Source organism: Bacillus sp. H1a, assembly GCF_000633475.1.
Taxonomy (GTDB): Bacteria; Bacillota; Bacilli; order Bacillales; family Bacillaceae_G; genus Bacillus_A; species Bacillus_A paramycoides.
On record NZ_AYMH01000019.1, the window covers coordinates 57,672 to 115,342 of the forward strand.

56 protein-coding genes, 1 tRNA gene and 4 pseudogenes (2 of these 61 cut by a window edge) are annotated in these 57,671 nt (G+C 37.8%); 46 read left to right on the top strand and 15 right to left on the bottom strand.

The genetic code is table 11. The features are described 5' to 3' along the window. A protein-coding gene (gene wecB, locus U860_RS0108495) for a UDP-N-acetylglucosamine 2-epimerase (non-hydrolyzing) (protein ID WP_002174219.1) crosses the window boundary here: on the top strand, positions 1-702 show its 3' portion. 414 nt of this gene lie to the left of the window's left edge; the window shows 702 of its 1,116 coding nt (coding positions 415-1,116); its start codon lies off the left edge, out of view; its stop codon occupies positions 700-702. A 108-nt stretch (positions 703-810) separates the two neighbouring features. Here wecB and U860_RS0108500 read toward each other — a convergent pair whose 3' ends face one another. Next, positions 811-1,938, bottom strand: coding sequence for an LCP family protein (locus tag U860_RS0108500; protein WP_025148187.1), 1,128 nt, complete (start codon positions 1,936-1,938; stop codon positions 811-813). Positions 1,939-2,012: 74 nt separating this feature from the next. Next, on the bottom strand, positions 2,013-2,648 hold the full coding sequence (locus U860_RS0108505) for a YigZ family protein (protein WP_025148188.1): 636 nt from the start codon (positions 2,646-2,648) through the stop codon (positions 2,013-2,015). Positions 2,649-2,886: 238 nt separating this feature from the next. On the opposite strand from U860_RS0108505, the gene U860_RS0108510 reads away from it, so the two are divergent. The 7 genes and pseudogenes from U860_RS0108510 (at position 2,887) to raiA (ending at position 9,160) form a co-directional block, all read left to right on the top strand. Beyond that, positions 2,887-3,729, top strand: a complete 843-nt coding sequence (locus U860_RS0108510; RefSeq protein WP_025148189.1) for a DegV family protein — start codon at positions 2,887-2,889, stop codon at positions 3,727-3,729. A 172-nt stretch (positions 3,730-3,901) separates the two neighbouring features. Beyond that, complete coding sequence (locus U860_RS0108515; RefSeq protein WP_025148190.1) at positions 3,902-4,216, top strand: helix-turn-helix domain-containing protein; 315 nt, start codon at positions 3,902-3,904, stop codon at positions 4,214-4,216. 131 nt (positions 4,217-4,347) lie between these two features. Then, positions 4,348-5,791 (top strand): annotated as a pseudogene (locus U860_RS0108520) (NlpC/P60 family protein). 127 nt (positions 5,792-5,918) lie between these two features. Beyond that, positions 5,919-7,268: pseudogene (comFA, locus tag U860_RS31320) on the top strand (ATP-dependent helicase ComFA). Beyond that, positions 7,268-7,971, top strand: a pseudogene (locus U860_RS32990) (ComF family protein). The pseudogenes comFA and U860_RS32990 overlap by 1 nt, the downstream one beginning before the upstream one ends. 126 nt (positions 7,972-8,097) lie before the next feature. Continuing rightward, positions 8,098-8,295 (top strand): cold-shock protein, encoded by a 198-nt coding sequence (locus U860_RS0108535; RefSeq protein ID WP_033795393.1) that lies wholly within the window; start codon positions 8,098-8,100, stop codon positions 8,293-8,295. 322 nt (positions 8,296-8,617) lie between these two features. Next, the gene (gene raiA, locus U860_RS0108540; RefSeq protein WP_002174210.1) at positions 8,618-9,160 is read left to right on the top strand and encodes a ribosome-associated translation inhibitor RaiA; all 543 of its coding nucleotides are present in this window, start codon (positions 8,618-8,620) and stop codon (positions 9,158-9,160) included. Positions 9,161-9,231: 71 nt separating this feature from the next. Here the strand turns inward: raiA and U860_RS32995 are convergent. Further along, a pseudogene (locus U860_RS32995) lies at positions 9,232-9,324 on the bottom strand (VOC family protein); the annotation flags it as partial. A 246-nt stretch (positions 9,325-9,570) separates the two neighbouring features. Here U860_RS32995 and secA point away from each other — a divergent pair. The 9 genes from secA to U860_RS0108590 all read left to right on the top strand — a co-directional run bounded on the left by secA (position 9,571) and on the right by U860_RS0108590 (position 21,273). Further along, a complete protein-coding gene (gene secA / locus U860_RS0108545) occupies positions 9,571-12,078 on the top strand; it encodes a preprotein translocase subunit SecA (RefSeq protein WP_025148193.1) in 2,508 nt (835 codons plus the stop codon). Positions 12,079-12,206: 128 nt separating this feature from the next. Then, a protein-coding gene (gene prfB, locus U860_RS0108555; protein ID WP_115610299.1) for a peptide chain release factor 2 occupies positions 12,207-13,305 on the top strand; the annotation gives its coding sequence in 2 pieces (ribosomal slippage) (positions 12,207-12,278 and positions 12,280-13,305; 1,098 coding nt in all). A 431-nt stretch (positions 13,306-13,736) separates the two neighbouring features. Next, positions 13,737-14,060 carry a cytochrome c551 gene (gene cccB, locus U860_RS0108560; protein WP_025148195.1) on the top strand — a complete coding sequence of 108 codons (324 nt, stop codon included), beginning with the start codon at positions 13,737-13,739 and terminating at the stop codon, positions 14,058-14,060. A gap of 474 nt (positions 14,061-14,534) precedes the next feature. Then, positions 14,535-15,221, top strand: coding sequence for a cell division ATP-binding protein FtsE (gene ftsE / locus U860_RS0108565; RefSeq protein ID WP_033795390.1), 687 nt, complete (start codon positions 14,535-14,537; stop codon positions 15,219-15,221). Beyond that, a complete protein-coding gene (gene ftsX / locus U860_RS0108570) occupies positions 15,211-16,104 on the top strand; it encodes a permease-like cell division protein FtsX (RefSeq protein ID WP_025148197.1) in 894 nt (297 codons plus the stop codon). The genes ftsE and ftsX overlap by 11 nt, the downstream gene beginning before the upstream one ends. A 70-nt stretch (positions 16,105-16,174) precedes the next feature. Then, positions 16,175-17,659, top strand: a complete 1,485-nt coding sequence (locus U860_RS0108575; RefSeq protein WP_025148198.1) for a S41 family peptidase — start codon at positions 16,175-16,177, stop codon at positions 17,657-17,659. A 108-nt stretch (positions 17,660-17,767) separates the two neighbouring features. Next, complete coding sequence (locus U860_RS0108580; RefSeq protein ID WP_025148199.1) at positions 17,768-18,952, top strand: PDZ domain-containing protein; 1,185 nt, start codon at positions 17,768-17,770, stop codon at positions 18,950-18,952. Between the two features lie 228 nt (positions 18,953-19,180). Next, a complete protein-coding gene (locus U860_RS0108585; RefSeq protein ID WP_025148200.1) occupies positions 19,181-20,896 on the top strand; it encodes an ABC transporter ATP-binding protein in 1,716 nt (571 codons plus the stop codon). 65 nt (positions 20,897-20,961) lie between these two features. Further along, positions 20,962-21,273: a heavy metal-binding domain-containing protein gene (locus tag U860_RS0108590; protein WP_002068307.1), complete on the top strand. Its 312-nt coding sequence runs from the start codon at positions 20,962-20,964 to the stop codon at positions 21,271-21,273. A gap of 145 nt (positions 21,274-21,418) precedes the next feature. Here U860_RS0108590 and abc-f read toward each other — a convergent pair whose 3' ends face one another. The 4 genes from abc-f to U860_RS0108610 all read right to left on the bottom strand — a co-directional run bounded on the left by abc-f (position 21,419) and on the right by U860_RS0108610 (position 25,188). Then, positions 21,419-23,053, bottom strand: coding sequence for a ribosomal protection-like ABC-F family protein (gene abc-f / locus U860_RS0108595; protein ID WP_025148201.1), 1,635 nt, complete (start codon positions 23,051-23,053; stop codon positions 21,419-21,421). Between the two features lie 271 nt (positions 23,054-23,324). Beyond that, on the bottom strand, positions 23,325-23,870 hold the full coding sequence (locus U860_RS0108600) for a flavodoxin family protein (protein ID WP_025148202.1): 546 nt from the start codon (positions 23,868-23,870) through the stop codon (positions 23,325-23,327). 4 nt (positions 23,871-23,874) lie between these two features. Continuing rightward, positions 23,875-24,243 carry a MerR family transcriptional regulator gene (locus tag U860_RS0108605; protein ID WP_025148203.1) on the bottom strand — a complete coding sequence of 123 codons (369 nt, stop codon included), beginning with the start codon at positions 24,241-24,243 and terminating at the stop codon, positions 23,875-23,877. A gap of 51 nt (positions 24,244-24,294) precedes the next feature. Further along, positions 24,295-25,188, bottom strand: a complete 894-nt coding sequence (locus U860_RS0108610; RefSeq protein WP_025148204.1) for a LysR family transcriptional regulator — start codon at positions 25,186-25,188, stop codon at positions 24,295-24,297. A 152-nt stretch (positions 25,189-25,340) separates the two neighbouring features. Here U860_RS0108610 and U860_RS0108615 point away from each other — a divergent pair, with 152 nt between their 5' ends. The 21 genes from U860_RS0108615 to U860_RS0108720 all read left to right on the top strand — a co-directional run bounded on the left by U860_RS0108615 (position 25,341) and on the right by U860_RS0108720 (position 45,275). Further along, positions 25,341-26,363 carry a YeiH family protein gene (locus tag U860_RS0108615; RefSeq protein WP_025148205.1) on the top strand — a complete coding sequence of 341 codons (1,023 nt, stop codon included), beginning with the start codon at positions 25,341-25,343 and terminating at the stop codon, positions 26,361-26,363. Positions 26,364-26,485: 122 nt separating this feature from the next. Next, complete coding sequence (locus U860_RS0108620) at positions 26,486-26,683, top strand: helix-turn-helix transcriptional regulator (RefSeq protein WP_000538361.1); 198 nt, start codon at positions 26,486-26,488, stop codon at positions 26,681-26,683. A gap of 11 nt (positions 26,684-26,694) precedes the next feature. Then, a complete protein-coding gene (locus U860_RS0108625) occupies positions 26,695-26,952 on the top strand; it encodes a hypothetical protein (RefSeq protein ID WP_025148206.1) in 258 nt (85 codons plus the stop codon). 24 nt (positions 26,953-26,976) lie between these two features. Further along, entirely contained in the window at positions 26,977-27,204 is a 228-nt protein-coding gene (locus U860_RS0108630; RefSeq protein ID WP_025148207.1) for a hypothetical protein, read from the top strand. Positions 27,205-27,304: 100 nt separating this feature from the next. Beyond that, positions 27,305-28,066, top strand: coding sequence for a MerR family transcriptional regulator (locus U860_RS0108635; RefSeq protein WP_029952915.1), 762 nt, complete (start codon positions 27,305-27,307; stop codon positions 28,064-28,066). Continuing rightward, entirely contained in the window at positions 28,063-28,683 is a 621-nt protein-coding gene (locus tag U860_RS0108640) for a hypothetical protein (RefSeq protein WP_025148209.1), read from the top strand. The genes U860_RS0108635 and U860_RS0108640 overlap by 4 nt, the downstream gene beginning before the upstream one ends. Before the next feature lie 333 nt (positions 28,684-29,016). After that, positions 29,017-30,993, top strand: a complete 1,977-nt coding sequence (gene uvrB / locus U860_RS0108645; protein WP_025148210.1) for an excinuclease ABC subunit B — start codon at positions 29,017-29,019, stop codon at positions 30,991-30,993. Between the two features lie 5 nt (positions 30,994-30,998). Continuing rightward, entirely contained in the window at positions 30,999-33,872 is a 2,874-nt protein-coding gene (gene uvrA / locus U860_RS0108650; RefSeq protein WP_029952916.1) for an excinuclease ABC subunit UvrA, read from the top strand. A gap of 233 nt (positions 33,873-34,105) precedes the next feature. After that, positions 34,106-34,486, top strand: a complete 381-nt coding sequence (locus U860_RS0108655; RefSeq protein WP_025148212.1) for a phage holin family protein — start codon at positions 34,106-34,108, stop codon at positions 34,484-34,486. 156 nt (positions 34,487-34,642) lie between these two features. Next, positions 34,643-35,572: an HPr(Ser) kinase/phosphatase gene (gene hprK, locus U860_RS0108660; RefSeq protein ID WP_033795391.1), complete on the top strand. Its 930-nt coding sequence runs from the start codon at positions 34,643-34,645 to the stop codon at positions 35,570-35,572. 24 nt (positions 35,573-35,596) lie between these two features. Further along, a complete protein-coding gene (gene lgt / locus U860_RS0108665; RefSeq protein WP_025148214.1) occupies positions 35,597-36,409 on the top strand; it encodes a prolipoprotein diacylglyceryl transferase in 813 nt (270 codons plus the stop codon). Between the two features lie 66 nt (positions 36,410-36,475). Then, positions 36,476-37,123, top strand: coding sequence for a pyrophosphatase PpaX (gene ppaX / locus U860_RS0108670; RefSeq protein WP_025148215.1), 648 nt, complete (start codon positions 36,476-36,478; stop codon positions 37,121-37,123). 120 nt (positions 37,124-37,243) lie between these two features. Next, positions 37,244-37,750, top strand: a complete 507-nt coding sequence (locus tag U860_RS0108680) for an acyltransferase (protein WP_025148216.1) — start codon at positions 37,244-37,246, stop codon at positions 37,748-37,750. A gap of 145 nt (positions 37,751-37,895) precedes the next feature. After that, positions 37,896-39,407: a tetratricopeptide repeat protein gene (locus U860_RS0108685; protein WP_025148217.1), complete on the top strand. Its 1,512-nt coding sequence runs from the start codon at positions 37,896-37,898 to the stop codon at positions 39,405-39,407. Positions 39,408-39,491: 84 nt separating this feature from the next. Continuing rightward, complete coding sequence (gene trxB, locus U860_RS0108690) at positions 39,492-40,448, top strand: thioredoxin-disulfide reductase (protein ID WP_002174182.1); 957 nt, start codon at positions 39,492-39,494, stop codon at positions 40,446-40,448. 162 nt (positions 40,449-40,610) lie between these two features. Further along, positions 40,611-41,417 carry a DUF368 domain-containing protein gene (locus tag U860_RS0108695; RefSeq protein ID WP_025148218.1) on the top strand — a complete coding sequence of 269 codons (807 nt, stop codon included), beginning with the start codon at positions 40,611-40,613 and terminating at the stop codon, positions 41,415-41,417. A 228-nt stretch (positions 41,418-41,645) separates the two neighbouring features. After that, positions 41,646-42,104, top strand: a complete 459-nt coding sequence (locus U860_RS0108700) for an 8-oxo-dGTP diphosphatase (RefSeq protein WP_025148219.1) — start codon at positions 41,646-41,648, stop codon at positions 42,102-42,104. Between the two features lie 20 nt (positions 42,105-42,124). Then, entirely contained in the window at positions 42,125-43,006 is an 882-nt protein-coding gene (gene rapZ, locus U860_RS0108705; protein WP_025148220.1) for an RNase adapter RapZ, read from the top strand. A gap of 3 nt (positions 43,007-43,009) precedes the next feature. Next, entirely contained in the window at positions 43,010-43,963 is a 954-nt protein-coding gene (locus tag U860_RS0108710) for a YvcK family protein (protein WP_025148221.1), read from the top strand. 89 nt (positions 43,964-44,052) lie between these two features. Next, complete coding sequence (gene whiA, locus U860_RS0108715) at positions 44,053-45,003, top strand: DNA-binding protein WhiA (protein ID WP_025148222.1); 951 nt, start codon at positions 44,053-44,055, stop codon at positions 45,001-45,003. A 23-nt stretch (positions 45,004-45,026) separates the two neighbouring features. After that, positions 45,027-45,275 carry an HPr family phosphocarrier protein gene (locus tag U860_RS0108720; RefSeq protein WP_002174178.1) on the top strand — a complete coding sequence of 83 codons (249 nt, stop codon included), beginning with the start codon at positions 45,027-45,029 and terminating at the stop codon, positions 45,273-45,275. A 218-nt stretch (positions 45,276-45,493) separates the two neighbouring features. On the opposite strand, the gene clpP is transcribed toward U860_RS0108720, so the two are convergent. From clpP to U860_RS0108760, 8 genes are all read right to left on the bottom strand, one after another. Next, positions 45,494-46,075, bottom strand: coding sequence for an ATP-dependent Clp endopeptidase proteolytic subunit ClpP (gene clpP, locus U860_RS0108725; protein WP_001049156.1), 582 nt, complete (start codon positions 46,073-46,075; stop codon positions 45,494-45,496). Positions 46,076-46,316: 241 nt separating this feature from the next. After that, positions 46,317-47,186, bottom strand: coding sequence for a DUF421 domain-containing protein (locus tag U860_RS0108730; RefSeq protein ID WP_025148223.1), 870 nt, complete (start codon positions 47,184-47,186; stop codon positions 46,317-46,319). Positions 47,187-47,206: 20 nt separating this feature from the next. Beyond that, entirely contained in the window at positions 47,207-47,413 is a 207-nt protein-coding gene (locus U860_RS0108735) for a DUF1657 domain-containing protein (protein WP_002174176.1), read from the bottom strand. A gap of 11 nt (positions 47,414-47,424) precedes the next feature. Then, complete coding sequence (gene spoVAE, locus U860_RS0108740) at positions 47,425-47,775, bottom strand: stage V sporulation protein AE (RefSeq protein WP_002174175.1); 351 nt, start codon at positions 47,773-47,775, stop codon at positions 47,425-47,427. Beyond that, positions 47,772-48,788 carry a stage V sporulation protein AD gene (spoVAD, locus tag U860_RS0108745; protein ID WP_025148224.1) on the bottom strand — a complete coding sequence of 339 codons (1,017 nt, stop codon included), beginning with the start codon at positions 48,786-48,788 and terminating at the stop codon, positions 47,772-47,774. The genes spoVAE and spoVAD overlap by 4 nt, the downstream gene beginning before the upstream one ends. Continuing rightward, the gene (gene spoVAC, locus U860_RS0108750) at positions 48,789-49,265 is read right to left on the bottom strand and encodes a stage V sporulation protein AC (protein WP_025148225.1); all 477 of its coding nucleotides are present in this window, start codon (positions 49,263-49,265) and stop codon (positions 48,789-48,791) included. 29 nt (positions 49,266-49,294) lie between these two features. Then, positions 49,295-49,783, bottom strand: a complete 489-nt coding sequence (locus U860_RS0108755) for a YhcN/YlaJ family sporulation lipoprotein (protein WP_025148226.1) — start codon at positions 49,781-49,783, stop codon at positions 49,295-49,297. Between the two features lie 114 nt (positions 49,784-49,897). Then, positions 49,898-50,104, bottom strand: a complete 207-nt coding sequence (locus tag U860_RS0108760) for a DUF1657 domain-containing protein (RefSeq protein ID WP_000216167.1) — start codon at positions 50,102-50,104, stop codon at positions 49,898-49,900. 205 nt (positions 50,105-50,309) lie between these two features. On the opposite strand from U860_RS0108760, the gene U860_RS0108770 reads away from it, so the two are divergent. The 8 genes from U860_RS0108770 to gpmI form a co-directional block, all read left to right on the top strand. Beyond that, positions 50,310-50,385 (top strand) — tRNA-Arg (locus U860_RS0108770). Positions 50,386-50,642: 257 nt separating this feature from the next. Beyond that, complete coding sequence (rpoN, locus tag U860_RS0108775; RefSeq protein ID WP_025148227.1) at positions 50,643-51,950, top strand: RNA polymerase factor sigma-54; 1,308 nt, start codon at positions 50,643-50,645, stop codon at positions 51,948-51,950. Between the two features lie 9 nt (positions 51,951-51,959). Further along, positions 51,960-52,205, top strand: coding sequence for a glutaredoxin family protein (locus U860_RS0108780; protein WP_002174170.1), 246 nt, complete (start codon positions 51,960-51,962; stop codon positions 52,203-52,205). Positions 52,206-52,340: 135 nt separating this feature from the next. Then, positions 52,341-53,369 carry a gapA transcriptional regulator CggR gene (gene cggR / locus U860_RS0108785; RefSeq protein ID WP_002174169.1) on the top strand — a complete coding sequence of 343 codons (1,029 nt, stop codon included), beginning with the start codon at positions 52,341-52,343 and terminating at the stop codon, positions 53,367-53,369. 27 nt (positions 53,370-53,396) lie between these two features. Continuing rightward, a complete protein-coding gene (gene gap, locus U860_RS0108790) occupies positions 53,397-54,401 on the top strand; it encodes a type I glyceraldehyde-3-phosphate dehydrogenase (protein ID WP_000161234.1) in 1,005 nt (334 codons plus the stop codon). Between the two features lie 139 nt (positions 54,402-54,540). After that, positions 54,541-55,725 carry a phosphoglycerate kinase gene (locus U860_RS0108795; RefSeq protein ID WP_001036331.1) on the top strand — a complete coding sequence of 395 codons (1,185 nt, stop codon included), beginning with the start codon at positions 54,541-54,543 and terminating at the stop codon, positions 55,723-55,725. Positions 55,726-55,757: 32 nt separating this feature from the next. Next, complete coding sequence (gene tpiA / locus U860_RS0108800) at positions 55,758-56,513, top strand: triose-phosphate isomerase (RefSeq protein WP_025148228.1); 756 nt, start codon at positions 55,758-55,760, stop codon at positions 56,511-56,513. After that, positions 56,510-57,671, top strand: the 5' portion of a protein-coding gene (gpmI, locus tag U860_RS0108805) for a 2,3-bisphosphoglycerate-independent phosphoglycerate mutase (protein ID WP_025148229.1). Its footprint extends 368 nt past the window's final position; 1,162 of the gene's 1,530 nt are visible here — the first part of the coding sequence; it begins with the start codon at positions 56,510-56,512; the stop codon falls past the right edge of the window. Before tpiA ends, gpmI begins: the two co-directional genes overlap by 4 nt.

Here is a 57,671-nt window from a genome sequence, read left to right on the forward strand (position 1 = left end):
AATCGCCAATTAACAGGTGTAATGGCGGATCTTCATTTCTCACCTACAACAAAATCAGCAACGAACTTACAGAAAGAAAATAAAGATGAGTCAAGCATTTTCGTAACAGGAAATACAGCGATTGACGCATTGAAAACGACTGTAAAAGAAACATATAGCCATCCTGTACTAGAGAAACTTGGAAATGATCGTCTTGTGCTTATGACAGCGCATCGTCGTGAAAACCTAGGTGAACCAATGCGTAATATGTTCCGTGCAATTAAGCGTCTTGTTGATAAGCATGAAGATGTACAAGTTGTATACCCTGTTCATATGAATCCTGTTGTTCGTGAAACAGCGAATGATATTTTAGGCGAGCATAGCCGCATTCATTTAATTGAGCCGCTAGACGTAATCGATTTCCATAACGTTGCAGCTCGTTCATACTTAATGCTAACTGATTCTGGTGGTGTACAAGAGGAAGCACCATCACTAGGTGTGCCAGTTCTTGTCCTTCGTGACACGACGGAACGCCCAGAGGGTATTGAAGCAGGTACGTTAAAATTAGCAGGAACAGATGAAGAGACAATCTTTGGGCTTGCTGACGAATTACTATCTAATAAAGAAGCTCATGATAAGATGGCGAAAGCATCTAATCCTTACGGCGATGGCCGTGCATCAGAGCGTATTGTAGAAGCGATTTTACAACACTTCAAGAAGTAAAGTGAAACTTTAATCAGTGGGAGTGTTTATCCCCCACTGATTATTAGCCCGCACCAATCGGGATAAATGAAAAAAGAGCCAAATCGTATGTGATTTGGCTCTTTTTTATTATTGGTGATTCCTCATAATCCACTCTGCATGAGCATTTGTAGAAGGGGGAGGAGGCGGTGGTGTTTTGTTCTCACTCGGCTCCTTCTTTGCTTTTGCGCTGGAGTTAGAATTTGAATCGGAATTTGTATTCTCATCTTTCGTAGCCTCTGTTGGGGCTTTTGCTTTTTCTCCTATTTCTTTTTCAATTTCGTTACGTACCGTCTCTACACTGATTGGATCCGGAAGGAAGTAATAAATACCACCTATTTTTCTGTCTTCTCCTTCAATTTTTAACGTTTGTATTGTAGAAGGATCAAATCCAGAGAGTTTACTGTAAAGAGCAAGTCCGTCTGAAATAGGAATGTCGGTTTTTATATATTTTCCAACGACAGTCGTTAAATCTTTAATTTTAAATACAGTAGAGGCGGAATTTAGTTTTTGAGCAACAGCGGCTAGTAATTGTCTTTGTCTAGCAGCCCGACCATAATCGCCGTTTGGATCCTGCTTTCGCATACGGACGTAAGCAAGTGCTTCTTCGCCGTTTAAATCTTGTTTACCTTGTTTAAATTGGATTTTTTTGTCGTAATCAACATCAGAACGTTCCCAAAAATCGAAGGGAACATCGACTGTAACACCGCCAACAGCATCAACGATACCTTTAAAGCCTTTGAAATCAATTTTAATATAATGATCAACAGGAACTTTTAAAAACCCTTCGACGGTGTCAATTGCCATTTTTTCTCCACCGTAAGCATGAGCGGCGTTAATTTTGTCTTCTTTATTTTTGCCAACAATCTTAACACGAGAATCGCGCGGGATACTCATAAGTGAAACTTTTTTTGAGTTTGGGTTAACTGTCGCGAACATAAGTGAATCCGTTCGCCCATTTTGACCATCAGTTGCATAATCTTCAATACCCATAATGAGTATTGTGAAAGGTTTTTTTGTGATCTCCACATCTGCAGCTCGTAATTTAGATTTTTCACGGTTAAATCCACTGTATATCCCCATGAGAGAAGAGTAGGAATTTAAAATATAAAGTCCTACGCTACCAAATAAAAATGCGAAAATAAGAAAGTAGAAAAGTTTTCTTCTACGTTTCTTTTTTATTCTGCTATTTTGGAGATGATAATAACGTTCTTCCATATATAATCTCCTTAGTTCATTTGTAGGGAATTAATTCACTACATTAATCTTTAAAGAGGATAAGTTAGCTATTCTTAGTTAACGTTTTGTTCTAAGTACAACATATCTCCTTCTTTAATTGTACATTTCCCGTTTGTTAATTCAATCATCCAATTTGTAAATGTTTGTTTTCGATTTTCTTCTACATACGTATCGAATGTGACATTTTCGAGATAATGTATATCTTTAATGGCATATTCTGAATTGCGTAATTCATTTTCAACTTTGCCAAGCAATGTATAATCAATTTCTGTTTGCATAACGCGCATTAGTTTTCGCTCAACAATGCCTATGTGATTAAGTCCTTCACTTGTACATTTTCCATATGCACGAATTAATCCACCAGCACCAAGCTTAATGCCACCAAAATAGCGCGTGACGACAACGACAGTATCTTTTAGACCTCGTTTTTTTAATACCTCTAACATAGGTACACCAGCGGTACCACTTGGTTCGCCGTCATCGTTTGCTTTTTGAATTTGATCTTGTTCACCGACTAAATATGCGGAACAATTATGTGTTGCATTCCAATGTTGTTTTTTTATTTTTTGTATAAATTCTTGGGCTTCCTCTTCAGTTGTGGCTCGATTTACATAGCAAATGAATCTTGATTTTTGAATAACAATTTCGTGCTCACCGTAGCCTTCGACTGTTAAATATTGTAATAACAATGGTATACGCCCCTATCCTTCAAAATGACTGGTACTTTACATTTTAAAAGCGGGCGTTTTTATATTCAAACATTTTTTATAAATATGTTGGAATTTTTGATGATTATTTTATCTTTTTGTTGTAATTTGTCGAGATGGTGATTATAATTTCTAACCTGCATTTTCATGTATTGATGCACCTTTTTTAGTTTTCGTGTAAAATTAGGGAATAAAAATTTTTTATAAGGCAGGTACGAAAATGAAAACAGCTATTGTTACTGATAGTACAGCATATATACCGAAGCATATTCGTGACGAACTAAATATATATATGATTCCATTAAATGTTGTGTTTGGAACGGAATCTTATCAAGAAGAAGCTGAAATTTCAGCAGATGATTTTTATGTAAAAGTACGTGAACAGGAAGAACTTCCGAAAACTTCGCAGCCAGCAATTGGAAAGTTTTTAGAGTTATATGAAGAATTATCTAAAGAATATGATGCAGTAATTAGTATTCATCTTTCAAGTGGAATTAGTGGTACATACCAAACAGCAACAACAGCTGGACAGATGGTGGATGGTATTAATGTATATACGTACGACTCTGAAATTAGTTGTGAAGTACAAGGATTTTACGTACGTGAAGGTGCGAAATTAGCAAGTGAAGGCAAGAAGCCAGAAGAGATTATCGCTCGCTTCGATGAAATGAAGCAAACGATGGATGCCTATTTTGTAGTGGATGATTTACATCATTTACAACGTGGGGGACGATTAAATAGCGCACAAGCTTTCATCGGTAGTTTGTTACAAGTAAAACCAGTGTTATATTTTAGAGATAAAGTAATTATTCCATTCGAAAAAATTCGTACGCGTAAAAAAGCGTTGAAGCGCATCATTGAAATCTTTGATGAACAGGCAAATAAAGGTGTACCTATGGAAGCTGTCATTATTCATGCAAGTCGTGAAGAGGAAGCTGAGGAATGGAAGAAAGAATTAGAAGAGCAATACCCTCATGTTACAATTCGTACGAGTTATTTCGGAGCTGTAATTGGCACGCATTTGGGTGAAGGTGCACTTGGTTTAGGCTGGTATACGAAGTAATAAAGATATAAAAGCTCTCTTTTTGAAGAGGGTTTTTTTACGGATGTTTTATGAAAATTTGACAAGTTAATATTTGGAAATGGTAAAATGTACGTAAAATTAAATAATGAGGAAAGTTTTATTACTTACTTTTTACAAGAAACTATCTTATAATAGAGGAGAGGTGAGACATATGGAGCATAATTCATGTTTATGTCCAAAATTTGAGTCAGCTTTTACATTGCTTAGTAAGAAATGGACTGGCTTAATTATTAAATCTTTGTTGGAAGAGCCGAAACGCTTTAGAGAAATCGCAGATATTATACCTAATATGAGCGATCGTATGTTGTCAGAACGTTTAAAGGAATTAGAAGGCGAAGGTATTGTAGTTCGTGACGTTTACCCAGAAGTACCAGTTAGAATCGAGTATGGTTTAACTGATAAAGGGAAGGCGTTGGAAAGTGTTATGAATGAAGTCCAAAATTGGGCTGAGAAATGGATGAAGTAACGTTTCAGTCTCATTCATGGTGGTATAATTTCAAAACGTAAGGGAGTCCCTTGCGTTTTTTCTATTTGTATAAAAATGACGAAATGTTCTTAAAATTCTACATATATATACAAAATTAGATATACTTTGCTATAGAGACAAATGTAATATTACATTTATTTTACAAAACCGTAACATCGGCGAAAAACCTCCCGAATTATGGTATAAATTTTAATAGGTTAAGTACGGAAAAAGAAAAAAGAAAGCGGTGTAAAAAATAAAATGAAAAAGCTAAAAATGGCATCTTGCGCATTAGCTGCAGGGTTAATGTTTTCAGGGCTAACACCAAATGTATTTGCAGAAGATAAAATTTCTGACGTGAAATCACAAATTAACACACAAAATGACACTTTACATAAACAACAACAAGAACGTGATGAATTACAAAAACAAATGAATGACTTAAACAAAACAATTCAAGGTTTAGATAAGTCTGTTCAAGAGAACGCTTCAAAACTTGATGAAACAACAAAAAAAGTTGCTGATACTGAGCAATTAATCGAGAAGAAAAATAAAGATATTGCAGAACTACAAACAAAAATTGCAAAACGTGAAGAGTTATTGAGAAAACGTTTAGTTGCACTTCAAGAACAACCAAACACGAACGTTGTAACAGAAGTTCTTGTAAACTCTAAAAACATTGCAGATTTAGTTGATCGCTTCAATTCTATGTCTAAAATTCTTGAGTCTGACGAAGATATCATGAAAACACAACAAGAAGATCAAGTGAACGTGAAGAAAGATGTTGAAACAGTAAAAGAAAAACAAAAAGAATTAAAAGAAGCACAAGCTCAAATTGAAACTGCTAAGAAAGAATTTGACGCTGAAAAAGCGAAAAAAGAAACTGCAGTGAATGATTTAAGCGGCAAAATGGATACCGTTGTAACTACAATGACAAGTACGGAAAGTCAATTGAAAGATCTTGAGAAACAAGCGCTACAATTACAACGTATTGCTGAAGAAGAGGCACAGGCAAAAGCTGCACAAGAAGCTGCTGCTCAAAAACAAGCAGAGCAAGCTGCTAAAGCAAAAGAAGCACAAGCTCAGCCAGCACAAGCGCCTGCTCAACCAGCGGCACCAGCAAACAATGCTGGACAAGCTCAAAAAGAAGAGCCTAAAAAAGAAGAGCCTAAAAAAGAGCAACCTAAGAAAGAAGAGCCTAAAAAAGAAGATTCTACACCAGCTCCATATGTTGGTGGAGTAATCGCGAAAGCACAACAACAACTTGGAAAGCCTTATGTTTGGGGAAGTGCATCTCCATCAAACGGCGGTTTTGACTGTAGTGGATTCATCTCTTACATCTTTGGTGTAGGTCGTCAAGACGTTGCAGGTTACTGGAACTCAGTTTCTAAAGTAAGTAGCCCACAACCTGGAGATTTAGTATTTTTCCAAGGTACTTATAAAGCAGGTCCATCTCACATCGGTATTTACGTTGGGGATGGCCAAATGATTCATGCGAGTGATAAAGGGATTGCTTACGGTGATATTAACAGTTCTTACAACCAGAAACATTTCTTAGGATACGGTCGATTCTAGGATTTATAATTTAATAAAACACGTGTATAAAGTCGATAGCTTACTATTTTATAAGTAGGTTATCGGCTTTTTTGAGTTTTTACGAGATTATGAGAAGGATTTATAGTAGTGCTGGAGGTGGTTTAGGATGTTAGCCGGGAAACAGTTACTATTAGAAGAACTCTCTTCAGATTTGCAGGGTGAATTAAATCATTTTAAAAGGAATCGAGAAGTCGTTTGTGTACAAGGTGTAATTAAGAAGTCTTCTAAATATGTGTGTCAGCGTTGCGGAAATATAGAGAAGCGACTATTTGCGTCATTTTTATGTAAAAGGTGCAATAGGGACTGTACGTATTGCCGAAAGTGCGTAACGATGGAGCGTGTGAGCGAATGTTCTGTACTTGTTCGCGGGATAGCTGAAATAAAAGGAGAAAATTCCTTGAATCCGTTACGTTGGACAGGAGTTTTGTCTGCTGGACAGGAATTGGCTGCACAAGGTGTCGTTAAAGCTGTTAAGCGGAAAGAATCATTCTTTATTTGGGCTGTGTGCGGGGCTGGGAAGACGGAAATGTTGTTTCATGGAATTGCAGAGGCGCTTCAAAAGGGAGAGAGAGTTTGTATTGCAACGCCGAGAACAGATGATGTACTTGAATTAGCGCCAAGGTTACAAGAAGCGTTTCTGAATATAAATGTAGCGGCTTTGTACGGAGAGAGTTTAGATTGTGAAAAAGATGCAGTGTTAGTCGTTTCAACTACGCATCAATTGTTACGTTACTATAAATCGTTTCATGTCATGATTGTAGATGAGATAGATGCTTTTCCATATCATGCGGATAAGATGTTACATTACGCAGTAAAACAAGCAATGAAAGAGAAAGCAGCACGTATTTATTTAACAGCAACTTCAGATGAAAAGTGGAAGCGGAAGTTGCGAAGTGGTAAGCAAAAAGGGGCTATTGTTTCAGGACGCTATCATCGTCATCCCTTGCCAGTTCCGGTATTTCGGTGATGTGGAAATTGGAAAGAAGACCTCATGCGTAAAAAGATCCCTCGTGTTTTATTGCAAAGGCTAAATATGTACTTATGTAAACAATATCCCATTTTTTTATTTGTTCCCCATGTGCGATACGTAGAAGAAATCAGCTTGTTATTAAAATCAATAAACAGCCAAATTGACGGTGTGCATGCAGAAGATCCGAAGAGAAAAGAAAAGGTAGCGGCCTTTCGAAAGGGAGAAATTCCTTTATTAGTTACAACGACGATTTTGGAACGAGGGGTAACTGTGAAGAATTTACAAGTAGCAGTTTTAGGAGCAGAAGAAGAAATATTTTCAGAAAGTGCTCTCGTTCAAGTTGCAGGGCGTGCTGGTAGAAGTTTTGATGAACCTCATGGAGAGGTCATCTATTTTCATTATGGAAAGACAGAGGCGATGGTACGCGCGAAAAAACATATTCAAAGCATGAATAAAAATGCTAAAGAACAAGGATTGATAGATTAATACATTGTCTACTTTGTGATGAGCATATTTCATACGCGATTAGTTGGTACACTCTTTTGTTAAGCTTCATAAAGAGTATATATGTGATAGATGCGAACAAAAACTTTCCTATATTATAGGAGATATTTGTAGAGAGTGTGGTCGGCTTTTAGAACTTGTGCCAGCTGAATATATAAACGGTGATATTTGCACGGATTGTATAAGATGGATGGACGAGGAGAGGTTTCCGTCTCTCATAAATCGCTCGTTGTGTGTGTACAATGGAGGGATGAAAGAAATATTAGCACAGTTTAAGTTTCGAGGAGATGCTGAATTAGTTCATATTTTCTATCAGTCTTTTCGAAGGCTTTTTCAAAAATATTTTGCGAATGTTTCAGTTGTTATTTCTGTTCCGCTTAGTGAAGAACGAGAATACGAACGTGGTTTTAATCAAGCCGAGTTACTAGCTTCTTGTTTGCCTGTCAAAATGTCTTATACATCATTAAGAAGGATAGAAACAGAAAAGCAAAGTAAGAAGAAGCGCAAAGAAAGGATGTCGGGAAGTAATCCTTTTTATTTTCAGGGAGAAGAGATGTTTCATGGGCAACATGTTTTAATCGTTGATGATGTATATATAACAGGAATTACAGTTAGGCAAATTGGAAGTCTTTTGTATGATAGAGGAGCGAGGGAGGTTTCTTGTTTGGCACTTTGTAGAGGCTAATATGTGAATGTCGAAAGGGATAATAAAAAGACGACAGGTCTTCTTTGACTTACGATCTTGTCATTCGTTATAGTCAGACTATGGGGCGAATGCCCTGATTTTTAGAGTGAAGGGAATGGAATGAACATGCAAGGAAGAGTAAAATGGTTCAATTCAGAAAAGGGATTTGGGTTTATTGAGCGTGAAAATGGTGACGATGTTTTTGTCCATTTTTCTGCTATTCAACAAGAAGGATATAAGTCGTTAGAAGAAGGGCAACAAGTGCAGTTTGATATTGTAGATGGAGCACGTGGACCACAAGCGGCTAATGTTGTGAAGTTGTAAAAATTACGTTTTTGGAAAAGATAGAGCTGTATTTGTGGCAGCATTTTATAAATTATGGAAGCTCTTGTTTGCAACAAGGGTTTTTTTGTTGTAGGGAGAGTTGTCAAAAAGTTGTTTCTTTTCTGTAACGAATTGTCCACAGTTACATTCGTTATTCACGATGTTAATAGGATAAAATAAAGATAGAAACGATGCATCTTTTCATTTCAACAAAAAATGATAAAAAAATCGCAATTCCACTAATTTTTTTAAAAAAGTTAGAAGGAGTTTTTAAGCCAGTGTCGAAATTATAGTACATAGGCTTGAAAGGAGGAATTCATCTATGAAATTCAACATTCGTGGTGAAAATATTGAAGTAACTCCAGCATTAAAGGAATATGTAGAGAAAAAGCTAAGTAAATTAGAGCGCTATTTTGATACATTCCCAGAGATTAAGGTTAATTTAAAAGTATACTCTGACAAGCAACGTATCGAGGTAACAATTCCATTTACAGATTTATTACTTCGTGCAGAAGAAACAAATAGCGATATGTACGCTGCAATTGATTTAGTAGTTGATAAAATTGAGCGACAAATTCGTAAACATAAAACAAAAGTAAACCGTAAATTACGTGAAAAGGGTTCTGTTAAAAACAACTTTATCCTTCCAGAAGCAGTAGCTGTTCTGGATGAGGTAGAAGAGGATGAATTAGAACTTGTACGTACAAAACGATTCGATTTAAAACCGATGGACGTTGAAGAAGCGATCTTACAAATGGATATGCTAGGACATAATTTCTTCGTCTTCACAAATGCGGATACAAATGAAACTAATGTTGTATATGGCCGTAAAGACGGAAAATATGGTTTAATCGAAACAAAATAATAATTCAAAAGCGCAGCCGAAAGGGGCTGCGCTTTTTTATATATTCTTATTGTTGTTTTTCGTAATGATATTTAGAAGTCATGTCTCGTTACTGTCAATTGTATTACTATTCCAAAAGGATCTCGAATAATGGCATAACCAGGGCTGAAGGAGTCTTTTTAAAAGATGTTAAATAAAATAGTAGGGATTGTAGTTAAAAAAATTTTCTGAAACTAGGCCCGACATTTGGACGATTGTTGTCATAGTTATAAGACAAGTGTTACAATTATCATTAGGTTTATACATTTTAGTTTTTTTAATTAGGAGAAAAATTGGCATAACATAAATTTGATTTTTATAACGACTGATTGTAAAGAGAAAAAGAAAGCAATCGGAAGTTTTATTTTAATAAAAAGAGGAGCGTATTTCCTATGATCGGTATTTTAAAAAAGGTGTTTGATGTCAACCAACGCCAAATTAAACGTATGCAGAAGACAGTGGAGAAAATTGATGCATTAGAATCATCTATTAAGCCACTAACTGATGAGCAATTAAAAGGGAAGACGCTTGAATTTAAAGAACGTCTAACAAAAGGTGAGACAGTAGATGATCTACTTCCTGAAGCTTTTGCAGTTGTTCGTGAAGCCGCAACTCGTGTTCTTGGAATGCGTCCATATGGTGTGCAGCTAATGGGCGGTATTGCCTTACATGAAGGGAATATCTCTGAGATGAAAACGGGTGAAGGTAAAACGTTAACGTCTACTTTACCTGTATATTTAAATGCTTTAACAGGAAAAGGTGTTCACGTTGTTACAGTCAATGAATACTTAGCACAACGTGATGCGAGTGAAATGGGACAGCTTCATGAGTTCCTTGGTTTAACAGTAGGAATTAACTTAAACAGTATGTCACGTGAAGAGAAGCAAGCTGCTTATGCTGCTGATATTACGTATAGCACAAATAATGAGCTTGGATTCGATTACTTACGTGACAATATGGTGTTATATAGAGAGCAGTGCGTTCAGCGTCCGCTTCATTTTGCTATCATCGATGAAGTCGATTCTATTTTAGTCGATGAAGCACGTACGCCGCTTATTATTTCTGGACAAGCTCAAAAGTCAACAGAGCTATACATGTTTGCAAATGCATTCGTTCGTACATTAGAAAATGAAAAAGAGTATTCATTTGATGTGAAAACGAAAAATGTAATGTTAACAGAAGATGGTATTACGAAAGCTGAGAAAGCTTTCCATATTGATAACTTATTCGATTTAAAACATGTCGCACTTCTTCACCATATTAATCAGGGGCTTCGTGCACACGTTGTTATGCATCGTGATACAGATTATGTTGTACAAGAGGGCGAAATCGTAATTGTAGACCAATTCACTGGTCGTCTTATGAAAGGTCGTCGTTATAGCGAAGGTTTACACCAAGCTATTGAAGCAAAAGAAGGCGTAGAAATTCAAAATGAAAGTATGACGCTTGCAACAATTACGTTCCAAAACTACTTCCGTATGTACGAAAAGTTATCTGGTATGACTGGTACAGCGAAAACGGAAGAAGAAGAATTCCGTAGTATTTACAATATGAATGTTATCGTAATTCCAACGAATAAAGATATTATTCGTGATGACCGTGCTGATTTAATTTTCAAATCAATGGAAGGCAAATTCAATGCAGTTGTTGAGGATATTGTAAATCGTCACAAACAAGGACAACCTATTCTTGTTGGTACAGTTGCAATTGAAACGTCAGAGCTTATTTCAAAAATGTTAACACGTAAAGGTGTACGTCATAACATCTTAAACGCAAAAAACCATGCGCGTGAAGCAGATATCATTGCAGAAGCTGGTAGTAAAGGCGCTGTAACAATTGCGACGAATATGGCTGGTCGTGGTACGGATATTAAGTTAGGCGACGATATTAAAAACGTTGGTCTAGCAGTTATCGGTACAGAGCGTCACGAAAGCCGTCGTATTGATAATCAGTTACGTGGTCGTGCTGGTCGTCAAGGGGACCCTGGTGTAACACAGTTCTATTTATCAATGGAAGATGAACTAATGCGCCGCTTCGGTTCTGACAATATGAAAGCGATGATGGATCGTCTTGGTATGGATGATTCACAGCCAATCGAAAGTAAAATGGTTTCTCGTGCTGTAGAATCTGCACAAAAACGTGTAGAAGGAAATAACTATGATGCACGTAAACAATTGCTACAATACGACGATGTACTTCGTCAACAACGTGAGGTAATTTACAAGCAGCGTCAAGAAGTAATGGATTCAGAGAACTTACGCAGCATTATTGAAGGTATGATGAAATCTACGATAGAACGTGCTGTTGCACTTCATACGCAAGAAGAAATCGAGGAAGATTGGAACATTAAAGGTCTTGTCGATTACTTAAATACAAACCTTCTTGAAGAAGGAGATGTAAAAGAAGAAAAATTACGTCGCCTTGCTCCAGAAGAAATGAGCGAATTAATCATCGCGAAATTATTAGAGCGTTATAACGAAAGAGAAAAACTTCTCCCTGAAGAGCAGACGCGTGAATTCGAAAAAGTTGTTGTATTCCGTGTTGTAGATACGAAATGGACTGATCATATCGATGCAATGGATCAACTTCGTGAAGGTATTCATTTACGTGCTTATGGACAAATCGATCCACTTCGTGAATACCAAATGGAAGGATTCGCAATGTTCGAATCGATGATTGCTTCTATTGAAGAGGAAATTTCTCGCTACATCATGAAGGCTGAAATTGAGCAAAACCTAGAGCGCCAAGAAGTTGTTCAAGGTGAAGCTATTCATCCATCAAGCGATGGCGAAGAGGCGAAGAAAAAACCGGTTGTAAAAGGTGATCAAGTAGGCCGTAATGATTTATGTAAGTGCGGTAGTGGCAAGAAATATAAAAACTGCTGTGGTATTGGGAAGTAATATGAAACTGTAGCTTAGACTGCTTTGCAAATTATAGTAAAAAGGGATTAAACTCTCTCCGTAATAAGCGGAGAGAGTTTCCCTTGTTTTCATATGAAAGTAACAGCAATTACATAGAGGTGAAGGAAATGGAATTAGTAGAAATTAGACAAGAATTAGAGAAAATGGCTAAGAGATTAGCGGCTTTTAGGGGGTCTCTTTGACCTTCCTACTAAGGAGAAACAAATTGCAGAATTAGAAGAAACGATGATGGGCGCAGGATTTTGGGATGACCAACAAGGCGCACAAACTGTAATCAACGAGGCTAATGCGTTAAAAGACATGGTTGGAAAGTTCCGTCAGTTAGATGAGACGTTCGAAAACTTAGAAGTAACGCATGAATTACTTAAAGAAGAGTACGATGAAGATTTACATGAGGAACTAGAATCTGAAGTGAAAACTTTAATTCAAGAAATGAATGAGTATGAGCTTCAGTTATTACTAAGCGATCCTTATGATAAAAATAACGCCATTTTAGAATTACACCCAGGTGCAGGTGGAACAGAGTCACAGGACTGGGGTTCTATGTTATTACGTATGTACACGCGCTGGGCTGAAAAACGTGGATTTAAAGTAGAAACTGTTGACTACTTACCGGGCGATGAAGCTGGTATTAAGAGTGTTACACTATTAATTAAAGGGCATAATGCTTACGGTTACCTGAAAGCAGAGAAAGGTGTACATCGTCTTGTACGTATTTCACCGTTCGACTCTTCAGGGCGTCGTCATACATCATTCGTATCTTGTGAAGTTGTACCTGAGTTTAATGATGAAGTTGAAATTGAAGTGCGTACAGAAGATTTAAAAATAGATACGTACCGTGCGAGTGGTGCAGGTGGACAGCACATTAATACGACAGATTCAGCAGTTCGTATTACACATACACCGACAAATACGGTTGTAACATGTCAGTCAGAGCGTTCTCAAATTAAAAACCGTGAGCACGCAATGAAAATGTTGAAAGCGAAGTTATATCAAAAGAAACTAGAAGAGCAACAAGCACAATTAGATGAAATCCGCGGGGAGCAAAAAGAAATCGGATGGGGTAGCCAAATCCGTTCTTACGTATTCCACCCGTATTCTCTTGTAAAAGACCACCGTACAAATACAGAGGTGGGTAACGTACAAGCAGTTATGGATGGAGAAATTGATCCATTTATTGATGCTTATTTACGTTCTCGCATTTAATAAGAGAAAAAGCCAACAGAATTGTTGGCACATGCTGAGGTAAAAGAGGATATAAAGAGGTTTATCTTATTTATATTGATGAAATAAAGAGGAAGAGAAGTTGGAAACGACAACTTCTCTTTTTGATGAGATTATATGTAGCATATAATGCCGTATATTGTTTTGTAAAAAGTAGAAAATAGTAAAACAGAGCGGTAATGGAGTAGGACTTTATATGGGATTTCTCTGATTTTGTTTGGAGAAAGAGGTTCTTTATAGAACTTTCTAAGGTGTTCACAGAATTGAAACAATTTGTGAAAGCTTTATTTTATTAGGCCTCTCACTATATTTGTGAAAAATATGAAATATACCTTAGTTTTTCTATATAAAGATAATGCTTATAATGAATAATGAGTGTGTATGAAGAATATCAACAATGGGGAGCGATAGAAGTGAAAAAGAAATTGTTGGCTATTGCGTTAGGGACATCAGTCGTTTTTGCTTTAGGAGCATGTGGAAATAAAGAAGAGACTAAGTCTTCAAATCAATCTGCAAGTACAGATAGTGCAGAACAAATTTTCCAAAAAAGTTGTGCAGGTTGTCACGCGAAAGATTTATCAGGAGCAACTGGACCTGATTTAAGAAAAGTAGGCGGTAAGTATGAAGCTGCAGATATCGAAGAAATTATTAAAAAAGGTCGCGGCGCAATGTCACCTGGACTTATTCAAGGTGAGGACGCAAAAAAAGTAGCTGAATGGTTAGCTGAACATAAATAAAAAAGGTGAAATAGACGAGTTGATTATAGGATCTTACCTAAAAACGATATAGGTTAAGAACTATGTCAGCTCGTTTCCCTTTATCCCGCATTAACGGGCAGTAAGACTCCCACCTCAAAATTCAGCTGTAAAGCAAAGGAGTTAGGTGGGAGATCAACTGCCCGTAAACGCCCGATTGGTTCAACTAATAATCAGTGGGGGATGAACAAAACCCCCACTAATTAAAGTTCCACTTTATCAGGATGTAACATAACTGTAACAAAAATGTATCCGAACTGGAAACCGATTGATGTTACAATGAGGTTTGTAGAATTTTGATGAAATATATTACATAGAGCAGCGTTGCTAATAAAAGGCATGTAAGAAAGCTGCCTTCAACAAGAATGGTAAACAGAGAATAAAAGTTTTTATTTTATTTTCAAATGCACAGAAAAGTATTTCGAAAAAAAATCATTAAGTATTGGGTGATAAATAATGATAAAAATGACGAATGTTTATAAGGAGTATCCGAATGGTATGAAAGCCATTGCTGGTCTCACAGTTAACATTAAACAAGGTGAATTCGTATACGTAGTTGGACCGAGTGGAGCCGGAAAATCTACATTTATTAAAATGATGTATCGTGAAGAGAAACCATCTACAGGATCAATTAATGTAAATGGACTTGTAATTGAAACATTAGCAGAAAGAGATGTTCCATATTTCCGTCGTCAATTAGGCGTGATTTTCCAAGATTTTAAATTGCTACCTAAATTAACGGTATATGAGAATGTTGCGTTTGCTTTAGAAGTAATTGAAGAAGAACCAGATGCGATTCGTGAACGTGTTACAGAAGTGTTAGGTCTTGTAGGTCTAGATGATCGTGCAGATGCACTTCCAAGTGAACTTTCAGGCGGAGAGCAACAACGTGTGGCGATTGCAAGAGCGATTGTAAATAGACCAAAGGTTGTAATTGCCGATGAGCCAACAGGTAACTTAGATATTGAAACGGCTCTTGATATTATGAAGATTTTCACACGCATTAATGAGCGTGGTACAACGATTGTTATGGCGACACATAACGCAGATATCGTAAATACAATTCGTCATCGTGTAATTGCAATTGAAGGCGGAAAAATTGTTCGAGACGAGATTGAGGGAGGATACGGATATGAAGACTAATACCCTTAGTCGACATTTGCGAGAAGGTGTAAAAAATCTATCCCGTAACGGATGGATGACATTTGCTTCTGTAAGTGCAGTAACAGTTACATTATTACTTGTAGGTGTCTTTTTAACAGCGATTATGAATATGAACCATTTTGCGACGAAAGTAGAGCAAGATGTAGAAATTCGTGTGCATATTGATCCAGCGGCAAAAGAAGCTGATCAAAAGAAATTAGAAGAAGATATGGGTAAGATTTCGAAAGTAGATTCTATTAAATATTCTTCTAAAGAAGAAGAGTTGAAACGTTTAATTAAAAGCTTAGGCGATAGTGGGAAAACGTTCGAGTTATTTGAGCAAGATAACCCATTGAAAGACGTATTTGTTGTAAAGGCGAAAGAACCAACAGATACGGCAACAATTGCGAAAAAGATTGAGAAAATGCAGTTTGTAAGTAATGTTCAATACGGTAAAGGTCAAGTTGAAAAATTATTTGATACTGTAAAAACTGGTCGTAACATCGGGATCCTGTTAATTGCTGGTCTTCTATTCACAGCGATGTTCTTAATCTCTAACACAATTAAAATTACAATTTATGCTCGTAGTACTGAGATTGAAATTATGAAACTTGTTGGTGCAACAAACTGGTTTATTCGTTGGCCGTTCTTGTTAGAGGGATTATTCCTAGGAATATTAGGATCAATTATTCCAATTGGCGTAATTTTAGTTATATATAATTCACTACAAGGTGTGTTTAATGAAAAACTTGGCGGAACAATTTTTGAGCTTCTACCATACAACCCATTCGTATTCCAATTAGCTGGTTTATTAGTGTTAATCGGTGCATTAATCGGTATGTGGGGAAGTGTAATGTCAATTCGTCGCTTCTTAAAAGTATAAAAAGTTGCAAACATAATTCGTACAAGCTTATCATATAGTAGAAATAGGTAAAGGCATCACACATCGTGTGATGCCTTTTGCTACACCACCTGTGTGTTCTGGAAAGGGGAATTCCGCATTGAAACGTAGAGTTGCAATTATTGGAATGGTTGTTGCATTTTTAATTGGTGCTGGCGGTATGTTTGGCGGTATGTACTTGTTTGGGATAAACCCAGCGTATGTAACGCAAACAGTATCGAATGGCAATGCTGGCACAGCGCAAGGGAATTTGGCAAAGATTAATGAGGCGTATGCACTAATTGATTCACGTTATGTGGAAGACGTGAAAGACGACAAGTTAGTCGAAGGTGCAATACAAGGAATGTTGTCTACGCTGAAGGACCCTTATTCCACGTATATGGATAAAGAAACGGCAAAACAGTTTAGTCAGTCACTGGATCCTGAACTTGAAGGGATTGGAGCTGAAGTGAACAAAACGGACGGTAAGCTTATTATCGTATCGCCAATTAAAGGTTCACCAGCAGAAAAGGTAGGAATTAAACCGAATGACCAAATTTTATCTGTAGATGGAAATAGTGTGAAAGACTTATCACGAGAAGAAGCAGTATTAAAAATTCGTGGTAAAAAAGGAACGACTGTTGCAATTGAAATTAAGCGTGCAGGAGTGGCTGATCCGATAGAATTTAAAATTAAGCGTGAAAAGATTCCGATTTTCACTGTATTTAGTTCTGTAAAGCAAGAGAGCGGAAAAGATATCGGTTATATGCAAATTACTTCTTTCGCTGAAAATACTGCGAAAGAATTTAAGGATCAGTTAAAAGAGTTAGAGAAGAAAAATATAAAAGGCTTAGTTATTGACGTGCGTGGTAATCCTGGCGGTTATTTAAATAGCGTAGAAGATATACTAGGGGAAATCATGACGAATAAAAAGCCAATGCTACAAGTAGAAGAGCGAAATGGTCAGAAGAAGAAATTCTCTACGGAACTCAAAGAGAGAAAGCCTTATCCAATTTCGGTATTGATTGATAATGGAAGTGCTTCTGCTTCAGAGATTTTAGCGGGTGCGCTGAAAGAGGGAGAAGGCTACGATTTAATTGGTGAAAAAACGTTTGGTAAAGGTACTGTCCAGCAAGCTGTTCCATTTAAAGATGGCAGTAACATTAAATTAACGATGTTTAAATGGTTAACACCAGACGGCAATTGGATTCATAAAAAAGGAATTGCGCCAACTGTAGAAGTGAAGCAACCAGATTATTATCATGCGACACCAATTCAAATTGAAAAGACACTTTCATACAATTCAAATGATGTGCAAGTAAAACACGCGCAAGAAATGCTTAAGAGCTTAGGATATGTACCAGGCCGTGAAGATGGATACTTTAGTAAAGAGACAGAATCAGCACTGAAAGCATTCCAAAATGCGAATGAGATGGAAGCGACAGGACAACTTGATAAAAAGACAGCTGAAGCGATTCAAACTAAAATTATTGAAAAAATCCGTTCTGGAGAAAATGATTTACAATTACAAACAGCATTGAAATTAATAGTGAAATAAGAAATACAGGCACTTTGGTGCCTGTATTTTTTTATGTGTTAAACACACGTTTCTTTAGTTATGATAAGATAAAAAGAAAGAATGAGATAAATGGTGGTGAATGAATTCGTGGAGGCATGGCTTTTTGAAATACTACGAGCAGTTGGACGTTTTTTCTTACACCCTGCTGTCTATGTATTTTTAATTAGTAGTATCTTCGTTGGATACTTACGTATATTACGAGAACGAAAAGACTTTTCTTTTAAAGTATATGATATTTGGTTTGAACTGCGAACATCTCTGTTTGCAGGAGTTGGATACGGATTAATCGTATCTATTATTACGGTTGGGCTTGGGCTCGTTGTTTCAAAAGCGAGTATATGGATGATTTTAATTTGGACGCTAGTATTCGGATTAACTGCTATGTATCGATATTTATCTGCAGCTTATTCGTTTGGAATCGCGATTGCATTCGTTTTATTATCTTCTAAGATGCCAGTTTCCTTCTTACAGCTTGGAGAAGGTGAGGAGGGTACGATTGTATCACTTGCTATTTTACTAGGCGTTATGCTCGTTGTAGAGGGTTTATTAATCTCTAAAAATGCAGTACGTTATTCTACTCCGAAAATTAAAAAGGGTAAGCGTGGTTTAAGAATTGGATTACATGAATCAAAACGCTTGTGGCTTGTACCAGTATTTATTCTTATACCAGGAGACGCGGTGACAGATTTTATTTCTTGGTGGCCTGTCGTTTCAATTGGTTCGACTACATACTCTTTATTCCTCGTTCCGTTTTTAATTGGATTTATGAGAAAGATTAGAAGCTATGAGCCGACGGAAGCTTTATTATTTACAGGAAGACGTGTCTATGGATTAGCAGGAATCGTACTTGTTCTAGGTATCGCAAGTTACTGGTGGCACGTACTCGCAATTATCGCGATGGGAGTCGCAATGCTTGGACGCTTCACGATCTCGATGCAAGAGAAGATTACAGACGAGACAAGGCCAGCATACTTTGCCGCACGTAATGATGGACTTGTTGTGTTAGATACAATTCCGAATACAATTGGGGCAGAGATGAATTTAAAGCCTGGGGAAGTTATTACGAAAGTAAATGGAATCATTCCAAGAAGTACCGAAGAGTTTTATGATGCGCTTCAAACGAAGACGACAGGAGCGTTTTGTAAATTAGAAGTAGTAGATACAAATGGTGAGCTTCGTCTTGCTCAAACGGCATTATACGCCGGGGGCCATCATGAATTAGGTGTTGTATTTGTTCAGCAAGAGCACGATTGGGATTCGGAAGTGATATGATAGAAATGAGGGTGTCACCTAGTCAAAAGTTTTGACTAGGTGACACCTTTTTTATTTTAGGAACAGCGCGATAGTAAATGAAATTTATATCATTAATTATTCGAATGTATCGATTTCAAAATAAAAACTGTGGCCTCTATTTTAGTTTCATAGACGGATAACTTGAATAATTATTTGATAATGGTTATCATTTAGGGAGTCTTTTAATTTGGAAAAGGGAGGAAAGATATGCTGCGTAAATTTTTTTCTTATTATAAACCGTACAAAGGTTTATTCGTACTTGATTTTTCCTGTGCAGTTATCGCAGGTTTACTCGAACTTGGGTTTCCGCTTATCGTAAACCAATTTATTGATAAGCTATTACCAGGACAAAACTGGACACTTATTTTATGGGCTTGTTTCGGTTTACTCGCAGTTTATATTTTAAATGCAGGTTTGCAATATGTCGTTACATACTGGGGACATATGCTTGGTGTTAATATTGAAACGGATATGAGGCAGAAATTATTTGATCACATTCAAAAGCTATCATTCAGATTTTTTGATAATAATAAAACAGGTCATTTAATTTCACGCCTTACAAACGATTTAATGGAAATTGGGGAAATTGCTCACCACGGACCAGAAGATTTATTCATTGCCATTATGACTTTAGTCGGAGCATTTTCATTTATGATGATGATTAACTGGAAGTTAGCACTATTAACATTCTTCGTTATTCCATTCTTATTATGGTTGGCACTTTACTTCAATAAAAAAATGACAGGTACGTTTAGACGTTTATTCTCAGACGTTGCTGATTTCAATGCGTGCATTGAGAACAATGTTGGTGGTATCCGCGTTGTACAAGCATTCGGAAATGAAAAATTTGAGAAAGAGCAATTTGCTGTAAATAATGCTCGTTTCCGTACAACAAAATTAATGGCGTATAAAATTATGGCGTTAAACTCATCTATTAGTTATATGCTGATGCGTCTCGTAACGCTCTTTGTATTAATATGTGGTACATGGTTTGTATTGCAAGGTGAATTAACGTACGGTGGATTTATTGGATTCGTTTTGTTAACGAATATTTTCTTCCGACCAATTGAAAAAATTAATGCGGTTATTGAAAGTTATCCGAAAGGAATCGCTGGTTTTAAACGATATGTAGAACTTTTGGAAACAGAGCCTGATATTGTAGATTCTAAAGATGCAATCGAAGTAAAGCATGTACACGGCGATCTTCAATATAACAACATTACGTTCGGATATGAAAATAAAGAACCGATTTTAAAAGATATTAGCTTGAAAATACATGCAGGTGAAACAGTTGCTTTCGTTGGGCCATCAGGGGCAGGAAAAACAACGTTATGTAGTTTATTACCGCGTTTTTACGAACAATCATCTGGATCGATTCAAATTGATGGAATTGATACGAAAGAGATGACGTTATCGTCACTTCGTAAGCAAATTGGAATTGTACAGCAAGATGTTTTCTTATTCTCTGGAACAATTCGTGAAAATATCGCTTACGGAAACTTAAAAGCTTCAGAAGCTGAAATTTGGCAAGCTGTAAAGCGTGCTCAGTTAGAAGATTTGATTTACTCGCAGCCAGAAGGTTTAGATACAGTTATTGGTGAGCGTGGCGTGAAACTTTCAGGGGGGCAAAAGCAGCGCTTAGCGATTGCTCGTATGTTCTTGAAAAACCCACCAATTTTAATATTAGATGAAGCAACTTCTGCGCTAGATACAGAGACGGAACTTGCTATTCAAAAATCACTTGCAGAACTATCTGTTGGCCGTACAACGTTAGTTATCGCCCATAGACTTGCAACTATTAAAAATGCAGATCGCATCGTCGTTGTAAATAAAGATGGTATTGCAGAACAAGGTTCACATGATGAATTAATCGAGCAAGGTGGAGGGTATAGCCGATTATATGAAGCTCAGTTTAGTTCGTAAATATAATTTCTGCTGAATTAGCACACCATAAGTAAGTGGAAACCTTATATGGGAGGCTATAAAGCATGATTGTAACAACAACTTCTACAATTCAAGGGAAAGAAATTATTGAGTATATCGATATCGTCAATGGAGAAGCAATCATGGGTGCGAATATCGTTCGTGATCTTTTCGCTTCTGTCCGCGACGTTGTCGGTGGTCGCGCAGGTGCTTACGAAAGTAAATTGAAAGAAGCGCGCGACATTGCAATGGAAGAGATGAAAACTCTCGCAAGACAAAAAAATGCGAATGCCATTGTCGGTATCGACGTGGACTACGAAGTAGTTCGCGAAGGGATGCTAATGGTTGCGGTGAGTGGAACTGCTGTCCGTATATAAAGTGAAAAGCCGTGCTGATGCACGGCTTTTTGTTATTAGTGATGCTGTTATCGTGTCTAACATTATAGATAGGTCGATATTCTATGTCGAAGCCTTGATATTTCTTGGGAAATGCGGAAGGTCCTGTCGATATATAGGGAAGACATTAGAGAGCTTCTTTACACTTTCGAATTTGAACTAATAATTTTTCGTATTCTTGTTCGAGAATTGTGATGTCATCGTGATGATCAGGTATGGAAATCCGGCTGATGATTTCTGTTAATTTTGTTTGTAATCGTAATAATTCTTGTTCAGTAACGTTTACAGAAGCTTGAGTTGTTCTTTTTGTGTATTGCTCGTAATTGCCGTGGAAGATTCTTGGTTCGTTTTCATCTACTTGTAGAATATGGTCTGCAACAGAACGAATAAAGGCACGGTCATGGCTAATGAAAAGTATAGTGCCAGGATACTCTTGTAACATACTTTCTAATTCTTCTTGCGTTGTTAAATCTAAATAGTTTGTCGGTTCATCGAGCAGAAGCATATTATAGTTTCCTAAAAATACTTTTGCGAGTGCAACCTTCATTCGTTCACCACCACTTAAGACGTGCACAGGTTTATGAACATCTTCACGGCGGAAAAGAAGGCGAGCAAGTATTGTCCGAACGAACGATTCCGTATAGTTTGTTTCTTCTAGAACATTTTCTAAAATTGTTTTATCTGTGCTTAAAATAGATAATGTTTGTTCGAAGTATCCAATTTTACAACTCTTCGAAAGCTGGATACCACGCTCGTTTTCGAGAAGCATTTTGAACAAAGTTGTTTTTCCACTTCCGTTTGCCCCTAAAATAGCAAGCTTTGCGCCGGGAGCGATAGTTCCGCTCATATTTTGGAATAGTGTGCGATCCCCTATTTTCTTTGTTGCTTTATTAAACTGTACAACCGCTTTACTATGAATTGGTGTATGGTATTGTACGTCAAACCGGGCTTGAGAAAAATCTTTCGGCTTTTCCTTCTGTTCTAATTTTTCGAGACGTGTTTCTAATGCCTTCGCTGCTTTGCTAACATTTTCTTGGCCATGAGCCCCACTTAATTTATAAAGTTTAGATTCAGATGAACTGAACCGTGTTGGGACTTTTGTCATGCTAGAAGCGCGTTGCTTTCTTTGTAAAATTGATTGTTCTAAACGATTTTTTTCTTGTACATATTGCTCGTATTCTGCTTGTTTTTGTATTCGTTCACGTTCTTTTTGTTTTCGATAGTTTGAATAATTCCCTTTATATTCTTGAATAGTACCGTCTTCAACTTCGATGATTTTGGTACATATGGTATCTAGGAAATCGCGATCATGCGATATTAAAACAAGTGCACCTTTATAAGAGGAAAGTGCCTTTTCTAATTGCTCTGTACCGAACATATCTAAGTGGCTTGTTGGTTCATCAGCAAATAGAATGCCTGCATCCTGTTCGAGAGCATGGGCAATCTTTAGGCGCATTCGTTCACCACCGCTCATTGAATCTGCAACGTTTGAAATACTCCATTTTCCTTTTGCGAGAGAAGAAGCAGTTTCAGGTAGTTCCTCGCTAAGCTGAGGGATAATGGCGATAGAACTATGATGAGTTACTGTACCTTTGTCAGCTTCTATTTCTTTACTTAATATTTGTAATAACGTAGATTTTCCCGCTCCGTTGACTCCGACAATTCCTATGCGATCGTTTGCTTGAATTTCTAATGATGGTAATGTAAATATGGTGCGATCGCCAAAGCTCTTTTCAATATTTCGTGCGAATAAAATAGTCATAAAAAAACCTCCCTAGTTTCACTAGAGAGGATAAACGTCGCCCTTGAATGTAAAAATCGTACATAAATAAGCAATGCACATATTTTTACATGATCGTTTCGAAAGAAAGTATCGACAAATGGACAGACTAATCCCCTGCTAGTTTTCATCATTTTTGTTCACTATTTGTGATGGATGAAATAAATAAGAGAATTAGAACTTCATTGGTCAAAGTACCTTCCTTTCATAAGATTATTTTTATTGTATGCGCATACAAATCGATTTGTCAAACTTATTTCTGTTTGCTATTTTTGAATTTATTATTATACAGTTGTGCTTTTGCGAGTGCTTCAGCATCATTTTGGATTTCGTTTAATCCGTTCGCATCACCAATAACATACCCTTCAAATGAAGAACCAACAAAATCAAAGATATATTGGAACTGGGCGATAAGTGGCAATGCCTTCAGTTTCGGATTATCTCCACCAACGATGACAACGTACATTTTTTTGCCTTTCATTTTTTCTTTGAAAGGAAGGGATTTATCGCGTAGACTTTGAGACCAGCGATCGACGAAGTTCTTCATATGACCGCTCATTCCATACCAGTATAGCGGCGTTGCAAAGATGATTGTATCGTGTTCTAGCATGCGCTCAATTAACTGTTGGTAATCGTCATTTACAGGTTGGAATCCTTCCGCATCATGGCGTTGATCTGTAATAGGATGAACGGTATGGTCGCGCAAATAAATTTGCTCCGCTTCGGTCCCGTCAATCATCATATGTGTTAAGGCTTCCGTATTTCCGTTTTCTCTTGAACTACCGTGTATAACAAACATGTCATCATTCCTTTTCTTTTGCTTGTTTTAAGAGTGAAACGTGTTTTTGCAAGTTGGCTTGAATACTAGAGAGCAATTCGATTTGTTTCGTAACTTCACATAGCTTATCTTCGTAAAGTGTGAGAATGCTACTGCATGGATTTTCGTATAAATGTGGCTCGATTTCAAGGCAGCGTAGCATTCGTGCTGTTTCTTCTAAATTTAGGCCAAGCTGTAAGTACATTTGAATAATTGCTACCTTTTCGATGGCACTTTTATCAAAATCACGATAACCATTTTCGAGGCGGTTTGAAGGGAGCAATCCCTTTTCTTCGTAATGTCTTAGTGAACGTTCGCTAACCCCAGTTTCTTTTGATAACTCCCCAATTCGCACTGTATTTCACTCCTTTTACATGTATTGTAAACCTTCACACTAATGTGAAGGTCAACTCTGTTTTTTTGCAAAAGAATCTACATGATTTAAAAAGACTTGAATGGCTTTAGAAGGGATGAAATATTTGCCGCGTACGATGGAGAACGGGCGGATTAGCTTTTCGTTAGGTACGGGGACGTGGAATAGTTCTTTTGCTAATAATTCTTTCCGCACGGTCCAATCCGAAAGTATAGCGATGCCAAGCCCAGCAGCGACGGCTTCCTTCACGCTTTGTATACTGCTGAATGTAAAGAAGCGCTTCATTTTTAAGTGATGTTGGTGTATAAAGCGATCGCTATAGGCGCGTGTGCCAGAACCGCTCTCCCTTAATACCCAGACTTGATCTTGGAGAGTATTTTCATTTATTTCTTCGGTATGGAGCAATGGATGGTTTGGCGGGACGACAAGCTTCATCTCATCTTGCATAAAGGTTTCAACATCTACGTCGGCGTATACGACTTGGCCTTCCACTAAGCCGATATCAATTTGATTAGAGCGAATGCTTTGCAAAACTTCTTCTGTATTGGAGATGAATGTATGAACTTCGACGTGCGAGTTTTCATTAGCATAGCGCGCTAATATTTTTGGAAGTAAGTATTCGCCAATTGTAAAACTAGCGCCAATCCGCAGCGTTCCCGTTACGACGTTGTGCAATTCATTAATTTCTTGTTTCGCATCTTCATAAAGTGAGAGCATTTGCTTTGCGTGTATGTATAAAATATTTCCTGCCTCTGTAACTTGGACGTGCTTTGGGGAGCGCTGAATAAGTGTAGTTCCAAACTCATTTTCTAAGTTGCGAATGTGCATACTAACACCAGGTTGTGAAAGATTTAATAGCTCTGCAGCGCGCGAGAAATGCTTTTGTTCAACAACGGTCACAAAAATCTTTAAAATGTCGACGTTCATCGGATGTGCTCCTTTATTTTTGCTTTCATTTTATCATAAGTTTTTTTGATGATTGAGATTTAATATTGATATTAAACTTATCATTAAAACTCTCTTATAATGTAACTAGAAAGAACATGCATGTTCCAATACGATTATTGGGGTGGTACAAAGTGGAACAAACACTTGTTATACAAAAAAAGAAGCGTCTTGGTTTTTCGCAAGGGGTTGGGATTACGTTATTAATCGCCATTGCTGCGAAATATTTAGCGGAGCTTCCATTTTTAAATATTATGGGACAATTAGTAATCGCTATTCTAATCGGGATGGTTTGGCGAGCGGCGATTGGAATCCCTTACGAAGCGATAGCGGGAACGAACTTTGCGAGTAAGAAGTTGCTTCGCTTCGGAATCATCTTACTTGGAATGCGATTGAATCTTGTAGATATTGCGAAGGCGGGGCCGAAAGTATTGGTCATCGCTGCGGTTGTTATTACATTTACAATTTTCGTTGTCTATGGACTAACGAAAGTATTTAAAGTAGAAAAGAAATTAGGAATTTTAACAGCATGCGGGACGGCAATTTGTGGCGCGGCTGCGGTCGTGGCAATTGCACCGCAAGTGAAAGCGAAAGATGAGGAAACAGCAGTTGGGGCAGCGATTATTGCTATTTTAGGTACGATATTTACACTTATATATACGCTATTATATCCAGTGCTTGGCTTTTCTCCGTATGGTTACGGCGTATTCTCAGGTGCGACACTACATGAAATCGCTCATGTTATCGCGGCCGCGGCTCCAGGAGGAAGTACGGCAGTTGATATTGCTGTTATCGTAAAATTAACACGCGTTGCAATGCTTGTACCAGTAGCGATATTAATTGGATTATGGTTTGGTAAGAGCGAGGGAAGCAAAGAAAAAGGATCGTGGCGCGATCTTCCGATTCCTTGGTTCATCTTCGGATTTTTAGCAATGAGTGCGGTGCATTCGCTTGGGATTATCCCAGAAGTTGTTGCCGGATATATTGTAGTAATTGCGTACATGCTTATCGCAATGGCGATGGCAGGGCTCGGTTTAAATGTAGAGTTTAAAACGTTCCGCAAATTAGGAAGTAGAGCATTTGTGGCAGGGCTGATTGGCTCGGTTTGTCTTTCGGTACTTGGATACGTTCTTGTATATGCGTTAGGATTTATGTAGTAGCAAAGAGGCATCTTATAGATGTCTCTTTTTTTACCTTTTTTTGTAAAGATATCTTTACTTGAAATTGGAAAATATTTATAATAAAAGTAAAGATATCTTTACTTTTGAAGGTGGAGCCTATGGGTGTGAAAAATAAAATTAAGGAATTAAGAAAGCAAAATCATATAACACAAGTTGAAATGGCGAAGGCGATGCAAGTGACACGGCAGACAATTGTGGCGATTGAGAACCATCACTATAACCCAAGCCTAGAGTTATCCCTAAAAATCGCCAAATATTTTGAGATGAAGGTGGAGGAAATATTTACGCTGGAGTAAGGAGAGAGAAAATGCAAGATGAGTTTGAGAGATTTCAATCGGATAAAGCGTTTAAATATGTAGGGTTATTTTTCGCAATTAGTTTAGCTGTATGGAGTTTGTATAATTTAATTGTTTACGGAAGCGCTGGAACACCGTTCATTCTATTTGTTGTTGGACAGTTTGTATATTACGGTGTGAATTATTGGCCAAAGTGGAAATTTAGAAATAAGCAAGAGGCTGATAATGAGTATGGCATCAACGAGTGTGTTAGCAACAAAGACCAGTAAATAGATAGATAAAGGGGAAGCGGAATGGGATTACCGATATTATGTGTCGCTACGGCTATATTTGCTTTGTTTTGGGGAATACAAAATTTCTCTCGTAATCCAGTGCCAAGTGTATGTATTATGATTGGTACTGTAGGCTTATCGTACTATTTATTAAATTCAGTACATTATCATAAAACGGCAACGAGTGTTGTTATTGGAGTGATTATATTATCGTGTGGGTGCGCTATACAAAAGGTGTTATTTCCATAAAAGCTGTTTATACAAAAAGTATAAACAGCTTTTTGTATTTTTTTTACAAATCACTTGAAAGTTACGTTACGTCATCTTTTATAATGAAAGAGAAGAGGTGATGGCAGTGATTTCGATTCAAGAACTTACGAAGGAAACAGGGGTTACGGTAAGAGCGTTACGCTATTATGATCAAATCGATTTATTAAAGCCGAGTGGGAAAACGGATGGAGGACACCGGTTATATAGCGAGAGAGATGTCATTCGTTTGCAGCAAATTTTATTTTTAAAAGAAATGGGTTTTTCATTAAAAGAGATTACGAATATGTTAATAACAGGTGAGCTCAATTTAAAAGTATCGCTTGAAAAGCAACTTAAGTTTGTGCAAGAAGAACAGAAAAAGTTCAATCGAATGGAACATGTTTTACAGGCAGTTGTTTATTCAGTGGATGTGGAAGGGGAACTGGATTGGAAAGTTATGTTTGAACTCATTCAGCTTTCGAAACAGTCTCCTCGTATACGTGAAATGTTTCAAAATGAAGTTTTTTCCAAGCAAGAACAAAAGTTGCTTCATAATTTACCGAACATGAGTGAAGAAGACCCAAATGTTTTAGAATGGGTCGATTTATTAAAGCAATTACGTAACTTTATGAAAGACGGTAAGGAAGCATCTTGTGATGAAGTACAAGGGGCAACAAAGAAATTAATGCAAAAATGTTTAGAGATGGCAAATGGTGATGAAGCATTTTTAGATAAATTGTGGGAAGTAAGAAAGTCAAAAGAAGATTCGCAGAAAATGAGTATGTATCCAATTGAAGAAGAGCTTCTATTATATATGGATGAGGCTTTTCGTATATATGACGAAAGGGAGAAGGGTAAATGAGTATACTTGCAGAATATCGATGGTATTTTTTAATTGGTGCAGAGATTGTATTTTGGTTAGCAGCTATCGGCTTCTTTTTACTGAGATATGGATTTCGTTTGAAAAAGGCGAGCTTTATTATGGGGATTGTGCTGCTAGTCAATGAAGTATTTATTTTAACTTTAGGGGTAGTGGATTATTATCAAACAGGGAAGTTCTCTAATTTTCAGATCATTACGGTAGTCATTTTATTATATGCAGTTTTTTATGGAAAAAAAGATTTAAAGCAATTAGATATATTTGTACAAAAACTAGTTGCGAAATGGCGAAATGAACCGATGCCTATTATTGAAGAACAGATAGAATTGAAAGGTATGGCTTATGCGAAGCAGGAAATAAAAAATTGGGCTTTGCATCTTATTTTATTCGTTGCTGTTCATATGTTCTTTTTCTTTGTGTATGGGCTTATTCCATTTGAACAGTGGGGAAATTGGTTAGAGTCAGGAATCGTTTTAAATAAAGCAGCAAGTCGTGTGAGCCAAGTTTGGGCGGTTATATTTTTAGTTGATACAGTAATTTCATTTTCATATGTAATTTTTCCGAAAAAGGAGAAAGAAAAAGAGAAGCTACTTTCATAGAGGAAAGTAGCTTTTGTAAATTTAGTATAGGTTTCTTTTTAGGGTATACAAACAGTTTGTATAGGAGAGGATGACAATAGGAAAAAGAGTCGCGTGAAGTAGAGGGTGTTTATAGGTTAATAGATTGTACGAGTGAAAATGGACGCAATGGATATGACTTATTATATGTACCTATAAAATAAAATTGATAGAGGAAGGTAGTGTTTACTCCTTCCTTTTTCTATGTATAACTTGTCGAAAATTTTACCGAATATCTGTTCGTTTTTTTAGGTTTTTTATGGGTATTCGTGTTAAAATAATAATACAGATTTTTATGAGGAGGTCGGATTTTACTTGGAATATCAATTTGAAATTATCTCAGAGTATTCCCCACAAGGTGATCAGCCGGAAGCGATAGAGAAGCTTGTAGAGGGAATTAATAGTGGAAAGAAAAAGCAAGTGTTGCTTGGAGCGACAGGAACGGGTAAGACATTTACGATTTCAAATGTCATTAAAGAAGTGCAGAAGCCAACACTTGTAATGGCTCATAATAAAACGTTAGCTGGACAGTTATATAGTGAGTTGAAAGATTTTTTTCCTAACAATTCTGTTGAGTATTTTGTTAGTTATTACGATTATTATCAGCCAGAAGCGTATGTGCCGCAAACAGATACGTTTATTGAAAAAGATGCACAGATTAATGATGAAATCGATAAATTACGCCACTCGGCAACGTCTGCTTTATTTGAACGAGATGATGTTATTATCGTTGCGAGTGTGTCGTGCATATACGGTTTAGGTTCTCCGGAAGAATACCGCGAGTTAGTTGTTTCACTTCGAGTTGGTATGGAAAAGGACCGCAATCAATTGCTTCGTGAACTTGTTGATGTACAGTATGGACGTAATGATATTGATTTCAAGCGTGGTACATTCCGTGTGCGCGGAGATGTAGTTGAAATCTTCCCGGCATCACTTGATGAGCATTGTATTCGAATTGAATTTTTCGGTGATGAAATCGATCGTATTCGTGAAGTAAATGCATTAACAGGTGAAGTGTTAGCAGAACGTGATCATGTAGCAATCTTCCCAGCATCTCACTTCGTTACACGTGAAGAAAAAATGAAGGTCGCTATTGAAAATATTGAAAAAGAATTAGAAGAGCGTTTAAAAGAATTAAACGATAACGGTAAGTTGTTAGAAGCTCAGCGTATAGAGCAACGTACACGTTATGATTTAGAAATGATGCGCGAGATGGGCTTTTGTTCAGGGATTGAAAATTATTCCCGTCATTTAACACTTCGTCCAGCGGGTGCAACACCGTATACGTTATTAGACTATTTTCCAGAGGATTTCTTAATTGTTATGGATGAGTCGCACGTATCAGTGCCGCAAGTAAGAGCGATGTATAACGGGGACCAAGCGCGTAAGCAAGTGCTTGTGGATCATGGATTCCGTCTGCCATCAGCTTTAGATAATAGACCGCTCATGTTTGATGAGTTTGAAGAGAAAACGAATCAAGTTATTTACGTTTCGGCAACGCCAGGACCATACGAGTTAGAGCAGTCACCGGAGGTAATAGAACAAATTATTCGTCCAACAGGGCTTTTGGATCCACCAATTGATATACGACCAATTGAAGGGCAAATTGATGATTTATTAGGAGAGATTCAAGATCGCATTGCAAAAAATGAACGTGTATTAATTACGACTTTAACGAAAAAAATGTCAGAGGATTTAACGGATTACTTAAAAGATGTAGGGATTAAAGTGAACTATCTTCACTCTGAAGTTAAAACGTTAGAACGTATTGAAATCATTCGTGACCTTCGTCTTGGTAAGTTTGATGTACTTGTCGGTATTAACTTATTACGAGAAGGATTAGATATTCCAGAAGTATCACTTGTAGCTATTTTAGATGCTGATAAGGAAGGATTCTTGCGTTCAGAGCGTTCGTTAATTCAAACGATTGGTCGTGCAGCACGTAATGAAAACGGTCAAGTTATTATGTACGCAGATCGCATAACAAGATCAATGGGAATTGCGATTGAAGAAACGCAGCGTCGGCGCCAGTTGCAAGAAGCTTACAATAAAGAGCATGGTATTACACCGAAGACGATTCAAAAAGGAGTACGTGACGTTATTCGTGCGACAACAGCAGCTGAGGATACGGAAACATATGAAGCAGCACCAGCTAAGAAGATGACGAAAAAAGAACGTGAAAAGACAATTGCGAAGATGGAAGCAGAGATGAAAGAAGCAGCAAAAGCGTTAGACTTCGAGCGTGCAGCTGAATTAAGAGACTTACTATTAGAATTAAAAGCGGAAGGGTGACAAGAGTGAGTAAAGATTTTATTGTTGTAAAAGGTGCTAGAGCGCATAATTTAAAAAATATTGACGTAACCATTCCGAGAAATCAGCTTGTTGTTGTGACGGGATTGTCTGGTTCGGGGAAATCATCGTTAGCATTCGATACGATTTATGCAGAAGGACAGCGCAGATATGTGGAATCTTTATCTGCGTACGCACGTCAGTTTTTAGGACAAATGGATAAGCCGGATGTTGATATGATTGAAGGCTTATCTCCAGCGATTTCAATTGATCAAAAAACGACGAGTCGTAATCCTCGTTCAACGGTTGGAACGGTAACGGAGATTTATGATTATTTACGTTTATTATTCGCGCGAATTGGTACGCCGATTTGTCCGAATCATGGAATTGAAATTACATCACAAACAGTGGAACAGGTGGTAGACCGTGTTCTTGAATATCCTGAACGTACGAAGTTGCAAGTGCTAGCGCCTATCGTGTCAGGGCGTAAAGGTGCACACGTGAAAGTACTAGAAGATATTAAGAAGCAAGGTTATGTTCGTGTGCGCGTGGATGGAGAGATGCTGGATGTATCTGAAGAGATTACGTTAGATAAAAATAAGAAGCATTCAATTGAAGTTGTTATTGACCGTATTGTTGTGAAAGAAGGAATTGCAAGCCGACTTGCAGATTCACTCGAAAGTGCTTTAAAGCTTGGCGGAGGCCGAGTTTTAATCGATGTAATGGGAGGAGAAGAAGAACTTCTATTTAGTGAACATCATGCTTGTCCGCATTGTGGTTTTTCAATCGGGGAATTAGAGCCACGTATGTTCTCCTTTAATAGCCCATTTGGTGCATGCCCTTCTTGTGATGGACTAGGTTCAAAGCTAGAGGTAGATTTAGAACTTGTTATTCCGAACTGGGATTTATCATTACATGAACATGCGATTGCTCCTTGGGAACCGACAAGTTCGCAATATTACCCGCAATTATTAAAATCTGTGTGCAATCATTACGGCATCGATATGGATATGCCGGTGAAAGATATACCGAAAGATTTATTTGATAAAGTGTTGTACGGAAGCGGTGAAGAGAAGGTTTATTTCCGTTATGTGAATGAATTTGGTCAAGTAAAGGAAAATGAGATTTTATTTGAAGGTGTTATTCCAAATATCGAGCGTCGTTATCGTGAGACGAGTTCTGATTATATTCGCGAACAAATGGAAAAGTATATGGCAGAGCAAGCTTGTCCGAAGTGTAAAGGCGGACGCTTAAAGCCTGAGAGTTTAGCTGTTTTCGTTGGTGATAAAACGATTGCCGATGTAACGAAATATTCCGTCCAAGAAGTACAGGACTTCTTTTCAAATGTTGAATTAACCGAGAAACAACAAAAAATTGCTCATTTAATTTTGAGAGAAATTCAGGAGCGCGTTGGGTTCTTAGTGAACGTTGGTTTAGAATATTTAACGTTAAGTCGTGCCGCAGGAACTTTATCAGGTGGTGAAGCGCAGCGTATCCGTTTAGCGACGCAAATCGGTTCTCGTCTTACGGGCGTACTTTACATTCTTGATGAGCCTTCTATCGGTTTGCATCAGCGCGATAATGATCGTCTTATTCGCACGTTGCAGGAAATGCGTGATTTAGGAAATACGTTAATCGTTGTTGAGCATGATGAAGATACGATGATGGCCGCCGATTATTTGCTTGATATCGGACCTGGTGCAGGTATTCATGGGGGGCAAGTTGTATCAGCGGGTACACCAGCTGAAGTTATGCAAGATGAGAATTCATTAACAGGGAAATATTTAAGCGGTAAAGAGTTTATTCCAGTACCACTTGAACGACGTAAAGGTGATGGACGTAAAGTGGAGATTGTCGGTGCGAAAGAAAATAACTTAAAGAACGCGAAAATGTCATTCCCTCTAGGTACATTTGTCGCAGTAACAGGCGTATCTGGTTCTGGAAAAAGTACGATGATTAATGAAGTACTATACAAATCGTTAGCTCAAAAGCTATATAAAGCGAAAGCGAAGCCAGGGGCTCATAAAGAAATTAAAGGTCTTGAGCAGTTAGATAAAGTCATTGATATTGATCAATCACCAATCGGGCGTACACCACGTTCCAACCCAGCAACATATACAGGCGTATTCGATGATATTCGTGATGTGTTTGCGCAAACGAATGAAGCGAAAGTGCGTGGATATCAAAAAGGACGTTTCAGCTTTAACGTAAAAGGTGGCCGTTGTGAAGCGTGCCGTGGGGATGGAATTATTAAAATCGAAATGCACTTCTTACCAGATGTGTATGTTCCGTGTGAAGTTTGTCACGGTAAACGTTACAATCGTGAAACGTTAGAAGTGAAATATAAAGATAAGAACATTTCTGAAGTGTTAGAGATGACGATTGAAGATGGGGTAGAATTCTTTGCTAATATCCCAAAAATTAAGCGTAAACTTCAAACACTTGTAGATGTAGGGCTTGGTTATATGAAATTAGGACAACCAGCTACGACATTATCAGGTGGTGAGGCACAGCGTGTGAAATTAGCTTCTGAATTACATCGTCGTTCTACAGGGCGTACGTTATACATTTTAGATGAGCCAACGACTGGCTTACATGCACATGATATTGCACGTCTTCTGGAAGTGTTGCAGCGTCTTGTTGAAAGCGGCGAGACAGTACTTGTAATCGAGCATAATTTAGATGTTATTAAAACAGCTGATTATATCGTTGATCTTGGGCCAGAAGGTGGAGACAAAGGCGGACAAATCGTTGCTTCCGGAACGCCAGAGCAAGTGGTGAAAGAAGAACGCTCGTATACAGGTAAGTATTTAAAAGAGATTTTAGATCGTGATAAAACAAGGATGAAAGAGAAAATAAAAGAAGTAGAGTTATCACAATAAGTTTGTTAGTGAAAACCGAGTGAAAATGACACTCGGTTTTTATTTCATAGGAGAAGAAAATGGAATTTATAGAGGTTCTGCGAAAGAAAAACACTAAGGGAAATTGATAAGATTGTTAGTAGGTATACAAGTATAAAAAATAGAATAAGCTGTTATAAGTGTTTGTACGATACTTGCGTTTATTATCTATTAGCGTATGATGAAATATATATGTTAAAAGGATGTGTAAGGAAATGAGATGGATTGTATCACTTCTTGTAAATAGCGTTGTGTTAATCGCTGTATCCGGACTTTTAAAAGGGGTTGCACCAGACGCATTTTACGTAGCAAATATACAAACTGCAATTATTGCGAGTATTATATTGGCGATTTTAAATGTGTTCGTAAAGCCGTTTTTAATTTTAATTACGCTACCAATTACTGTTGTAACTTTCGGCTTCTTCTTAATTGTTATTAATGCGATTACGTTAAAAATAGCAGATTCATTATTAGGGGATGCTTTTAATATATCCGGATTTGGTGTAGCGATTGTCGCGGCAATTTGTATTTCGATTTTTAATATGATAATTGAAAAAGCAATTGTTGAACCATTATATGAAAAAAAGAGAAAATGACAAAAAGAAAAACATTTCATCATTCGTATGAAATGTTTTTTTCTATTTATTAGAAAGCGTGTTTCTTGTTTTAAGAAAAAAATGGTACAATATCCGTTAGAATGGAATTTCACATCAAATGAGACTGAACCCGCAGCGGAGTGGAGGTTTATACATATGCCGAAAGTAAGGACAAAAGATTTAATGGAACAATTTCAATTGGAGTTAGTAAGTGGTGAAGAAGGAATTCATCGTCCGATTGATACGAGTGATTTATCACGACCTGGAATTGAAATGGCAGGATTTTTTACATATTATCCAGCTGATCGCGTGCAGCTTCTTGGAAAAACGGAGCTTACGTTCTTTGATACGTTAACGACAGAGCAAAAACAAGAGAGAATGAAAGTGCTTTGTACTGAGGAGACACCTTGTATTATTGTAACTCGTAATCAAGAAGTGCCGAATGAGTTATTACAAGCATCACGTGAATCAGGCGTGCCTTTATTACGTTCTTCTCAAACGACGACGAGATTATCAAGTCGTTTAACAAACTATTTAGAAGGTAAGCTAGCACCAACAACTGCTGTTCATGGTGTGTTAGTAGATATTTATGGCGTTGGTGTTTTAATTACAGGTCAAAGTGGTGTCGGGAAAAGTGAGACAGCGCTTGAGCTTGTAAAGCGTGGCCACCGTCTAGTTGCGGATGATAGTGTAGAAATTCGTCAAGAAGATGAAGACACATTAGTAGGAAGCTCACCTGATTTAATTGAGCACTTATTAGAAATTCGTGGTCTAGGTATCATTAACGTAATGACGTTATTCGGTGCAGGGGCGGTACGAAATTATAAGCGTATTACACTTGTTATTAATCTTGAAATTTGGGATCAAAAGAAAAATTATGATCGCTTAGGTCTTGATGAAGAGAAGATGAAGATTATTGATACAGAACTTACGAAGATTACACTTCCAGTTCGTCCTGGTCGAAACTTGGCTGTTATTATTGAAGTAGCAGCGATGAACTTCAGATTAAAACGTATGGGAGTCAATGCGGCACAACAGTTCTCTGAACGATTAATGAGTGCGATTGAGTTAGGAAATCAAGAGTAAACTCTGGAGAGGGAGGTCATACATATGCTGTTAGGTTCTGTACCACAGCTTGACCGTGTAGCAATCCAACTTGGACCGTTCCCTGTTTATTGGTATGGGGTTATTATCGGTACAGGCGTACTATTAGGTCTTTGGCTAGCGACTCGCGAGGGAGAAAGGCTAGGTATTCCAAAAGATACATTTATTGATCTTGTATTAATCGCAGTACCAATCGCCATCCTTTTTGCGAGAATGTACTATGTTATTTTTGAATGGGAATATTACTCTCAAAACCCGAGTCAAATTATTAATATTCGTCAAGGTGGTTTGGCGATTCATGGTGGTTTAATCGGGGCTGTTATTACAGGAATTCTTTTTGCGAAGAAACGCGGACTTTCGTTTTGGAAGTTAGCGGATATTGCTGCACCGAGTATTTTACTAGGACAAGCAATTGGCCGATGGGGAAACTTTATGAACCAAGAGGCACACGGTGGTGAAGTGACGAGACAGTTTTTAGAAGGGCTTCATTTACCACAGTTTATTATTAATCAAATGTATATCGATGGTGTGTATTATCACCCGACGTTTTTATATGAATCATTATGGAACTTTGCAGGTGTTATTTTACTGCTTGCATTACGAAAAGTGAATTTACGCCGCGGTGAGTTGTTCTTTACATACTTGATTTGGTATTCAATTGGGCGCTTCTTCGTAGAAGGTTTACGTACAGATAGTTTAATGTTAGGACCACTTCGTATTGCACAAGTAATGTCAATTGGGATTGTTGTTCTTTCTATCATTTTCATTATTGTGAGACGAAAAATGGGGCAATCTGATAAAAGATATTTAGAAAATTAGAGAAAAGTAGCATCTAATATAAGATGCTGCTTCTTTCATATTCGGGCAGCGAAAGGACTAGAGATGATGAAAATAAATACAGTGTTATTTGATTTAGATGGAACGTTAATTAATACAAATGAACTTATTATTTCTTCTTTTTTACATACGTTACATACCTATTATCCAAATCAGTATAAGCGAGAAGATGTATTGTCATTTATCGGTCCATCTTTGCACGATACTTTTAGTAAGATTGATGCAAGCAAGGTTGAAGAGATGATTACATGTTATCGCCAATTTAATCACGAGCATCATGATGAATTAGTAGAAGAATATGAAACTGTATATGAAACTGTTCAAGAATTGAAGAAGCAAGGTTATAAAATCGGCATTGTTACAACGAAGGCGAGACAGACGGTTGAAATGGGATTAAAGCTTTCGAAACTTGATCAATTTTTTGATGTGGTCGTGACAATTGATGATGTGGAACATGTAAAACCCCATCCAGAACCGCTTCAAAAAGCGTTGAAATTATTAGAGGCAAAACCAGAAGAAACATTGATGGTTGGTGATAATCATCATGATATTGTCGGTGGGCAAAATGCAGGTACGAAAACAGCAGCGGTTTCATGGACATTAAAAGGTAGAGCATATTTAGAAGCGTATAAACCAGATTATGTGCTAGATAAAATGAGTGATTTACTACCGATTTTGTCCCGCATTAACGGGTAGTAAGGAAGTTATGTGGGAAGTTTGCCTGTAAAAGCCAGATTGATGAAGGCTAATAATCAGTGGGAAAAAAAGCTCCCGCTGATTAAAGTTTCACTTTATCTGAGTAGAGGAGAGAGTTAAGTGCGACGGACAACGCGCTACCCTGTTTCAGGAGAAAATTCATTGTGGAATGTGTATAAAACTGTTTCTTTTTGGAAGGTAATGAAAAACTTTATTATTATCCAAGTCGCACGTTACACGCCATTTTTATCCGTGAAAAATTGGTTGTATCGAACGTTTTTACGGATGGAAGTAGGAAAGAAAACATCGTTTGCACTTATGGTAATGCCAGATATTATGTTTCCAGAAAAGATTACTGTGGGAGACAATTCAATTATCGGCTATAATACGACGATTTTAGCACATGAATATTTAATTCGTGAGTATCGGCTTGGAGAAATCGTCATAGGGAATGAAGTTATGATTGGAGCAAATACGACGATTTTACCAGGTGTAACGATTGGAGATGGCGCCATCATTTCAGCTGGTACACTTGTCCATCGAGATGTACCAGCCGGCTCTTTCGTAGGCGGAAATCCAATGCGTATTATTTATACGAAAGAAGAAATGGCTGCTAGGGAAGGCTGATGTTAAAAATGTAACATTTCCCTTCTCTTTTTATGAATAAAAAGGAAATAATTGATTATAATATACTGTTTTGTTTTTTACGGAATCGTTTATACTTATAGATAAAAGAATGTGTGAACGAAGAAAACAAAAAACTGGAGGATATATGGGGAAAAATCAAAGAATATATAAGGAGAACGGACAAGTTATCTCTTTTAATCAATTAGCGGATTTCTTTTATAAAAAAGGGATGAGGGCTTATAAAGGGCAAAAATTGCAAGATGCAATTAAATATTTTCGAAGAGCGGCACAAAGCGAGAAGGAGCCGTTTATTTTATGCCAATTAGCAATAGCGTTATCTGAAGCTGGTGAATATCAAGAGTCGAATCAAACATTTCTAAAGCTTGTTAGATCTAACCCGGAACTTGAACAATGCTATTATTTTATTGCAAATAATTATGCGTATATGGGCTTGTTTCAACAGGCGAAGAAGTATGCAGAGCGTTATTTAGAAGTTGCGGTGGAGAAGGAATTCATAGAAGATACATTAGAATTGCTTGAGATTATGGAAGAGGAAGCAATGGGTCCGGAAGAGATTGAGGATGAAGATGAGCTAATTGTCATGCAGGAAGAGGCGAATCGATACATTCGTAACGGACAATTAGAAGAGGCCATTGCTACACTAGAAGTTGTTACGAAAGAATATCCAGAATTTTGGTCGGGCCATAATAATTTAGCGATTGCACATTTTCAATCAGGTAATGTAGATCAAGCGCTCAAGTTAACAGAAATGATTTTAGAGAAAAACCCTGGTAATATGCATGCGCTTTGTAATACGCTTATTTTTCTATATTCAATTGGAGAGCATAAGCAAGTAGAGACATTAGCAGGGCAGTTAGTTTCGGTATATCCAATTTCATTTGAGCACCGTTTGAAACTTGGAACAACACTTGCAACAATCGGTCATTTCGAACATGCATATAAATGGTTCAAAGTATTAAAGCGTCAAGGATACGAAGGAGACGTTAGTTTCTATTATTGGTTTGCATACTCTGCTTATATGGTGGAAGATCAGCAAGTAGCTGAAAAGATGTGGCAACATGTTGTAGAATTGCATCCTGATAAAAAGGGAAAAGAACCGTGGAATGCACTGAATTTAGAAGATGAGGGGCAAAACCTTTTATTTGAAGAATTACGAAAATCATTTCAGCAAAGCGCGACGCTAGAAGAGCAAATGCTAGCTTTATATTTAATGAATGAATTGTCAACGCCAGAGAAGGTTGGTTTCTTCTTTGATGTAACGCAAGCGAAAAATGGTGTTCCAATCGTATCGCAACTTGCAAAGTATTTCTTTTTACTTAATAGTCATAAAAGCATTCCGGCTGATTTACAGCAATTTGAACAGTGCGTGCGAATCGCGGATGCATTATACAATTATACGAAAAAAGATGATGAATTAATCGAAGAGTGTTTACATTTTTGGTTTTGTACGTTCATACGTTTATATACATCTGGGGCAATCTTTACAAATGTGTACGGTTGGTCAGCAGCAATTGAATATATTGTGCGTGGCGAACAAAGAAATAAGATGACACAGGCGGAGCTTGGAAATGTATATAATGTATCTGTAGCCACTGTACGAAAGTATGTGCAGGCTGTTAAGCGTACGCACACATAAGATAAGCAAATCATTGGGAAAAAAATGATGCTAACAGTATAATGAGGTTAACTTAACGTGTATGAATGAATAGGAGTGAATAGTGTGTCAGAAGAAAAAATTTATGATGTCATTATTATTGGTGCAGGACCAGCTGGTATGACAGCTGCAGTATATACATCTCGTGCGAATTTAAGCACACTGATGCTTGAGCGCGGTATTCCAGGCGGACAAATGGCAAATACGGAAGATGTAGAAAACTATCCAGGTTATGAGTCTATTTTAGGACCAGATCTATCAAATAAAATGTTTGAGCACGCGAAGAAATTTGGTGCTGAATATGCATACGGTGATGTGAAAGAAGTCATCGATGGTAAAGAGTACAAAACAATTGTAGCTGGTAAAAAAGAATATAAAGCACGTGCAATTATCGTTGCAAGCGGTGCAGAATATAAAAAAATTGGTGTGCCTGGTGAAAAAGAACTTGGCGGCCGCGGTGTATCATATTGTGCAGTATGTGATGGCGCATTCTTTAAAGGGAAAGAACTTGTTGTAATTGGCGGGGGAGACTCTGCTGTTGAAGAGGGTGTATATTTAACACGCTTCGCATCAAAAGTAACAATCGTTCACCGTCGTGACACTCTTCGTGCACAGAAAATTTTACAAGATCGTGCTTTCCAAAATGAGAAAGTAGATTTCATTTGGAATCACACTATAAAAGAAATTAACGATACAAATGGTAAAGTAGGAAGTGTAACACTTGTAGATGTAAACAGCGGTGAAGAACAAGAAGTCAAAACTGACGGCGTTTTCGTATACATCGGTATGCTACCATTATCAAAACCGTTTGTTGAGCTTGGTATTACAAATGAAAATGGTTATGTTGAAACGAATGAGCGTATGGAAACGAAAGTTCCTGGTATTTTCGCAGCTGGTGATGTTCGCGAAAAAATGCTTCGTCAAATTGTAACTGCAACAGGCGATGGCAGTATTGCAGCACAAAGTGCACAACACTATGTAGAAGAATTATTAGAGGAACTAAAAACTGCAACAGAAAAATAAGGGGTAATATACCTTTTGAGAAGAAAGCTACCGATAGGAGCTTTCTTTTTTTATGTAAAAATGTCAAAATTTCGTCAAAAACAATTAGGATTATAAGCTTTCTTATTGATATACTGGACTTTACGGAAAAAATCACTATAAGAAATGAGGAATTTATTTAGTATGGAATGGCGTAATATATATCGTGGATTTTGTATGGGCGTTAGTGATTTAATTCCTGGTGTGAGCGGCGGAACAATCGCTGTTGTGTTAGGGATTTATGAACAATTGCTTGCAGCAATTAGCGGTTTCTTTAGTCGTGAATGGAAAAAACATTTAGGGTTTTTGATTCCACTTGCAGCTGGTGTAGCGGCAGCGTTCTTGACATTAAGTCATGTTATTAAATACTTACTTGCAAATCATTATGAACCAACCCAGTTTTTCTTCCTCGGTTTAATTATTAGCATTTTACCAATGTTAATGAGAGAAGCTGATGCGAAAGAAACATTTAAAGGAAATCATATCGTCGTATTGGTAATTGCAGCAATTCTTGTAGCTATAACGGCCTTCTTCAAGCCGGATAAAGCGGCAGATCCGATTACGACGTTAACAGTTTTAAATACAATTGGTTTATTTTTCGCAGGATGGATGGCTAGTATGGCTATGCTTCTTCCTGGAATTAGTGGATCGTTTATTTTGTTAATTATTGGTGTGTATCCAACAGCAATTAACGCTTTAACTACATTGAATTTACCATTAATCGTGGTTATCGGTGCCGGAGTTATGGCTGGATTTGTTGTAAGTAGTAAAGGAATTAGTTATCTATTAGAGCGTTATAGGAGTATGACGTTTGCAGCAATTATTGGACTTGTTATCGGATCGATTGTAATTGTGTTCCCTGGCATTCCGACTGGTGGAATGTCAGTTGTAAGTTCAATCATTACTTTTATTTTAGGATTTGCGATTGTTACTTATTTCGGTAAGAAATAAGTACTTTAATCCCCTTGATGATAAAAATCGTTAAGGGGATTTTTATGCGTTTTAATGGGAATCAGAGCGTTTAGATTGCTTGTTATAGAAAGCTTTTTTACAATTGTTTCATGTTATGTGCTTGGCGAAAGGGGACTGGCTCCTTCGTTGTAGCAAATTGTTTTTGATAGTATAATGAAATGAGTATGCAGTGAGAAATTTTGCTGCAAGTAGCTGAGGTGAAGAAACATGCAAAGAGTGACAAACTGTGTGTTAATTAGAGATAATGAAGTACTCTTACTTCAAAAACCTCGCCGAAATTGGTGGGTTGCACCAGGTGGAAAGATGGAACGTGGTGAGACGGTAAGAGAATCAGTTGTTCGCGAGTATCGTGAAGAAACAGGTATTTATTTAAAGAACCCAACGTTAAAGGGGGTCTTCACCTTTGTCATCCAAGAAGGTGATAAGGTTGTTTCTGAATGGATGATGTTCTCCTTTTTAGCAACAGATTTTGCAGGAGAAAACAAATTAGAGAGCGAAGAAGGCATCATTGGTTGGCATACATTTGATAAAATTGATGATTTAGCAATGGCACCAGGAGATTATCACATTATTGATTATTTAATTAAAGGGAATGGTATAATCTACGGTACATTTGTATATACCCCAGATTTTGAGTTGCTTTCATATCGATTAGATCCGAGTTAAACCTTCAAGGAGAGGATACGATGACAGAGAATAATGATATAAAAATGGTAATTATTACAGGAATGTCTGGAGCTGGAAAAACGGTAGCGTTACAAAGTTTTGAAGATTTAGGATATTTTTGTGTAGATAATTTACCACCGATGTTATTGCCGAAGTTTATTGAACTTATGGCAGATTCAAAAGGAAAAATGAATAAAGTTGCACTCGGTATTGATTTACGTGGCCGAGAGTTTTTTGAATATTTATGGGGAGCACTTGATGATTTATCAGAACGCACATGGATTATCCCTCATATTTTATTTTTAGATGCGAAAGATAGCACACTTGTAACTCGTTATAAAGAAACGAGACGTTCGCATCCACTTGCGCCAACTGGCTTGCCGTTAAAGGGAATTGAAGCAGAGCGTAGTTTATTAACTGATATGAAGGCGCGAGCGAATATTGTGCTTGATACATCTGATTTGAAACCGAAAGAATTACGAGAAAAAATTGTTCACTTGTTCTCAACAGAAACTGAGCAAGCATTCCGTGTAAATGTTATGTCGTTTGGATTTAAGTACGGAATTCCAATTGATGCTGATTTAGTATTTGATGTGCGTTTTTTACCAAATCCATATTATATTCCACATATGAAGCCATTAACAGGACTAGATGAAGAAGTTTCGTCATATGTGTTGAAATTTAATGAAACACATAAGTTTTTAGAGAAATTGACGGACCTTATCACTTTCATGCTGCCTCATTATAAAAGAGAAGGTAAGAGTCAACTTGTAATTGCGATTGGATGTACAGGTGGACAACATCGTTCTGTTACGCTTACAGAGTACCTTGGGAAACATTTGAAACCAGAGTATAGCGTTCATGTATCTCATCGTGATGTGGAGAAGAGAAAGGGCCATTAAGGGATGAAAAAAGAGAGAAAACCTAGAATTGTCATCATGGGAGGAGGAACTGGACTTTCTGTTTTATTAAGAGGATTAAAACAATATCCTGTTGATATTACAGCAGTTGTAACGATAGCCGACGATGGAGGCAGTTCAGGTAGACTACGTGATGAGTTAGAAATTCCACCTCCAGGTGATATTCGTAACGTACTTGTTGCGTTATCGGATGTAGAACCATTAGTGGAAGCTTTATTTCAGCACCGTTTTACAACTGGAGACGGATTGAAAGGTCATGCGTTAGGAAATTTACTATTGGCAGGTATGACTTCGATTACAGGAGACTTTTACCATGCGATTACGGAAACGAGTAAAGTATTAAATGTCAGAGGACGTGTATTGCCAGCAGCGAATCAAAGTGCGGTGCTTCATGCAGAACTAGAAGATGGAGAAATTGTAACAGGTGAATCAAAGATCCCTTATTTCGGGAAGAAGATTAATCGTGTCTTTTTAACTCCAGAAGATGTAGAACCGCTATATGAAACGTTGACTGAAATTAAACGAGCTGATTTGCTTGTTTTCGGTCCAGGAAGTCTGTACACGAGTATATTACCGAATTTAGTTGTTAACAAAATTGGGGACGCTGTTCTTGCTGCAAAAGCGAAGAAGGTATATGTATGTAATGTTATGACGCAAGCGGGTGAAACGATGGGTTATACTGCGTTTGATCATGTGCAGGCGTTGCATGATCATTTAGGTAAACCGTTTATTGATACTGCAATTGTAAATAATCGTGATATCCCTTGTGAATTACGTAAGTTATATGAGGAAGAAATGTCGGAACCAGTTGTAGTGGATGAAGACCGTTTTGCTGAAAATGGTATTGATGTAATTCAAGATCAATTAGCGAAGTATGATGATCGTGTTGTAAGACATGATACATTAAAGTTAGCTTCTATTTTATATTCACTGTTATAAATGTGCGTTATCTCTTGATGAGGTAACGCTCCTCATTCATATAGGACAAGATTTTTGTTCCACAATAATAGTATAAGGAGGTGTTGACTGTGTCATTTGCATCAGAAACAAAGAAAGAGTTGACCAATCTTGAAGTGAAGGAATGCTGTGAGAAAGCAGAATTATCGGCGTTGCTTCGAATGAACGGATCGCTTTCTTTTTCAAATCGTCGCCTATCTATCGATATTCAAACGGAAAATGCAGCAATTGCAAGAAGGATTTATACGCTTTTGAAAAAAGGATATGATGTGACTGTAGAATTACTTGTTCGTAAAAAAATGCGATTGAAGAAAAATAATGTATATATCGTGCGGCTTGTTGAGAAGTCTCGCGAAATACTAGCAGATCTTCACATTGTTCGAGATGATTTTTCGTTTATTCGAAATATATCACAGGAATTAATTGAGAAGAAATGTTGTAAACGATCGTATTTACGCGGTGCATTTTTAGCAGGTGGTTCAGTAAATAACCCAGAAACATCATCTTATCATTTAGAAATCTTTTCGTTATATAAGGAACATAATGATTCTATATGTGAACTGATGAACGGATTTGATTTAAATAGTAAGACGTTGGAAAGAAGAAAAGGGTACATTACGTATTTGAAAGAAGCTGAGAAAATTACAGAGTTTTTAAATATTATAGGTGCCCATAATGCGCTTTTAAGATTTGAAGATATTCGAATTGTTCGCGATATGCGTAATTCAGTAAATCGTTTAGTTAACTGCGAAACGGCCAATTTAAATAAAACAATTGGTGCAGCATTAAGGCAAATTGAGAATATCCGCTATATTGATGAGACGGTTGGTCTTGATATTTTGCCAGATAAACTAAGAGAAATTGCACAGTTACGGATAGATTATCAAGATGTAACATTGAAAGAGTTAGGCGAGATGGTATCCGGGGGGAAAATTAGTAAATCGGGTATTAATCATCGTTTGCGTAAAATCGATGAGATTGCAGAGAAATTACGCGCGGGAGAAACGGTAGTAAAAAAATAAGAGGTTAAAGGGGAAATGGAGCTGTGGTTAAAAAACGGGTTAAAGTTTCATTAAAAAACGGCTTACAAGCACGTCCGGCTGCGTTGTTTGTACAAGAGGCAAATCGTTTTCATTCTGATATTTTCATCGAGAAAGATGGAAAGGCAGTTAACGCAAAGAGCATAATGGGGATTATGAGCTTAGCAATCGGAACGGGTAGCATGATAACAATTACAACAGAAGGTTCAGATGCAGAAGAAGCTTTAGAAGCATTAGCTGCATATGTGCAATAAAAGGCTATCGCGCGTGCGCGATAGTTTTTTATTTTGTTATTTTGGGAGTAGTCCGATTGGTGTATGTTAACAATTAGCGGGGTATGTGGATGGTTTGCGTTTGTCGGGAATTGTCGGTAAGTCGATATATTTGTTCGAATACTAGATTGGGTATGTGAACAGGGGATTACATGATATAAAAAAGCGCCCTGTTGATAGGGCGCTTCCGCTTTTAGTTATTAACGATTTGTAAAGATCTTATCGATTAAACCGTATTCTAAAGCTCTTTCAGCTGTCATGAAGTTGTCGCGGTCTGTGTCGCGTTGTAAAACTTCAAGTGGTTGACCTGTACGGTCAGCAAGGATTTGGTTTAATTTTTCACGTAAGAATAGGATACGTTTTGCAGCGATTTCAATTTCAGTCGCTTGACCTTGTGCTCCGCCAAGTGGTTGGTGAATCATTACTTCACTGTTTGGAAGAGCGAAACGTTTTCCTTTTTCACCTGCTGCAAGTAAGAATGCACCCATAGATGCAGCCATACCGATACAGATTGTTGATACTTGTGGTTTAATAAACTGCATTGTATCGTAAATTGCCATACCTGCTGTGATAGAACCACCAGGGCTGTTGATATAGATGTGAATATCTTTTTCTGGATCTTGAGATTCCAAGAATAAAAGCTGGGAAACGATTGAGTTTGCTACGTTGTCATCAATTGCGCTACCAAGCATAATGATGCGGTCTTTTAATAGTCGAGAGTAAATATCGTAAGCGCGTTCTCCACGATTTGTTTGTTCAATTACTGTAGGAATTAAATTCATCTGTTATTTCCTCCTTTGAAAGCTTTCTTAGTCTTATAATACAATTATGGTCAATAAAGGTCAAACGAAACCACTTTAAATCAAAAAAATATGTAGTTGTACCATGATTTATTCGCTATGTTTTTGAAATTCCCTGCTTATGTATCTTCAACATCATAACCGAATTACATAAATTTAAACGTGATTAAAGCTGTACAAAAGGCAAAAGAACGCTTTTTATATAGAAGCGTTCTTTCATTACCTATTCTTTTAAAAGATAGGTTACTTTATTTAAGATGTTCTCGATTTGTTCCGCGTTTTTACTATACATATCACTCGCTGATTTTGATTTCGTTTCTAAAGAGAATAATTCAAGATCAGCATGGCATTTTTTTAAAGATGCTAATAATAAAGGTTTGTTTTGAGGGGATGGCATTTGGAGTTTATCATTGTAAATGTCGATAGTAAGCTGTCCGTATGAATCAACTTGAGCGAGAAAGACATTTTCAATGACAACACCAAGTTTTTCTAATTCTGAATGTAACCAAGCGCGGTTATGTCCGCTAGCAGAAAGAGGTTCATCTAGTACATTTCCATCCATAATAACAGTTTGTGTTTCTTTTTCATTTGGTACTTTTAAGCCGATGTCTTTTGCTGTGAGTGGTTGGCGATCTTTCTTTAGTAATACATTTAACTCTCCGCTCGGTTCTAATACTGCAAATTCAACATCAGCTACGCTGAACGCATCTTTTCCTCGGAGTAGTTCAAGTAATTCGTCACTTGTATATTTTTCTTTCTTTAAGTTATCTTCGAGTATTTTTCCATCTTTTATTAATACGGTAGATTTCCCTTCAAAGAAGTCCCGAGCTGTTTTGTTCTTTAAGGAGAGGATTCCTGTGAAAAAAGGTACCACAGCGAAAATGAGTATCGCAAAGACACCGTGGAAAAATTTTGAATCGAGCCCTGTAGATACTTGGGCAGCGATGTCACCGATTGTCATTCCGGCTATGTATTCAAAAAAGGAGAGCTGAGAGATTTGTCTTTTCCCTAACCATTTCGTAATAGCGAATAAAATGATTAATATGAATACAGAGCGGAGAATGACAAGTGTCCATTCGGGTAGGTGAGACATAGTAAATTCCTCCAGTCTACTTAAAACCCTTTATATTGAGGTTCTTCACGTTCTAATACTGAAATTCTATCCTTTAAATCAGCGATAACGCTGTCCATTTCTAACATACATTCATGAAATACGCGTTTTGCTTCTTCATCTTGTGAATTTAATGAAAGGGAGCTTAAACTTGCTTGAGCGCCCCTTACACTAGCAAGACAAGTTTTTACGCTAGCGATAACAGTCATACAAACACCTCTTATCCTTTCGGTTTAAATAGTAATGCACCGATGAATCCGAAAATAATAGCTGCGGATATACCAGCACTCGTTACTTTAAACATACCGGTAATGACACCGACGATTCCATGTTTAGCCGCTTCTTCCATCGCACCGTGAACGAGGGCGTTACCGAAGCTTGTAATTGGTACGGTTGCTCCGGCCCCAGCGAAATCAATTAATGGTTCATAAAGATTAAGCCCGTCTAATATTGCGCCGATAACAACGAGTGTTGCCATTGTATGAGCTGGCGTTAACTTACCGACATCAAACATCAGTTGACCAATTACACATATAAGTCCACCAATGACGAAAGCCCAGAAAAAAATCATTGCGTTGCACCTCCAAATTCAATCGAAACAGCGTGAGCGATACAGGGGATTGTTTCTTCTTGCTGGAATGTCAGCGGAGATAGTAAAGCACCTGTTGCAACGACAAGTATCTTATTAAATTCTCCCCTTTTCATTCGATTTAATAAATGACCGTACACGACTGTTGCAGAACATCCCGGGCCACTTGCACCAGCTATGACAGGTTGCCCGTCTCTATAAATAATGATTCCGCAATCTTGGAATTGCTCGCTCGTTACTTTTGTTCCATGTTTATGTAGTAGGTCGTAGGCAATTTCACGACCAACATGTCCAAGGTCACCTGTTACAATTAAGTCGTAGTAACTGGCGTCAATTTGTCGTTCGCGTAAATGGGCTTCAATCGTATCGACAGCCGCTGGGGCCATCGCGCCACCCATATTAAATGGATCAGTTAATCCCATATCGACAACGCGACCAATTGTTGCGGATGTTACTTGTGGACCATATCCAGTGTCACTTAAAATAGCTGCGCCTGCACCGGTCACTGTCCACTGGGCAGTAGGAGGTTTTTGACCACCGTATTCAGTTGGATATCGGAATTGTTTTTCTACGGCAGCGTTATGGCTTGATGCTCCAGTTAATAAATATTTCGCCCCTTTTGCATTTACAATGCTTGCCCCAAGTGCTAATCCTTCCATAGAAGTAGAGCAAGCTCCAAATAATCCGAGATAAGGTGTTCCGAGTGTACGACATGCAAAGCTCGTTGGAGTTATTTGATTAATTAAATCTCCTGCGAGTACGAATTGAATATCGTCTTTACGAAGTTTTGCCTTTTCGGTAGCGCGGCTACAAGCTTCTTCAAATAAAATTTTATGTGCCTTTTCGTAAGAATCTTGTCCAAGCCATAAATCTTCATGGAGGGTGTCGAAGTCTTCAGGGATATTTCCCTTTGCTTCAAATGGTCCACCGACTACCCCGGTTGAGATAATGACTGGTTTGTTTTCAAATACCCACGTTCGGTGTCCGTGTAACATTTATAGCCCTCCCCATTGAACGAGAATCGTTTTAATAAGTGCGATGACGAAAGCAGAAAATACACCAAATAAAATAACAGAGCCAGCTAGTTTAAACATGTTACCTCCAACACCAAGAACGAATCCTTCAGTCCGGTGTTCGATACAGGCTGCGATTACCGAGTTTCCAAATCCAGTAACAGGTACAGCTGTGCCTGCTCCAGCAAATTGTCCGAGGCGGTCATATACACCGAATCCAGTTAGTAACATCGAGATAAAAATAAGAGTTGCGACTGTTGGATTTCCTGCTGAACGCTCAGTGAAATCAAAATATGTGATGTAAAAAGTAGAAATAAACTGTCCAATTAAACAAATAAAACCACCGACGAAAAAAGCTTTTATACAATTTTTCAAGACAGGACGCTTGGGCTCCCGTTCTTGCTCGAATTTTTTATATTCCTGTTGTACAGGGGTTAAGTTTTTATCTTTACTAGACATTTCAATCCTTCCTTTTCTATTAGAAAGCGTTAAGTGTTAGATTCCATTTCTGATCCGATAAGCTTTAACTGTTTTTTGATTTCATCTTTATTTACTTCTTTTCTCTTAATTTTGATTTCAAGCTTTTCGAGTAACATGAAGATCTTTTTATCTGTACTTACACGAACATCCAAAGTAGGATATTCATCACTTAATTGCTTTTGAAGTTTTTTGCGCAGTGGTTTTAGTCCAAACCTTTCATGATGTTCAGGTTTAACCGCTATGTAGAGATCTAAATTTGAATTAACTGCGGTGCTTTTTATAATTTCATCCATAGCGAGAGCTTTTTTCTTTACTTCTTGCGATATAGATTGATTAAAGGATTCCGTGCTCATCTTCGTTAATTTGGGGCCTTTTTCTTTCTCTGTTCGTTTTGCTTCTTCGTTCTTTACCTTTTTATCTAATGGGCTATTATCACAGCCAGTAAAAGAGCTAAATAGAAGTACAAATAACGCGGTTATAAGTCCGATCTTTCGCATAATCATCATTCCATTTCTATTGCATTATGTAATGTGAGAGAAAAAGGATGACTGCATATCATCCTTTTTCTGTTTCACAGCAATGTATACCATTAGATGAAATGGTACTTTTAGTTATTGCTGTGTGTATTGTGGTTCTTCTTGTTGGACTTCTTCAACACGTGGGTTTAAAGAATCGATAATTGTTTGTGTTTGCTGCGCAGCTGTTTGGAAAAGTTGCTTTGCTTGTTGGTTATCCGTATCAAGAGCGAATCCCTCTAAGCTAGCTTGTGCACTTTTTAATCCAGAAACAGTTTGCTTTAGTTTTGTAATTACAGTCATTGAATGAAGCCCCCTTTGGAATATCAATTCAAAGATTATAATTTGTGAGTTGGGGGGAATTTATGATTGGAAAATTTAGGGGAGGGATATGTATTTATATGCTTCCAGCTAAGGGGCATAAAGGATTAAGGGTATATTTTTATTGCTTTAGATGGATTTTATTGCTATTATTATGAGAAGAAAATGAAGTATATTTTATAATCATGCGCCCATAGCTCAGTCGGATAGAGCGGTGGTTTCCGGTACCACGTCTGCCGGGGGTTCGAATCCCTCTGGGCGCGTCAAAAAGTCCTAACTTACGTTTTGTAGGTTAGGACTTTTTTATTTTTCTCTTGTTATATCTAGTGATAAGATTTACTATTAGTACTTGGTAATAATGTTGAGGTTTATTATTTTCTTTCAATATTATTCATTTTTAGGTTGTAAGTTGTAAATCTCATTAATACATATAAATTAATAATATTTTGGAATGGGTGTCTGCGATAGGATTCTCCTTTTACCAAACTTATTGTACAATAGAAACAAGGGGGAGATTAGTTTGAAGGCAAGTCTTTTACAAGAACAAAGCTTACGTTTGGCAATGACACAAGAGTTAAGGCAAGCGATTACAATGCTCCAGTATAATGTACAAGAATTATCGGAGTTTTTGTATGAGCAATCGTTAGAGAATCCCCTTATTGAGTTAGGTGGTTTTGAGAGGGAGAAGAAAAAGAGCTCTAACGCAAGTAAAAGTACCGGCAAACAAGTCGAGAATCAGATGGAAATCTACAGTGTGGATTCAACAACGATTCAGCAACATTTATTAAATCAAATACAGTATTATAAAATAGATGAAGAAGAGCGAAAAGTAGCTTCTTTCATTATTATGAACATGGATGGAAATGGGTATTTACAAGAAACGAATGAAGAGCTATCAGAGCTTCTTTCTGCGTCGATGGATGTAGTAGACCGTTCTGTAGAGCTTGTCCAATCTTTAGAGCCAGCAGGGGTAGGGGCGCGTAATATTCAGGAATGTCTAACCTTGCAATTGAAGCGCTTACAAAGACGGAATGGATTAGCGGAAGAGGTTGTAGAGGAGCACTTCACTTACTTCGTGAAGAAAGATTGGCGAAAGCTCGTTCAAGTGCTGAAGTGTAGTAATGAGGAATTACAGCATGCGGTAAATTGTATTACGTCATTACAACCAAAACCAGGTCTTGCGTTTTCTTCTGATAAACCACTTTATATTGTGCCTGATATGGCGGTGAAGAAAGAAGGGGATCGTCTCGTTTTACAGATGAACGAGAGAAATATGCCGAGAATTGAAATCCATTCTGAGTATAGTGCGCTTCTTAATAATAGTGAAAGTGAAGTAGCATCTTACGTATCAGAAAAGTATCAGCATGTGCAATGGATTATGCGCAGTTTGAAACAGAGAAAACAAACACTTCTGCAAGTAATGACCATTATTATGGAAAAACAGCGTGATTTCTTCTGGAAAGGTCCAGAGTATTTAAAGCCACTTGCTTTAAAAGAGGTAGCGGAAGAGTTAAGTGTGCACGAGTCTACAATTAGTCGCGCAACGCGAAATAAGTATGTGCAAACACCGCACGGTTTATTTGAGATGAAATCCTTCTTTAGTAATGCTGTTTCGACGACAGATGATGAGGCCGTTTCAACGAAGCGGGTGAAGCGGATTATTCAAACGCTTGTGGAAGCGGAAAATAAGAAAAAGCCACTTTCGGATCAAAAGATTTCAAAATTATTAGAAGAAGAGCATGAAATCGTTATTTCTCGAAGAACAGTTGCGAAATATAGAGAACAAATGCACATTCCTGCTTCGTCTCTAAGAAAAACAATTGGATAGGTGAAGAAGATGAAAGTTGTACTATATACAAAAAAAGATTGTGGTCTTTGTGAAAAGGCGAAACAAGTTTTACAGGAAGTACAATGTGAATATTCTTTTCAAATCGAGGAAATAGATATATATGAAGATAATGACCTTTTAGAAAAATATCATTTAATGATTCCGGTTGTAGAAATAGGCGGAAAACAAGTAGAATATGGTAACATTCACAAAGGTGTCATAATAAACTATATAAACAATGCAGTTAAGAGTTGAATAAGTTTCTATCTCCTGTTACAATAATACACGTAGCAGGGATTATTTTTTTAACCTATGTGGGACATAAAATGTCACTACGGGACACAAAGTGACCACAAGGGAAAATGAACCAATGTAGTGAGGAGAAAAGATATGCGCTCATGGATTCAGAACACAAAAAAATTATTACCTGATCTGCTACCTGTTATGCAAACGAGAATGCAAGTTCTTCAGTACATCAGGCTTATGCAGCCGATTGGAAGAAGAAACTTATCTGCAAGTCTTGGTATGACAGAACGAGTATTGCGAAGTGAAGTTCAAGTTTTGAAAGAACAAAACTTAGTTCACGTCGCTTCTTCTGGAATGACTTTGACAGAAGAAGGAACAGCTTTAGTTCTTGCTTTGGAAGACTTTATGAAAGAAATTTCCGGGTTAAAGGTTTTAGAAAAACAACTTAAGGAAACATTAGATTTGGATGAAGTTTTCGTTGTCCCTGGTGATAGTGATGAATCACCTTGGGTCAAACTGGAGATGGGCCGTGCTTGTGTGACTTGTATAAAAGACCGTCTGACAGCGAATAATATCGTTGCTGTGGCTGGAGGAACTACGCTAGCTGCTGCTGCGGACATGATGCAACTTGATTGCAAAGATTTACATATGCTATTTGTCCCAGCACGTGGTGGAATTGGAGAAGGTGTTGAGTTAGAAGCCAATACCATTTGTGCCAAAATGGCACAAAATACGATGAGTAATTATCGCTTATTGTATGTTCCAGATCACGTTAGTAGCGAAGCATATGCGTCCATTGTAACAGAGCCATCCGTGAAAGAAGTTCTTGAGTTGATTCGATCTTCCAATATCGTCATTCATGGAATTGGTGATGCGTTAACAATGGCACGTCGCAGAAATACTTCAGAAGCAGATTGGTTAAAGATTCAGGCAAGCGAAGCAGTTGGCGAAGCTTTCGGTTACTACTTTAATGAACAAGGAAATGTTGTTCATAAAGTAAGAACAGTTGGTATGCAACTTGAAGATTTACAACATGTATCTCACGTTGTTGCAGTCGCTGGAGGTTCTTCAAAGGCAAAGGCAATACAGGCTGTAATAAAGCAAGGGCACACTTCAATTCTAATTACAGATGAAGGTGCAGCAAAACAGTTAACAAAGGGTATTACCCTTTAAATATAATCCCCCAAGGAGGAAATTCAAATGACTAAAATTGGTATTAATGGATTTGGACGTATCGGACGTAACGTATTCCGCGCAGCTCTTAACAACTCTGAGGTAGAAGTAGTAGCAATCAACGACTTAACAGATGCTAAAACATTAGCTCACCTTTTAAAATATGACACAGTTCACGGAACTTTAAATGCAGAAGTATCTGCTAACGAAAACAGCATCGTTGTTAACGGTAAAGAAATTAAAGTTATCGCTGAGCGTGACCCAGCTCAATTACCATGGAGCGACTACGGAGTAGAAGTAGTAGTAGAATCTACTGGCCGTTTCACTAAAAAATCAGACGCTGAAAAACACTTAGGTGGATCAGTTAAGAAAGTTATCATCTCAGCTCCAGCTTCTGACGAAGATATCACTGTAGTTATGGGTGTTAACCACGAACAATACGATGCAGCTAACCACAACGTAGTATCTAACGCTTCTTGTACTACAAACTGTCTAGCTCCATTCGCTAAAGTATTAAACGAAAAATTCGGCGTAAAACGCGGAATGATGACAACAATTCACTCTTACACTAACGACCAACAAATCTTAGACTTACCACACAAAGATTTACGTCGTGCTCGTGCAGCAGCTGAAAACATGATCCCAACATCTACTGGTGCTGCTAAAGCTGTAGCATTAGTATTACCAGAACTTAAAGGTAAATTAAACGGTGGCGCTGTACGTGTTCCAACTGCTAACGTTTCTCTTGTTGACTTAGTTGTTGAACTTGACAAAGAAGTAACAGTTGAAGATGTAAACGCAGCATTCAAAGCAGCAGCTGAAGGCGAATTAAAAGGTATCCTTGGATACAGCGAAGAGCCATTAGTATCTATCGACTATAACGGATGCACAGCTTCTTCTACAATCGACGCATTATCTACAATGGTAATGGAAGGTAACATGGTTAAAGTACTTTCTTGGTACGATAACGAAACTGGTTACTCTAACCGCGTAGTAGACCTAGCTGCATACATGACTTCTAAAGGTCTTTAATTCTTAAGTATATAAGTAATCAATGACAAAACGAGGGAGAGGGTTTGTTCCCTCTCTCTCTTCTTTCGTTTTAGAAGCAAATGTGTTAAGCTTTTGAATGGGTTTTGTCAATCCTAACTAGTAGTCGGAGGGAAAACCAATGAACAAAAAATCAATTCGTGACGTAGATTTAAAAGGTAAGCGTGTATTTTGCCGCGTTGATTTCAACGTACCTATGAAAGAAGGCAAAATTACAGATGAAACTCGTATCCGTGCAGCTCTTCCTACAATTCAATATTTAGTAGAGCAAGGTGCGAAAGTTATTTTAGCAAGCCACTTAGGCCGTCCAAAAGGTCAAGCAGTAGAAGAATTACGTCTTACTCCAGTAGCAGCACGTTTAGGCGAGCTTCTTGGTAAAGATGTTAAGAAAGCGGACGAAGCATTCGGACCAGTTGCACAAGAAATGGTTGCAGCAATGAACGAAGGCGACGTATTAGTTCTTGAAAACGTACGTTTCTATGCGGGCGAAGAAAAGAACGATGCAGAACTTGCGAAAGAATTTGCAGCTCTTGCTGATATCTTCGTAAACGATGCATTCGGTGCAGCTCACCGTGCTCACGCTTCTACAGCAGGAATCGCAGACTACCTACCAGCAGTATCTGGTTTACTAATGGAAAAAGAGTTAGATGTATTAGGTAAAGCACTTTCTAACCCAGAACGTCCATTCACAGCTATCATCGGTGGTGCGAAAGTAAAAGATAAAATCGGTGTAATTCGTCATCTATTAGACAAAGTAGATAACTTAATCATCGGTGGCGGACTTGCTTACACATTCGTTAAAGCTTTAGGTCATGAAATTGGTCTATCTCTATGTGAAGACGACAAGATTGAACTAGCTAAAGAATTTATGCAACTTGCAAAAGAAAAAGGCGTAAACTTCTACATGCCAGTTGATGTTGTAATCACAGAGGAATTCTCTGAAACTGCAACAACTAAAATCGTTGGTATCGACTCTATCCCTTCTAACTGGGAAGGCGTGGACATCGGTCCTAAAACACGTGAAATTTATGCAGATGTAATCAAAAACTCTAAGCTTGTTGTATGGAATGGACCAATGGGTGTATTCGAAATGACTCCATTCGCAGAAGGTACAAAAGCAGTAGGACAAGCATTAGCAGATGCAGAAGATACATACTCTGTTATCGGCGGTGGGGACTCTGCAGCAGCTGTTGAAAAATTCGGTATGGCTGATAAAATGAGCCACATTTCTACTGGCGGCGGTGCGTCATTAGAATTCATGGAAGGTAAAGAGCTTCCAGGTGTAGTTTGTCTTAACGACAAATAAGTAGCAGCCAAAGAAAAAGGACGGTGCAAAGCATGCGTAAACCAATTATCGCAGGTAACTGGAAAATGAATAAAACTCTACCTGAAGCAGTTAGCTTCGTAGAGGAAGTTAAAGGTCAAATCCCAGCAGCTTCAGCTGTTGATGCAGTAGTTTGCTCTCCAGCTCTATTCTTAGAGCGCTTAGTAGCAGCGACTGAAGGAACTGACTTACAAGTAGGTGCACAAAACATGCACTTCGAAAAAAATGGTGCATTCACTGGCGAAATTAGCCCAGTATCACTTAGCGACTTAAAAGTAGGCTACGTAGTACTTGGCCACTCTGAGCGTCGTGAAATGTTTGCTGAAACAGACGAATCAGTAAACAAAAAGACTCTTGCAGCATTTGAACATGGTTTAACACCAATCGTTTGTTGTGGTGAGACTTTAGAAGAGCGCGAAAGCGGAAAAACATTTGATCTAGTAGCAGGTCAAGTGACAAAAGCACTTGCAGGTTTAACAGAAGAGCAAGTTAAAGCAACTGTTATCGCTTATGAGCCAATCTGGGCTATCGGTACAGGTAAATCTTCTTCTTCTGCAGATGCAAATGAAGTATGTGCGCACATCCGTAAAGTTGTTGCAGAAGCTGTTTCTCCAGAAGCTGCAGAAGCTGTTCGTATTCAATACGGCGGTAGCGTAAAACCAGAAAACATTAAAGAGTATATGGCACAATCTGACATCGACGGCGCTTTAGTTGGCGGTGCTAGCTTAGAGCCTGCTTCGTTCTTAGGTCTTCTGGGGGCGGTAAAATGAGAAAGCCAACAGCTTTAATCATTCTTGACGGTTTCGGACTACGTGAAGAAACTTATGGGAATGCTGTAGCACAAGCTAAGAAACCTAATTTTGATGGTTACTGGAACAAATTCCCTCATACAACGCTTACAGCTTGTGGTGAGGAAGTAGGTCTTCCAGAAGGTCAAATGGGTAACTCTGAGGTTGGTCACTTAAATATCGGTGCTGGCCGCATAGTATATCAAAGCTTAACTCGCGTAAACGTTGCAATTCGTGAAGGTGAGTTCGATCAGAACGAAACTTTCCAAAATGCAATTAAAAGCGTAAAAGAAAAAGGTACTGCTCTTCATTTATTCGGTTTACTTTCTGATGGTGGTGTGCACAGTCACATGAACCATATGTTTGCTCTTCTTCGCTTAGCAGCAAAAGAAGGTGTGGAGAAAGTTTATATCCATGCATTCTTAGACGGCCGCGATGTTGGACCACAAACAGCAAAAGGTTATATCGATGCAACAAATGAAGTAATTAAAGAAACAGGAGTAGGACAATTCGCGACTATCTCTGGTCGTTATTACTCCATGGACCGTGACAAGCGTTGGGATCGCGTAGAAAAATGTTACCGTGCTATGGTGAATGGTAAAGGCCCTACTTATAAATCTGCAGAAGAGTGTGTAGAAGACTCATATGCAAATGGTATCTATGATGAATTCGTATTGCCGTCTGTAATTGTTAACGAAGATGACACGCCAGTTGCAACAATCAATAATGATGATGCAGTTATCTTCTATAACTTCCGTCCAGACCGCGCAATTCAAATTGCTCGTGTATTTACAAACGAAGACTTCCGTGAGTTCGATCGTGGTGAAAAAGTACCTCACATTCCTGAATTCGTTTGTATGACACATTTCAGTGAAACTGTAGATGGTTACGTGGCATTTAAGCCAATGAACCTTGATAACACTTTAGGTGAAGTTGTTGCGCAAGCGGGATTAAAGCAACTTCGCATCGCGGAAACTGAAAAGTATCCGCACGTTACATTCTTCTTTAGCGGTGGTCGTGAGGCTGAATTCCCAGGAGAAAAGCGTATCTTAATTAACTCACCGAAGGTTGCAACATATGACTTGAAACCTGAAATGAGCATTTACGAAGTAACGGACGCTTTAGTAAATGAAATCGAAA

What these genes read in the sequence shown, in the direction of transcription:
- spoVAC (WP_025148225.1), bottom strand. Translation starts at nt 49,265, where the DNA reads ATGTCTAGTAAAGATAAAAACTTAACCCCTGTACAACAGGAATATAAA.
- U860_RS0108575 (WP_025148198.1), top strand. Translation starts at nt 16,175, where the DNA reads ATGCCTTTTGCTACACCACCTGTGTGTTCTGGAAAGGGGAATTCCGCA.
- U860_RS0108760 (WP_000216167.1), bottom strand. Translation starts at nt 50,104, where the DNA reads ATGACTGTAATTACAAAACTAAAGCAAACTGTTTCTGGATTAAAAAGT.
- U860_RS0108685 (WP_025148217.1), top strand. Translation starts at nt 37,896, where the DNA reads ATGGGGAAAAATCAAAGAATATATAAGGAGAACGGACAAGTTATCTCT.
- lgt (WP_025148214.1), top strand. Translation starts at nt 35,597, where the DNA reads ATGCTGTTAGGTTCTGTACCACAGCTTGACCGTGTAGCAATCCAACTT.
- secA (WP_025148193.1), top strand. Translation starts at nt 9,571, where the DNA reads ATGATCGGTATTTTAAAAAAGGTGTTTGATGTCAACCAACGCCAAATT.
- U860_RS0108730 (WP_025148223.1), bottom strand. Translation starts at nt 47,186, where the DNA reads ATGTCTCACCTACCCGAATGGACACTTGTCATTCTCCGCTCTGTATTC.
- U860_RS0108710 (WP_025148221.1), top strand. Translation starts at nt 43,010, where the DNA reads ATGAAAAAAGAGAGAAAACCTAGAATTGTCATCATGGGAGGAGGAACT.
- U860_RS0108700 (WP_025148219.1), top strand. Translation starts at nt 41,646, where the DNA reads ATGCAAAGAGTGACAAACTGTGTGTTAATTAGAGATAATGAAGTACTC.
- U860_RS0108620 (WP_000538361.1), top strand. Translation starts at nt 26,486, where the DNA reads ATGGGTGTGAAAAATAAAATTAAGGAATTAAGAAAGCAAAATCATATA.
- U860_RS0108610 (WP_025148204.1), bottom strand. Translation starts at nt 25,188, where the DNA reads ATGAACGTCGACATTTTAAAGATTTTTGTGACCGTTGTTGAACAAAAG.
- U860_RS0108640 (WP_025148209.1), top strand. Translation starts at nt 28,063, where the DNA reads ATGAGTATACTTGCAGAATATCGATGGTATTTTTTAATTGGTGCAGAG.
- spoVAE (WP_002174175.1), bottom strand. Translation starts at nt 47,775, where the DNA reads ATGATTTTTTTCTGGGCTTTCGTCATTGGTGGACTTATATGTGTAATT.
- U860_RS0108635 (WP_029952915.1), top strand. Translation starts at nt 27,305, where the DNA reads ATGGCAGTGATTTCGATTCAAGAACTTACGAAGGAAACAGGGGTTACG.
- hprK (WP_033795391.1), top strand. Translation starts at nt 34,643, where the DNA reads ATGCCGAAAGTAAGGACAAAAGATTTAATGGAACAATTTCAATTGGAG.
- tpiA (WP_025148228.1), top strand. Translation starts at nt 55,758, where the DNA reads ATGCGTAAACCAATTATCGCAGGTAACTGGAAAATGAATAAAACTCTA.
- U860_RS0108630 (WP_025148207.1), top strand. Translation starts at nt 26,977, where the DNA reads ATGGGATTACCGATATTATGTGTCGCTACGGCTATATTTGCTTTGTTT.
- raiA (WP_002174210.1), top strand. Translation starts at nt 8,618, where the DNA reads ATGAAATTCAACATTCGTGGTGAAAATATTGAAGTAACTCCAGCATTA.
- U860_RS0108515 (WP_025148190.1), top strand. Translation starts at nt 3,902, where the DNA reads ATGGAGCATAATTCATGTTTATGTCCAAAATTTGAGTCAGCTTTTACA.
- U860_RS0108625 (WP_025148206.1), top strand. Translation starts at nt 26,695, where the DNA reads ATGCAAGATGAGTTTGAGAGATTTCAATCGGATAAAGCGTTTAAATAT.
- U860_RS0108585 (WP_025148200.1), top strand. Translation starts at nt 19,181, where the DNA reads ATGCTGCGTAAATTTTTTTCTTATTATAAACCGTACAAAGGTTTATTC.
- gap (WP_000161234.1), top strand. Translation starts at nt 53,397, where the DNA reads ATGACTAAAATTGGTATTAATGGATTTGGACGTATCGGACGTAACGTA.
- abc-f (WP_025148201.1), bottom strand. Translation starts at nt 23,053, where the DNA reads ATGACTATTTTATTCGCACGAAATATTGAAAAGAGCTTTGGCGATCGC.
- clpP (WP_001049156.1), bottom strand. Translation starts at nt 46,075, where the DNA reads ATGAATTTAATTCCTACAGTAATTGAACAAACAAATCGTGGAGAACGC.
- spoVAD (WP_025148224.1), bottom strand. Translation starts at nt 48,788, where the DNA reads ATGTTACACGGACACCGAACGTGGGTATTTGAAAACAAACCAGTCATT.
- U860_RS0108590 (WP_002068307.1), top strand. Translation starts at nt 20,962, where the DNA reads ATGATTGTAACAACAACTTCTACAATTCAAGGGAAAGAAATTATTGAG.
- U860_RS0108735 (WP_002174176.1), bottom strand. Translation starts at nt 47,413, where the DNA reads ATGACTGTTATCGCTAGCGTAAAAACTTGTCTTGCTAGTGTAAGGGGC.
- cggR (WP_002174169.1), top strand. Translation starts at nt 52,341, where the DNA reads ATGCGCTCATGGATTCAGAACACAAAAAAATTATTACCTGATCTGCTA.
- U860_RS0108535 (WP_033795393.1), top strand. Translation starts at nt 8,098, where the DNA reads ATGCAAGGAAGAGTAAAATGGTTCAATTCAGAAAAGGGATTTGGGTTT.
- U860_RS0108795 (WP_001036331.1), top strand. Translation starts at nt 54,541, where the DNA reads ATGAACAAAAAATCAATTCGTGACGTAGATTTAAAAGGTAAGCGTGTA.
- U860_RS0108780 (WP_002174170.1), top strand. Translation starts at nt 51,960, where the DNA reads ATGAAAGTTGTACTATATACAAAAAAAGATTGTGGTCTTTGTGAAAAG.
- U860_RS0108600 (WP_025148202.1), bottom strand. Translation starts at nt 23,870, where the DNA reads ATGTTTGTTATACACGGTAGTTCAAGAGAAAACGGAAATACGGAAGCC.
- U860_RS0108695 (WP_025148218.1), top strand. Translation starts at nt 40,611, where the DNA reads ATGGAATGGCGTAATATATATCGTGGATTTTGTATGGGCGTTAGTGAT.
- U860_RS0108510 (WP_025148189.1), top strand. Translation starts at nt 2,887, where the DNA reads ATGAAAACAGCTATTGTTACTGATAGTACAGCATATATACCGAAGCAT.
- U860_RS0108655 (WP_025148212.1), top strand. Translation starts at nt 34,106, where the DNA reads ATGAGATGGATTGTATCACTTCTTGTAAATAGCGTTGTGTTAATCGCT.
- ppaX (WP_025148215.1), top strand. Translation starts at nt 36,476, where the DNA reads ATGAAAATAAATACAGTGTTATTTGATTTAGATGGAACGTTAATTAAT.
- U860_RS0108755 (WP_025148226.1), bottom strand. Translation starts at nt 49,783, where the DNA reads ATGCGAAAGATCGGACTTATAACCGCGTTATTTGTACTTCTATTTAGC.
- ftsX (WP_025148197.1), top strand. Translation starts at nt 15,211, where the DNA reads ATGAAGACTAATACCCTTAGTCGACATTTGCGAGAAGGTGTAAAAAAT.
- ftsE (WP_033795390.1), top strand. Translation starts at nt 14,535, where the DNA reads ATGATAAAAATGACGAATGTTTATAAGGAGTATCCGAATGGTATGAAA.
- rapZ (WP_025148220.1), top strand. Translation starts at nt 42,125, where the DNA reads ATGACAGAGAATAATGATATAAAAATGGTAATTATTACAGGAATGTCT.
- U860_RS0108500 (WP_025148187.1), bottom strand. Translation starts at nt 1,938, where the DNA reads ATGGAAGAACGTTATTATCATCTCCAAAATAGCAGAATAAAAAAGAAA.